At 69.5% G+C, this 57,671-nt stretch carries 43 protein-coding genes (1 of these 43 running past the window's edge); 26 read left to right on the top strand and 17 right to left on the bottom strand.

The window, feature by feature from the left end; all coding sequences use genetic code 11:
- Positions 1-2,973: the 3' portion of a protein kinase gene (locus tag ABZ319_RS21925; RefSeq protein ID WP_354988309.1), read on the top strand. The gene continues 564 nt to the left of window position 1, outside the view; only the last 2,973 of its 3,537 coding nucleotides appear in the window; its start codon lies beyond the left edge, outside the window; the stop codon is at positions 2,971-2,973.
- Between the two features lie 30 nt (positions 2,974-3,003).
- Here the strand turns inward: ABZ319_RS21925 and ABZ319_RS21920 are convergent, their stop codons facing one another.
- The 5 genes from ABZ319_RS21920 to ABZ319_RS21900 all read right to left on the bottom strand — a co-directional run bounded on the left by ABZ319_RS21920 (position 3,004) and on the right by ABZ319_RS21900 (position 13,271).
- Positions 3,004-4,320, bottom strand: coding sequence for a class I SAM-dependent methyltransferase (locus ABZ319_RS21920; RefSeq protein ID WP_354988308.1), 1,317 nt, complete (start codon positions 4,318-4,320; stop codon positions 3,004-3,006).
- Complete coding sequence (locus ABZ319_RS21915) at positions 4,317-5,750, bottom strand: FAD-binding oxidoreductase (RefSeq protein ID WP_354988314.1); 1,434 nt, start codon at positions 5,748-5,750, stop codon at positions 4,317-4,319. Before ABZ319_RS21915 ends, ABZ319_RS21920 begins: the two co-directional genes overlap by 4 nt.
- A 182-nt stretch (positions 5,751-5,932) precedes the next feature.
- Positions 5,933-6,466 carry a hypothetical protein gene (locus tag ABZ319_RS21910; protein WP_354988307.1) on the bottom strand — a complete coding sequence of 178 codons (534 nt, stop codon included), beginning with the start codon at positions 6,464-6,466 and terminating at the stop codon, positions 5,933-5,935.
- A 91-nt stretch (positions 6,467-6,557) separates the two neighbouring features.
- On the bottom strand, positions 6,558-7,220 hold the full coding sequence (locus tag ABZ319_RS21905; protein ID WP_354988306.1) for a hypothetical protein: 663 nt from the start codon (positions 7,218-7,220) through the stop codon (positions 6,558-6,560).
- Positions 7,221-7,352: 132 nt separating this feature from the next.
- Positions 7,353-13,271 carry a pentapeptide repeat-containing protein gene (locus tag ABZ319_RS21900; RefSeq protein ID WP_354988305.1) on the bottom strand — a complete coding sequence of 1,973 codons (5,919 nt, stop codon included), beginning with the start codon at positions 13,269-13,271 and terminating at the stop codon, positions 7,353-7,355.
- A 148-nt stretch (positions 13,272-13,419) separates the two neighbouring features.
- Here ABZ319_RS21900 and ABZ319_RS21895 point away from each other — a divergent pair, with 148 nt between their 5' ends.
- On the top strand, positions 13,420-14,685 hold the full coding sequence (locus ABZ319_RS21895; RefSeq protein ID WP_354988304.1) for an SLC13 family permease: 1,266 nt from the start codon (positions 13,420-13,422) through the stop codon (positions 14,683-14,685).
- Between the two features lie 10 nt (positions 14,686-14,695).
- On the opposite strand, the gene ABZ319_RS21890 is transcribed toward ABZ319_RS21895, so the two are convergent.
- The gene (locus ABZ319_RS21890; RefSeq protein ID WP_354988303.1) at positions 14,696-15,592 is read right to left on the bottom strand and encodes a hypothetical protein; all 897 of its coding nucleotides are present in this window, start codon (positions 15,590-15,592) and stop codon (positions 14,696-14,698) included.
- A gap of 147 nt (positions 15,593-15,739) precedes the next feature.
- Between ABZ319_RS21890 and ABZ319_RS21885 the strand changes: the two genes are divergently transcribed.
- Complete coding sequence (locus ABZ319_RS21885; RefSeq protein ID WP_354988302.1) at positions 15,740-16,174, top strand: SRPBCC family protein; 435 nt, start codon at positions 15,740-15,742, stop codon at positions 16,172-16,174.
- A 161-nt stretch (positions 16,175-16,335) separates the two neighbouring features.
- On the opposite strand, the gene ABZ319_RS21880 is transcribed toward ABZ319_RS21885, so the two are convergent.
- Complete coding sequence (locus ABZ319_RS21880) at positions 16,336-16,686, bottom strand: VOC family protein (protein WP_354988301.1); 351 nt, start codon at positions 16,684-16,686, stop codon at positions 16,336-16,338.
- A gap of 38 nt (positions 16,687-16,724) precedes the next feature.
- Positions 16,725-17,543 carry a MerR family transcriptional regulator gene (locus tag ABZ319_RS21875; protein WP_354988300.1) on the bottom strand — a complete coding sequence of 273 codons (819 nt, stop codon included), beginning with the start codon at positions 17,541-17,543 and terminating at the stop codon, positions 16,725-16,727.
- A gap of 91 nt (positions 17,544-17,634) precedes the next feature.
- On the opposite strand from ABZ319_RS21875, the gene ABZ319_RS21870 reads away from it, so the two are divergent.
- Positions 17,635-17,967 (top strand): YbaB/EbfC family nucleoid-associated protein, encoded by a 333-nt coding sequence (locus ABZ319_RS21870; RefSeq protein WP_354988299.1) that lies wholly within the window; start codon positions 17,635-17,637, stop codon positions 17,965-17,967.
- A gap of 33 nt (positions 17,968-18,000) precedes the next feature.
- The gene (recR, locus tag ABZ319_RS21865) at positions 18,001-18,609 is read left to right on the top strand and encodes a recombination mediator RecR (RefSeq protein ID WP_354988298.1); all 609 of its coding nucleotides are present in this window, start codon (positions 18,001-18,003) and stop codon (positions 18,607-18,609) included.
- 75 nt (positions 18,610-18,684) lie between these two features.
- On the opposite strand, the gene ABZ319_RS21860 is transcribed toward recR, so the two are convergent.
- From ABZ319_RS21860 to ABZ319_RS21845, 4 genes are all read right to left on the bottom strand, one after another.
- Positions 18,685-18,876, bottom strand: a complete 192-nt coding sequence (locus ABZ319_RS21860; protein ID WP_354988297.1) for a hypothetical protein — start codon at positions 18,874-18,876, stop codon at positions 18,685-18,687.
- Positions 18,877-19,012: 136 nt separating this feature from the next.
- Positions 19,013-20,248, bottom strand: coding sequence for a hypothetical protein (locus ABZ319_RS21855; RefSeq protein WP_354988296.1), 1,236 nt, complete (start codon positions 20,246-20,248; stop codon positions 19,013-19,015).
- 224 nt (positions 20,249-20,472) lie between these two features.
- Positions 20,473-21,114 (bottom strand): hypothetical protein, encoded by a 642-nt coding sequence (locus ABZ319_RS21850; protein ID WP_354988295.1) that lies wholly within the window; start codon positions 21,112-21,114, stop codon positions 20,473-20,475.
- A 91-nt stretch (positions 21,115-21,205) separates the two neighbouring features.
- A complete protein-coding gene (locus ABZ319_RS21845; protein ID WP_354988294.1) occupies positions 21,206-21,430 on the bottom strand; it encodes a hypothetical protein in 225 nt (74 codons plus the stop codon).
- Positions 21,431-21,559: 129 nt separating this feature from the next.
- On the opposite strand from ABZ319_RS21845, the gene ABZ319_RS21840 reads away from it, so the two are divergent.
- The 6 genes from ABZ319_RS21840 (at position 21,560) to ABZ319_RS21815 (ending at position 34,713) form a co-directional block, all read left to right on the top strand.
- Entirely contained in the window at positions 21,560-25,351 is a 3,792-nt protein-coding gene (locus tag ABZ319_RS21840; RefSeq protein WP_354988293.1) for a transglutaminase family protein, read from the top strand.
- Positions 25,352-25,380: 29 nt separating this feature from the next.
- Complete coding sequence (locus tag ABZ319_RS21835) at positions 25,381-28,710, top strand: circularly permuted type 2 ATP-grasp protein (protein WP_354988313.1); 3,330 nt, start codon at positions 25,381-25,383, stop codon at positions 28,708-28,710.
- On the top strand, positions 28,707-29,591 hold the full coding sequence (locus tag ABZ319_RS21830) for a transglutaminase family protein (protein ID WP_354988292.1): 885 nt from the start codon (positions 28,707-28,709) through the stop codon (positions 29,589-29,591). The genes ABZ319_RS21835 and ABZ319_RS21830 overlap by 4 nt, the downstream gene beginning before the upstream one ends.
- A gap of 19 nt (positions 29,592-29,610) precedes the next feature.
- Positions 29,611-30,684: a putative zinc-binding metallopeptidase gene (locus ABZ319_RS21825; protein ID WP_354988291.1), complete on the top strand. Its 1,074-nt coding sequence runs from the start codon at positions 29,611-29,613 to the stop codon at positions 30,682-30,684.
- 209 nt (positions 30,685-30,893) lie between these two features.
- The gene (leuA, locus tag ABZ319_RS21820; RefSeq protein WP_354988290.1) at positions 30,894-32,696 is read left to right on the top strand and encodes a 2-isopropylmalate synthase; all 1,803 of its coding nucleotides are present in this window, start codon (positions 30,894-30,896) and stop codon (positions 32,694-32,696) included.
- Between the two features lie 271 nt (positions 32,697-32,967).
- Entirely contained in the window at positions 32,968-34,713 is a 1,746-nt protein-coding gene (locus tag ABZ319_RS21815) for an AAA family ATPase (protein WP_354988289.1), read from the top strand.
- 198 nt (positions 34,714-34,911) lie between these two features.
- Here the strand turns inward: ABZ319_RS21815 and ABZ319_RS21810 are convergent, their stop codons facing one another.
- A complete protein-coding gene (locus tag ABZ319_RS21810; protein WP_354988312.1) occupies positions 34,912-35,814 on the bottom strand; it encodes a LysR family transcriptional regulator in 903 nt (300 codons plus the stop codon).
- A 1,275-nt stretch (positions 35,815-37,089) separates the two neighbouring features.
- On the opposite strand from ABZ319_RS21810, the gene ABZ319_RS21805 reads away from it, so the two are divergent.
- From ABZ319_RS21805 to ABZ319_RS21775, 7 genes are all read left to right on the top strand, one after another.
- Complete coding sequence (locus tag ABZ319_RS21805; protein WP_354988288.1) at positions 37,090-38,073, top strand: EamA family transporter; 984 nt, start codon at positions 37,090-37,092, stop codon at positions 38,071-38,073.
- A 28-nt stretch (positions 38,074-38,101) separates the two neighbouring features.
- Complete coding sequence (locus ABZ319_RS21800; protein WP_354988287.1) at positions 38,102-39,874, top strand: FAD-dependent oxidoreductase; 1,773 nt, start codon at positions 38,102-38,104, stop codon at positions 39,872-39,874.
- Between the two features lie 89 nt (positions 39,875-39,963).
- Positions 39,964-40,584: a pyridoxamine 5'-phosphate oxidase family protein gene (locus ABZ319_RS21795; RefSeq protein ID WP_354988286.1), complete on the top strand. Its 621-nt coding sequence runs from the start codon at positions 39,964-39,966 to the stop codon at positions 40,582-40,584.
- A gap of 72 nt (positions 40,585-40,656) precedes the next feature.
- Positions 40,657-41,904 carry a MurT ligase domain-containing protein gene (locus ABZ319_RS21790; RefSeq protein WP_354988285.1) on the top strand — a complete coding sequence of 416 codons (1,248 nt, stop codon included), beginning with the start codon at positions 40,657-40,659 and terminating at the stop codon, positions 41,902-41,904.
- Complete coding sequence (locus ABZ319_RS21785; RefSeq protein WP_354988284.1) at positions 41,901-42,611, top strand: glutamine amidotransferase; 711 nt, start codon at positions 41,901-41,903, stop codon at positions 42,609-42,611. Before ABZ319_RS21790 ends, ABZ319_RS21785 begins: the two co-directional genes overlap by 4 nt.
- Before the next feature lie 153 nt (positions 42,612-42,764).
- On the top strand, positions 42,765-44,408 hold the full coding sequence (locus ABZ319_RS21780; RefSeq protein ID WP_354988283.1) for a GMC oxidoreductase: 1,644 nt from the start codon (positions 42,765-42,767) through the stop codon (positions 44,406-44,408).
- Between the two features lie 140 nt (positions 44,409-44,548).
- Positions 44,549-45,331 (top strand): ion transporter, encoded by a 783-nt coding sequence (locus ABZ319_RS21775; RefSeq protein WP_354988282.1) that lies wholly within the window; start codon positions 44,549-44,551, stop codon positions 45,329-45,331.
- Positions 45,332-45,370: 39 nt separating this feature from the next.
- On the opposite strand, the gene ABZ319_RS21770 is transcribed toward ABZ319_RS21775, so the two are convergent.
- Both ABZ319_RS21770 and ABZ319_RS21765 read right to left on the bottom strand, forming a co-directional pair.
- Positions 45,371-46,588: a low temperature requirement protein A gene (locus ABZ319_RS21770; RefSeq protein ID WP_354988281.1), complete on the bottom strand. Its 1,218-nt coding sequence runs from the start codon at positions 46,586-46,588 to the stop codon at positions 45,371-45,373.
- Positions 46,589-46,689: 101 nt separating this feature from the next.
- A complete protein-coding gene (locus ABZ319_RS21765) occupies positions 46,690-47,247 on the bottom strand; it encodes an SRPBCC family protein (protein ID WP_354988280.1) in 558 nt (185 codons plus the stop codon).
- 360 nt (positions 47,248-47,607) lie between these two features.
- Here ABZ319_RS21765 and ABZ319_RS21760 point away from each other — a divergent pair, with 360 nt between their 5' ends.
- The 3 genes from ABZ319_RS21760 (at position 47,608) to ABZ319_RS21750 (ending at position 50,597) form a co-directional block, all read left to right on the top strand.
- The gene (locus ABZ319_RS21760; RefSeq protein ID WP_354988279.1) at positions 47,608-48,183 is read left to right on the top strand and encodes a dihydrofolate reductase family protein; all 576 of its coding nucleotides are present in this window, start codon (positions 47,608-47,610) and stop codon (positions 48,181-48,183) included.
- A 110-nt stretch (positions 48,184-48,293) separates the two neighbouring features.
- Positions 48,294-49,559: an aspartate kinase gene (locus ABZ319_RS21755; protein WP_354988278.1), complete on the top strand. Its 1,266-nt coding sequence runs from the start codon at positions 48,294-48,296 to the stop codon at positions 49,557-49,559.
- A 3-nt stretch (positions 49,560-49,562) separates the two neighbouring features.
- Entirely contained in the window at positions 49,563-50,597 is a 1,035-nt protein-coding gene (locus ABZ319_RS21750) for an aspartate-semialdehyde dehydrogenase (protein ID WP_354988277.1), read from the top strand.
- A 65-nt stretch (positions 50,598-50,662) separates the two neighbouring features.
- Here ABZ319_RS21750 and ABZ319_RS21745 read toward each other — a convergent pair whose 3' ends face one another.
- Positions 50,663-50,863: a hypothetical protein gene (locus ABZ319_RS21745; protein WP_354988276.1), complete on the bottom strand. Its 201-nt coding sequence runs from the start codon at positions 50,861-50,863 to the stop codon at positions 50,663-50,665.
- A 254-nt stretch (positions 50,864-51,117) separates the two neighbouring features.
- Here ABZ319_RS21745 and ABZ319_RS21740 point away from each other — a divergent pair, with 254 nt between their 5' ends.
- Positions 51,118-52,377 carry a helix-turn-helix transcriptional regulator gene (locus ABZ319_RS21740; RefSeq protein WP_354988275.1) on the top strand — a complete coding sequence of 420 codons (1,260 nt, stop codon included), beginning with the start codon at positions 51,118-51,120 and terminating at the stop codon, positions 52,375-52,377.
- Between the two features lie 36 nt (positions 52,378-52,413).
- Here ABZ319_RS21740 and ABZ319_RS21735 read toward each other — a convergent pair whose 3' ends face one another.
- Positions 52,414-53,763 (bottom strand): serine hydrolase, encoded by a 1,350-nt coding sequence (locus ABZ319_RS21735; RefSeq protein WP_354988274.1) that lies wholly within the window; start codon positions 53,761-53,763, stop codon positions 52,414-52,416.
- 437 nt (positions 53,764-54,200) lie between these two features.
- Between ABZ319_RS21735 and ABZ319_RS21730 the strand changes: the two genes are divergently transcribed.
- The 4 genes from ABZ319_RS21730 to ABZ319_RS21715 all read left to right on the top strand — a co-directional run bounded on the left by ABZ319_RS21730 (position 54,201) and on the right by ABZ319_RS21715 (position 57,622).
- Entirely contained in the window at positions 54,201-54,914 is a 714-nt protein-coding gene (locus ABZ319_RS21730) for a hypothetical protein (RefSeq protein WP_354988273.1), read from the top strand.
- Positions 54,915-54,922: 8 nt separating this feature from the next.
- The gene (locus ABZ319_RS21725; protein WP_354988272.1) at positions 54,923-55,510 is read left to right on the top strand and encodes a hypothetical protein; all 588 of its coding nucleotides are present in this window, start codon (positions 54,923-54,925) and stop codon (positions 55,508-55,510) included.
- Between the two features lie 143 nt (positions 55,511-55,653).
- Positions 55,654-56,073: a Fur family transcriptional regulator gene (locus ABZ319_RS21720; protein ID WP_354988271.1), complete on the top strand. Its 420-nt coding sequence runs from the start codon at positions 55,654-55,656 to the stop codon at positions 56,071-56,073.
- Positions 56,074-56,143: 70 nt separating this feature from the next.
- The gene (locus ABZ319_RS21715) at positions 56,144-57,622 is read left to right on the top strand and encodes a catalase (RefSeq protein WP_354988270.1); all 1,479 of its coding nucleotides are present in this window, start codon (positions 56,144-56,146) and stop codon (positions 57,620-57,622) included.
- Positions 57,623-57,671 lie beyond the last annotated feature (49 nt).

Raw genomic sequence — 57,671 nt, 5'->3', positions numbered from 1 at the left:
GACGTGTACGGGCTCGGGTCCACCCTGTTCGCGCTGCTGACCGGGCACGCCGCCTACGAGCGGCAGTCGGGGGAGAAGATCATCGCGCAGTTCCTGCGCATCACCAGCCAGCCGGTGCCGGACCTGCGCGAGCAGGACATTCCCGCCGACGTGGCGGCGGCCATCGAGGCGGCCATGGCCCCGGATCCGCGGCACCGGCCCGCCTCGGCCGTCGAGTTCGGTGATCTGCTGCGCACCGTGCAGTCCGGGCACGGGCAGGTACCGGACGAAATGGCGCTGCTGGACGGCGATATCTCCGGCCCGGACACCGAATACGATGACAGCCGGTACTTTTCGCGCCAGCGCACCGGGACAGCGGTGCCCGGCGCCCGCAACCGCTCGATGACCCTGCGCCCGCCCACCGGGTCCGAGACCGGCGCCCGATCCGGTGATCCGGGCAGCGGTGACTTTCCGGTCCTGGGCAACACGCTGCCGCCCACGGCCACCACGAAATTCCGGCCGCCCACGCTCGCGCGCGAGCCGGTGCCGCGCCCGCGCCTGCTGGAAACGCTGCGCCAGGGCGGACGGCGGCGGCTGGCGGTGCTGCACGGCCCGGCGGGTTTCGGCAAGAGCACCCTGGCCACCCAGTGGTGCGCCGAGCTCACCGATCGCGGGGTCGCGGTCGCCTGGCTGGGCATCGATCGCGACGACGATCACGAGGTGTGGCTGCTCGCGCACATGATCGCGGCCATTCGCCGGGTGCGCCCGGAGATCGGGGCCGGGCTCGAACAGGTGCTGGAGGAACGGCCCGCCGAGGCGGTGCCGTACGCGATCTCCGCGCTCATCGACGAGGTGCACGCGAGCGGATCCTCGGTGGTGGTGATGGTGGAGGACTGGCATCGCATCACCGACGCCGGCGCGCAGCGCGTGCTGGAGTCGTTGCTGGACAACGGATGTCATCATCTGCGATTCGTGGTCACCAGCCGCGAGCGCGCCGGGCTGCCGCTGAGCCGAATGCAGGTGGCCGACGAACTGGTCGAAATCGATTGCGATCAACTGAGTCTCACCGAGGATGAGACCAGGCAGATCCTGGTGGATCGCAACGGACTCGAGCTCACCGACCGGCAGGTGGAGCAGATTCACGCCGCCGCGGGCGGCTGGCCCGCGGCCATTCAGCTGGCGAGCCTGTCCCTGCGCGGTGCGCAGCGGGACGCCGATCAGCTCATCGCCCGGCTCTCGGGCGACAGCAAGGCCATACGCGAGTACCTCGCGGAGAACGTGCTGAATCAGCTCGAACCGGCGATGCTCGAGTTCCTGAGCGCGGTCGCGGTCCCCGAGCGGGTCAACGCCTCCCTCGCGACGGCGCTGAGCGGCGCGGCGGACGCCGGGAGCCTGCTGGAGCAGGCCGAGGCGCGCGAGCTGTTCGTGCACCGGGTCTCCGACGATTCCCAGTGGTTCCGGATGCAGCCCATGGTGGCCGAGCACCTGCGCGCCCGGCTCGAACGCGCGCAACCCGGGCAGGTCAAGGCGCTGCACCGGCGGGCGGCGCGCTGGTTCGCCGAACACCAGATGCTGCGGCAGTCGGTGGATCACGCCATGGCGGCCACCGACTTCAAGTACGCCCTCGATCTCATCGAGAGCGGCGGCATGGACCTCATCGATCGCTCCCGGCTGGCCACCCTGTTCGGGACGGTGTCGAAACTGCCGGTGCAGCAAGTGACTTCGCGCTCCAAACTGCTGATGGCGCTGGCCCGCGCGAACGTGAACCTGCAGCAGTCCGGGGCCGCGCGCACCGCGCTGGGCCGGCTGTCGAACATGCTGGCCCGCAGTTCGCCGCTGGATGCCGAGGCCGTCATCCAGCGCTGCCAGGCCGCCGTGCTGGCCGCCGCCGACCAGGTGGCGCGCGATCGCACCGACGGGGTGCTGGACCAGCTCACCGATTCGCTGCGCCTGGTCGACGAGCTGCCCGCCTGGACGGTGTCCACCGCGGCGAATCTCGCGTCCTTCGTGCGGCTCTGCGAGTTCGACTTCGACGGCGCGCGTGCCACCCAGGAGTGGGCGCGGCCGTATCACGAACGCTCCGGTGATCCGCTGGGCGCGGTGTTCGGTCGCTGCGGTCTGGGTGCGGCCGCCTACGAACAGCTCGACATCCGGACCGCCACGGCGTGTTTCGAACAGGCGTGGCAGATCGCCCGCGATCGCTCCGGCCCGCGATCGCACCCGGCGCGGGTGGCGAGTGCGCTGCTCGGTGAATTGGCCTATCGCCGTGGGGATCTGGAGGGCGCCGAACGACTGCTGGATCAGAGTCGCGAGTTGCCGGCGCGGGTCGGCCCGATCGACTTTCTGGTGAGCACCTTCGTCATCGGCGCGCGGGTCAAAGCGGTGCTCGGCGACGCCGGCGCGGCTGCCGCCCGTCTGGACGAGGGTGCGCGTATCGCGGTGGAGCGCAAGCTGCCTCGTCTCGCCGCCCGGATCCGCGCCGAACGGCTGCGGCTGGAGCTGCCCGCCGAGCCCGGTGCGGGTTCGGCGGGTGATCCGCCGCCGCGGCCGGTCCACCATCTCACCGGTGCGGCGGCGCTGACCGCCGAGGCCGAGGAGATCGCCGCCATTCGCGCCCTGCTGGCACGGCACCATCGCGGTGAGGATCCCGCCGTGCCCGACGAGCTGGCCCCGCTGGGCACCGCCGACACCGCGGTCAAACGCGCCCGCGCCCTGCACGCCCGCACCCGCGAGAAGAACCGTCCCCGCGCCGAACTCGACGCGGCCCTGCTACTGGCCGAAGCCCTGGCCACCGCCCGCTGGCAGGGCGAAGCGATCAGCGTCCTGATCCCGGTCGTGATCACCTGCGCCGACCTCGGCTGGACCCGGCCGCTGCTGGACGCGGGACCCGGCGTCCTCGGCCTGCTGCGCACCCTGCGCACCGAAATGTCCCTGGGCACAGGCGGATCCGATCCGCAGGAGCTGCCCCGGGCATTTCTGGATTCGCTCGTCTGAGCAATCGCAGGGTGCGTCCAGGCTTACCGCCTAGGGCTGCCACCACGGGCGCAGCGGGACCGTCCAGGCCTGGTCCGGGCCGTTCTTGACGCCCAGGACCTGGTGCAGCTGCACCACGCCGCGCTCGAAGCCGAGCTGACAGCCCGCCATGTACAGGCCCCACACCTTGGCCGTACCCTCGCCGACCTCCTCGACCGCGGCATCCCAGTTCTTCACCAGGTTGTCGCACCATTCGGCCAGGGTCAGGGCGTAGTGGCGGCGCAGGTTCTCCTCGTGCAGCACCTCGAGGCCCACGTTCTGGATCTCGGAGATGATGCGGCCCGAGCCGGTGAGCTCGCCGTCGGGGAAGACGTACCGGTCGATGAAATCCCCGGCCCTACTGGTGTGCTTGTTGTCCGGGCGGGTGATGCAGTGGTTCAGGAACAGCCCGCCGTCGCGCAGCTTGGATTGGATGAACTCGAAGTACGCGGGGTAGTTGTGGACGCCGATGTGCTCGGTCAGGCCGATGGAGGACACGGCGTCGAACGAATCCTCGGCGATATCGCGGTAATCCGAGTGCCGCACCTCGGCCAGGCCCGACAGGCCTTCCGCCGCGATCCTGGCCTGCGCCCATTCGGCCTGCTCGGCCGAGAGCGTCGCGCCGATGACGCGAACGCCCCGCTTGGCGGCGTAGCGCACCATTCCGCCCCAGCCGCAGCCGATGTCGAGCAGCCGGTCGCCGACCTTCAGATTCAGCTTGTCGAAGACGAGGCGGTACTTGTTCTCCTGCGCCTGCTCGAGGTTCCAGGCTTCGTCCCCGTACACCGCGCAGGTGTAGGTCATCGACTCGCCGAGTACGTACTCGTAGAAGGTGTTCGAGACGTCGTAGTGGTGGTGGATGGCCTCGGCGTCACGAGTCTTGGAGTGCCGCAACCCTTCCAGGGCGATGCGCCGCCAGCGCGGCAGGGTCTCCTGCGGCGGCGGGGCGACCGGCTTGAGCAGTTCCCAGCCGAGCGATCGGGCGATGACCACCAGCTGCATGGCGGTCGGGCGGCGGAACTTCATGCTCGCCATGGCCTTGAGCAGCTCGTACGGATCACCGGGGTGCGCGCCGTGAATGCGCATGTCACCGGAGATGTAGGCGCGTGCCATACCCAGATCGCCGGGTGCGTTGGCGACGTAGTTCACCCCGCGCGGATTGACGATCTCGAGCCCGAACTCGGAGTTCGCGGGTCCGGTGCTGCTGCCGTCGTACGCGGTGAAGCGCACGGGCATCGGTCCCTCGATGAGGGACTCGAAGATCTCGGCGATCGTGAGCTTGGAACCTAGCTCTGCGAACACCTCGGAACGGTCCTTGAATGTGGTCACTTGCGTTGCACCGCCTTCGAATACAGGTCGAGTAGTCGATGATCCGGGTTGTAGTCCTTCTCGAGGCGGGCGTAGGTGCCGCCGCCGTAGTACAGCTCGGCGAACTCCTCGGGTCCGTAATAGGAATCCGAGTAGAGCGATTTGTGGCCGTCGAGCTCGGAGACCTTGCGCTCGATGGCACGGTTGGCCGCGCCCTCCGGCTGCCCGGGCGTGGTGGCCACGGCAGACCAGAAGCCGACGTTCACGTAGCTGCGTCCCGGTTCGAGCGGGTACAGCGGCCAGGGTCGGCCGGTGCCGTTGTCGTCACGCAATCGCAAGGGGCACAACCAGATCGGTTCGATGGGAATATCGCGCAGGAACCATTCCAGGAAATCGGCGGTGCGTTCGATCGGCACCTCTATGTCCTGCACTACCCGCTCACGGGGCGGATTACCCTGGCGGGCTTCGAGTTTGTCGCCGATGTGGTACTTGTGATCGAGCGCGATGAGCTTCCAGTAGAAGCTGCTGCGCCGGTATCGCTGCGGCCACCAGCGCCGGATCTTCGGGTTCTGCGCACCGAAGGCGCGCGAGCACCAGAACCAGTCGGTGTCCCAGCGCCAGAGGTAGTCGGAGATGGTGAGCCGGTCGCGTTTGGGCCGGTCGGAGTCGTGCTGCAGGGACCGGTAGAAGATCTCCATGCCGGTGTAGTCACTGACCGGGCCGGGCTCGTCGGTCTGGCGGCCGAGCACCAGGTAGCTCTCGTCGGCGGTGAACACCACGCCGTCGAGGTAATCGACCTGCTCACCGGCGTACGAGCGGTCGGAGACGATGCGCGCCATCTCGGCCTCCAGCTCCCGTAAATCATGAAACCGTATGTGGCGCAGTGCCACATACGGTTTCACCGGTTCGAGCTCGATCTTCAGCCGGGTGGAGTATCCGAGGGTGCCGTAGGAGTTGGGGAAACCGCGGAACAGATCCGCGTGCTCGCCGTCCGGGGTGGCGGTGATGATCTCGCCCGCCCCGGTGAGCACATCGATCTCCAGGACCGATTCGTGCGGTAGCCCGTTGCGGAAGGACGTGGACTCGATGCCGAGGCCGGTCACCGCGCCGCCCAGGGTGATGGTCTTGAGTTGCGGCACCACCAGCGGCGCGAGCCCGTATTGCAGGGTGACCGCGACCAGGTCCTCGTAGGTGGTCATGCCCGCCACCTCGGCGGTGCGCTGTTCCGGGTCGACCGCGATGACCTGCGTCAATCCCGAGACGTCGAGCCCGGGCGCGGTGTTCTTCGCCCGTGCCCGGAAGAGATTGGAGGTCTTCTTGGCCAGCCGGATGTTCGCATCGGGCGGGATGGCACGATAGGAGGCCAGGAGTCGATCGACCCCGGCCTGATACGCGGCGAACCCAGATTCGCGTGCGGCCGGTGCGCGGCCAGCCAACCCCAACAGACTCACTGCCACCCTCGGAACGCTAGCGTGCACCGACCGGTACGGCCAGCAAGCGCACACCGGCGGGGCGGTTTTTCACACACAGTTAGCATGCGACGATGTGGCCCCCAGCAGCCACGCTTCGAGTCTATTCCCGCTCCGACCGTGAGAATAGTTACTTCGGCTAATTGCCTGAGGATTGCGGTGTGTCAGTGCGGCTTTGGGTCACGAGTTGGATACGGATGCGCTTCGGTGGGCGGGTGGAGCAGGGTTGAATGCTCGATCGGCGGCTTGTGCGCGGCCGGCCGGGGCGGCTCGGGATCGGGGATCGGGCCGACCGGGGGCGGCGCATAGAACTGCTGCGGTGCGGGGAACCCGGGGCCGGGCACCGGGTGCTGCGGGCCGGGATACGAGTATTGCGGGCCGGGCGGAAGGCCGTACCCGGCGGCGGGCGGGTACGGGTAGCCGCCGAAGACCGGTTGCGGCCCGCGCTCGCGGGCCCGCTTCTGGTCGCCCAGCGCCACGATCAGCCAGACGGTCCCGCCCAGGAACACGATGCCGCCGATGCCGGCGGCGGTCCATTTCTCCTCGGTGTTGGTACTGCGCTGGCTCGAATAGCTGCGGGTCGTCGAGTTGCCGTTCTCGGTCGTCACGCACCGCTCGCCCGGTCGCATCTGCTCGTCGCCGCACATGACCTTGCCGCGGTCTCCGATGGCCAGGGAGACGAGACTGAGTCCCCCCATCAGGAACCCGAACACGAGTACGGCGATGGCGCCCTTGACCGCGTTGCTGATGATGCTCTCCCCCGGGTGAATTCGCTTGTGCGGCAGCTGTTCAGCGCGGGCGCTGCGGATAGCCGGGCTGCTGCGGGTACGGCTGCTGCCCGTAGCCGGGCTGCGGCTGGTAGGGCTGACCCGCGGGCGCGTACTGCGGCGCGGGCAGATACCCCTGCGGCGCGGCGTAGCCGGGCTGCTGACCGTACGCGGGCTGACCGTACTGCGGCTGCTGGCCATGGGGGGCGGGCTGGGGGTAGGGCGCGGGCTGACCGTAGCCGGGTTGCTGACCGTAGGCGGGGGCCTGCGGCGCGGGCTGTCCGTACGGATTGGGCTGGGCGTACGGGTTCGGCTGCCCGTAGGGATTGGGCTGGGCGTACGGGTTGGGCGCACCGCCGCCGGACGGCGGGTTGGGTGTGTTGCCCGAGCCCCGGCGGATCTCGCGGACCAGCATGAACCCGCCGCCGACGATCATCAGCGTCCCGATGCCGAACAGGATCCACGGGGTGGAGCCGTTGCTGTCCTTCTGCTCGTCGTAGGTGCGGGTGGTGGTGCGGCCCTTGCGGGTGGTGTCGCAGGTGTCCCCGGGGGACATCACCCGGCTGCCGCACTTCACCGTGCCGTCGTCGCTCAGCGTGCTCACGCCGCCGAACAGCAGAGCACATCCGATGACTATGGAGAGAACGTAGGACAGCACGTTCTTGACGCGGCGAACGGAGTGCATGGTGGAGCGATTCCCCTCGAATAAAACCCGTAGAACAGACAATCCGGTCGTGCAGGATCGCGGCGAAGCATAACCGGGTGGTGGCCCGCTGCCCACTGGAATGGGCGTCCGCCCAGTTGGGCGGCTCCCTCGTCACAGCGGTTCGTCGAGTTCGAGTTGCCGAATCTGCGGCAGATACGAATTCAGCTCGCCCGCTTCGAATCTGCGCATGCCGATCACATGCCAGAACTGCCCGTCGGTAAGTCCCTCGGTCTTGTAGCGGCCGTCCGGGGTGAACGCCGCCCAGCCCTCGGGCCAGCCGAGCAGGGTCGCCCGCTGGGCCGGGGGAGTGTCGTCGGCGCCGCAGCTCCACAGCATGACGCTGCCGTCGTTGCCGCCGCTGGCGAGCAGCCCGCCGGTGCGGGCGAAAGCCAGCGAGCGCACCCGGTAGCGGTGCCCGGTCAGGGTGTGCAGGTGTCGTCCGGAGGTGATGTCCCACAGGTGAATCGCCAGATCGTCGCCCGCGGTGGCGAGCATCCCGGTGCGCGGATCGATCGCGACGCACCACAGTTTGCCGCCGTGCCGGGTGAGCCGGTGCACCGTCGCGCCGCCGCCGATGTCCCAGATCCGCACCTCGGCGTCCCAGGACACGCTGGCCAGTCGATCGCCGTGAAAAGCCACCCCGTACACGCGATCCCGATGCCCGCGCAGGGTGTGCAGCAGGGTTCCGGAGGCGACGTCCCAGACCCGGACCTCGGAGTCGTCGCAGCCGGTGGCCATGCGCGCGCCCGCGGCGTCGAACGCGATCGAGCGCACCCGCCCGCGATGATCACGGCAGACCGCGTGCTCGCCGCCGGTGTTGCGGGTCCACATGGTGACGCTGTCGTCGTCGTTGGCGGTGGTGACCAGGCGGCCGTCCGGACTGTAGGCGGTGGCCCACACCGGCGCGGCGTCGATGCTGATGTGCCGCTCGTGGGTCGCGGTGCCGATGTCGAACACGCTGAGCCTGCCGTCGTTGCCGGTCGTGGTGAGCTGACCGGGCCGGGCCGGGTTGAAGATGGCCGACTCCAGGTTCACCGGGCGATCGGCGTCGCCGCGCAGATGGTCGGTGAGCCGGCCGGTGGCGGCGTCCCACAGTCGCACGTCGCCGTCGTTGCCGCAGGCCGCGAGCACCGCGCCGGTGGCGTCGAAGGAGACCGTGCGCACGTGGCGGCCGTGCCCGGTGAGCACGTGCCGGCACTCTCCGGTCACCGGATCCCAGACGCGCAGCGCGAATTGATCGTCGGCCACGGCCAATTGCCCGCCGTCCGGGCGGAAGACGAACGGCCAGATGGATCCCGTGTGCCCGGTGAGGCGATGCCGGGGCGCGCCGGTGCGCCCGTCGCGCACCAGAATCGAGCCGGTGGCGTCGCCGCTGGCCAGCAGGTCCCCGCTCGATTCGAAGGCGAGCCAGTGGATGGGCGCGGTGCCGTGCTCGGCGCCGGTGTGCAGCACCGCCCCGGTGTCCAGGCGCCACAGCATGATTCCGCCCGCGGTGTCGCCGCTGGCCAGCAGCGGCTCGGTGGGATGGAAGGCGAGCGTGTACACGATGTCCCGGTGCCCGGGCAGTTCTCGCACGGGCCGGCAGCCGGCCGGATCCCACAGCGCCAGCACGCCGTCGGCGCCGCAGACGGCCAGTAGCCGCCCGGTCGGATCCCAGGCCACGCGGCGCAGCGAATCTGTCTGCGCCCGAAAGGTTCCCGTCTCGGTGCCGGTGTGCACCCGGAAGATGCGGACGGTGCCGTCCTGGTAGCCCGCCGCCACCTGATCGCCGTGGAAGGCGATGCTGACGATGCGCTGGCGCTGTCCGCGCGGGGCGGCGAAGCGGTAGCGCAACTCGCCGGCGGGCAGCGACCACAGGCGCAGCACGCCGTCGGCGTCGCCGGTGGCCAGCTGATCGCCGGTGACGTTCACCTCCAGCGGCCACGGCCATTTCTCGTGGTCCGACAGTATTCTCAGCGCCTCACCGGTGGTGGCGTCCCAGATGCGGACGGTGTTGTCCGCGGAGCCGGTGACCAGTACCTGCGCCGTGTAGGCGACCGCGAACGCGCGGGCCCGGTGTCCCTGCAGGGTGCGCAGCACGCGCCCGGTGTCCGCGCCGTAGATGACCACGCCCCCGTAGTCGCAGCCCAGGGCCAGGACACCGCCGTCCGGGCTGTAGGCCAGCGGCCGGGGCAGGCGGCCGTGCCTGGTGTCGAAGCCGTGCATGACCCCGACCGCGGCCGGCGCGAACTCGGTGCCGGGCGGGGTGCCCGGCACCCGGGCCGAACCGGTCAGCTCGGTCCGCGCCGGCAGCCCGATGACCTCGAGCAGTGCGGCCCGGGTCCACACCGTGCCGTGCCGCAGAGTCGCGGTCAGGTTGGTGCGGGCCAGGCGGGCCCCGGTCAGATCGGCCTGGCACAGATTCGCCCCGATCAGCGACGCCTGATCGAGCTGGGCGCGGTGCAGGCGGGCGTTGCGCAGATCGGCGTTGCGCAGGTCGGCGCCGATGAGCTGGGCTTCGGTGAGATCGGCCCCGCGCAGGTCCGCGCCGATCAGCGAGGCCCGGTCGAGCCGGGCGCGGTGCAGGCGGGCGTCGCGCAGGTCGGCGTTGCGCAGGTCGGCGCCGATGAGGTGGGCTTCGGTGAGATCGGCCCCGCGCAGATCGGCCCCGGCCAGCGCGGCCTGCTCCAGATCGGCCCCGGTGGCGTCGGCGCCGGCCAGTACCGCGCCGTCGAGGGTGGCCTCGAACAGCCGGGTCCGGCGCAGGACGGCGCCGGTGAGGTCGGCGCGGCGCAGGTCCCGATAGGACAGGTCCTGCTCGCCGAGGTCGATGCCGCGCAACGGGGTATCCGGGGCCGTGCGCAACCTGGCGGTGATGCGCTCGGCGTTGTGCCGGGCGATGTCGTGGGCCGCCGGATCCTCGAGCACCCGCCGGATCCAGGCCCGCAGCAGCCCGAGATCGGTGAGATCGCAGAGGAATTCGATGCCCAGCGGGGTCAACTCGGCCTGTTCCAGCGGCGGCGGCGCACTCGCGCCCGCGGCGAACTCGACCGAAACATGCTTGGCCACCAGCCAATCCGCGACCGAGGGGTGAATGAAGCCGAACAGATTGTCCTCGGCGCGCACCAGCAGACTGCGCGAGCCGATGATGTGCGCGGACAGCGGCGCGCTGCGCCGACCCGGATCGGTGAGATCGTCGACTTCGCGTGCGACGTCGGTCAATTCGGCCAGCGTCAGGTAGGGCTCGCCCGCCTCCCACACGCGCAGCGCGAACGCGGTGATCGCCTGCCACAGCTCCTCGACGCGCAACCCGGTCTGCGCGCCCGCCTGTTCGGGCGAGCGCTCGACCTCGTAGGTCAGCCAGGACTCGAGGATCTCCCGGTACAGCCGGGTCGGGCCGATGAGCTGCCCGGATCCGGCCGCGGCCCGCAGCCGGTGCTCGTCGATCTCGGCGATGAAACTCAGCATGCGCGGATTGCGGGCCATGGCCAGCAGATCCGGGATGCCGCGCAGCAGCCGCATCCGGTCCTCCGGCGGCGGGCCCGCGCCCACGTCCGGCATGAGCGAGGCGCGATTGACCAGGAACGAGCGGACCTGGTCGGGGGTGAAGTCCTCGATATTGATCACCCGCCGGCCCGACAGTTCGTCGAATCGCCTGCCCAGCGCCCCGGACACCTGATCGCGGGACTTGAAGTGCTGGGTGCGCGCGGCGACCACGACCTTGGCCCGGCCCACCGCCGCCTGCAGCAGCGTGTCCATGTGGTCGGCCGCGCTCTCGTAGCTGAGCCGGGACAGCAGTTCGTCGAAGCCGTCGAACAGCAGCACCACCCGGCCCTGTTCGAGCAGGTAGTCGAGCGCGCCCAGATCGATGCGGTCCTCGCCGTTGTCGGCCAGGTGCGCGGCCACCAGGGTGTGCACCGAGCGCGTCCGATCGAGGGTGCGCAGTTCGATGAACAGCGGCAGCAGCGTGGGCTGGGTTTCGCCGATGCGCCGGGCCAGCTCGCGCAGGGCGAAGGTCTTGCCCCGCCCGAAATCGCCGAGCAGCAGCACGAACCGGCCGTCGTCCCCGGTGACCAGGCGCATCAGCGTGCCGATGAGATCGTCGCGGATCTCCTGCGCGCCCGGCTCCACCATGCGGAAGCGCTGGGGCACATACAGTCCCGGCGGATAGCGCGGATCGTTGCGCAGTTGCTCGGCCTGCTTGCGCAGGTAGTCGTCGAGATCCAGCAGCCCCTGGAAGTCGGAGAAGCTGCGCACCCGGACGCCGTCGGCGGCCGCCCGCTCCCGTACCTCGGGTGTCGGCCGGGGTCCCCGGTAGACCAGCTCGGAGCCGGGTTCGGGCTGCCCGCGCAGGAACCGGTCCAGCACCGCCTCGGTCACCTCGCCCACGTGTACGCCGATGCGCCGCTGGTCGATGACCCGCCCGTGCTCCTCGGTGATCAGCAGATAGGGATGCTCGGTGGCGCTGCGCCGAATCTTGGCGTCGGGGAACTTGACCGCGCAGATCTCCCGGACGCTGTCCAGCAGTTGCTCGTCGGGTCCCGGCGCGGTCTGCGGGGCCGGCGCGGGACGGTCGGGCTCGTCCGGGCCGAAGGCGGCCGCGCACCGGGCCCAGGGTTCGAGCCAGAAGACCGGTTTCTCCGCCACCGGCGCACAGGGCAGCCGCAGCAGCCCGCCCGCGGTGATGTGGATGAGTTCCGGTCGATCGGGTTCGGCGGCCAGCACCGGCAGTGCGCCGCCGAGCCGGCGGGTGTGCGTGCCGTCCGGACCGGGGCCGTGCAGCAGCAGATTCAGGCGCGGGCCGAGCGCGGCGGCCAGTTTCGGGGCATCGCGCAGCAGCGCCGGATCGTAGGGCGATGCGCTGGAATGCGATACCGCCGCGTGCCGCACGACGCCCACGCGCAGCCACCCCCGCTTCTCGAAATCGCGCAGGCGTTCGGCGAACCAGTTGAGTTGTTCCTCGCCGACCGATCCGTAGTCGCTGTCGGCCAGGTGGGTCGCGGCCATGGTGGAGTTCAGGCCCGCGATCACCACGTGCAGTTCGGGAACGGGGAACAGGGTGTAGGGCTGTCCCACATCGAAAACCAGCTGATCCAGGCCGCGATAGAGGGTGGTGAACAGCTGTGCGAAATGGGCGAGCTTCGGGAAGTAGGGCGGTAGCGGCCTGCGGTCGTTGGCCGCGCAGTCCAGGAAATAGGAGTGGCAAGCCAGGGTGGACACGTCGTGATTGCCGGGCACGACCACGACTCGGTCCGGCGCGAGCTTCAGCAGTACGCGCAGCCCGCCGAGGAACGAAATCGCCTGCCGCACTTCGGCGGGGTGGCCGGATTCGGTGAGATCACCGCTCACCACCAGCAGATCGGGCGTCGGCACCCCCGGCTCGCGATCCAGCAGCTCCGAGACCGCGCCCCAGACATGGGATTGCAGGCCCGCGGGATCGCGCGGCTGCCCGGCCGCGGCCAGGCCGCGACCGAAGCGGGGACCGGGCAGATGCAGGATCGACAGTCCGGTGCGCGGCGCGGCCGGTCCGGATCCACCCGGAAAGTCCGGCGCCGTCAGCGGTCTTCGGCCCACCGCCGCTTCCGGGCGCGCGTCGTGGCCCGATCCGGCGGGCGGCGCCGCCGGGCCGGAGCGGGCGGGCAGCCGCGCCGCGCGTTCGAGCAGTTGCCGCCGCGCCGTGTCCTCGGACCGCGCGTCCGCCAGGTCGAGGAATTCGGTATGCGGAGCGAAATCGGCGGGCGCGCAGTCATCTACGCGCACCGCCAGCACCTTGGCGGGGTCCAGGGCGGCCACCGCCCGTCGTTCGGCCGCGCAATCGCGGGAGTCGAGATAGTTGTGCGAGAACACCGCGACCACGGCCGCGGATTCGCGCAGGCCCTGCCGGGTGAAATCCTCGTAGCTCTCGCCCGCGGCGAAATCCCAGGAGTGCAGCAGCACCCGATAGCGCGCACCCGCGGATTCCAGCTGCCAGGCCAGCCAGGCCGCCCACCGTTCGTCGGCCGGGGAATAACTGATGAAGAAGTCCCGCGGCCACCCTCCCGCCACCGTCACCGTGTCAGTATTGCCCAGCCCGAACCCCTTCGAGGCCGGTCGAATCGAACCCGGCCCGACATATCCCGCCGCGTGGTTCGGTATGCGTGGTTCGGCCGCCGGTGCGGCGCCCGGGGATTCGCGGGCCGGGCCACCGGGGGCGCGGGGCATGTCAACATTGATCATGCGAGAACTCGATTCCGAGCCGCGGGATTCTCCGCTCGCGCGGCTGCGCGCGTCGGTCCGGAACCGGCTGACCGTTCTCGACGGCGTCCGCATCGGTCTGCTTGTTCTCGGATTGCTCTGTGTGGCAACGGGATTGCTGCCGCGCGCCGAGGCGGCGGACAATATGGCCCGCATCGCCCCGCTGCTGCTGTTCCTGGTCAGTGTGATCGTGCTGGCCTCGCTGGCCCGGCGCGCCAAGGTCTTCGACGTGATCGCGCATCGCCTGGCCATCATCGCGGGCGGCAACTACGCGGCGCTGTTCCTGCTGTGCGTGCTGTTCGCCTCGACCACGACCGCGGTGCTGAACCTCGACACCACCGCGGTGCTGCTCACCCCGGTCATGCTGGCCCTGGCGATCCCGGCCCGCATCGCGCCGGTGCCGCTGGCCATGACCACGCTGTGGCTGGCCAATACCGCGAGCCTGCTGCTGCCGGTCTCCAACCTCACCAATCTGCTCGCGGCCGATCGCGTGGCCCTGCACGCGCTGGACTTCGGCGCGAGAATGTGGCTGCCGCAGCTGCTTTCGGTCGGGGTGACCATGGTCTGCCTGTGGCTCTGGTACTGGCGGCGACCGCATCGCGGTGCGGACCGCTACGTCGTGCCGGAGCCGGTGACCCCGGCGGACGCTCGCGAACGCGTGCTGCTGTACGCCACCGGGGGTGCGTGCCTGCTGTTCGTGCTCGCGATTCCCTTCGCGGGCGAGCGCATCGAATACGCGGCGGCCGGCGCCGCGCTGATCGCGGTGGCGGCCTTCGGATTCCTGGATCGCAGCGCCCTGCGCTGGTCGCTGTTCCCCTGGCAACTGCTGGTTTTCGTGACCGGGCTGTTCCTGGTCGTCCCCACCCTGGGCCGGTACGGCCTCTCCACGGTCATGAGCACCCTGATCGGTGACGACTCCGGGGCGGCCGGCGCGTTCCGGGCCGCGAGCGCCGGGGCGGGCCTGTCCAATCTCGTGAACAACCTGCCCGCGTACACCGCGGGCGAGGCGGTGATACCCGTCGGGGAACGCGATCAATTGCTGGCCCTGCTGATCGGCACCAACGTCGGCCCGCTGGTCACGCCGTGGGCGTCGCTGGCGACCCTGCTGTGCCTGGAGTTCTGCCGGACCCACGAGGTGCGAATTCCCATGCGGCGCTTCGTGCTCACCGGGTTGGCGCTGGCCGTGCTCGCGACCGGGGCCGCGGTCACCGGTCTGCTGCTGACCGCCTAGCCCGCGCGGTTCACCAGTGCGGCGCGGCCTCGGGGCGCAGCGCGTGCCGGATGATCTCCGCGACATCGTCGTCGGTGTAGACGCCCGGCAGCGGCATGCCGAGCCGGTCGAACAGCTCGCGGGTCTGGCGCAGCGTCGGCTCGCCCGGCGTCGACAGATCGCTGTGCAGATCGATCGGGACGCGCTTCGCCTGCCGGAAACTCATCCGCAGCTCCCGCGCGAGATCGCGGTAGTGCGGCTTGTCGCTCTCGAACAGCAGCGCCGGGGTGTTCGCGTTGCCCTGGGTCACGATGACGCAGCCGGCGGACAGGTCCCACCGGTAGGTGGTGCGGATGGGCGACACCGCCAGATCGATCTCCAGGAATTCGGACTGCTGGTGATACCACCAGGCGGCCAGCACCGTGCCGTAGGCCTGTTTGCGCACCCGGTCGGCGGTCCACGGGCGGCCGGTGTTGGCCGGTTGCAGCGAGGCGCGGAAGTGCGCGTCGTCCCGGCACACCGCCTCGTTGGCCGGATCCAGGATCTCCAATTGCACACGCAGCGAACGCCGTTCGTGCCGCGCCTTGTCCAGCAGCTCGGGCAGGGTCACCGCGCGCAGGTAGCTGCCGGTGCCGCCCTTGAACGCCCACTGATCGGTCGCGCCGCGGGCCAGCGCGTGCGTCTGGCCGATCTCGGCGCCGTAGAGCTGGCGGACGGTCGCGGTGTCGCGCACCGCGCGCGAGAGCGCGGCCCGATCGCGCAGAATCGAAATGGCCAGCAGCGCCAGCACCACCAGCGTGGCGGACGGCACATATTTGTCGTCACCGCCGAAAGTGCCGAACATCTCGACGGCGGCCGCGGTCAGCGCGACGATCATGACCACGACGGCATCGAGATTGACGCGCAGCCATCGTATGAAGCGTTTCATGCCCGCGTCCTCCCCACGACGTCCACCCAGGATAGGGGTTTCGGGCGGCGCGGGACTCGAATCCGGATACCCGCCCCGGACATCGCTCGGCGTACCATGACCGGGCGGCACCAGGGCACTCAGCCGGGAATCACAAAGGAGCACATGGTGGGACAGGTCAGCGCCTCCAGTTCGATCGTCGTCACGGCGGATCCGAAGCGCACGCTCGACGCGATCGCCGACTACGAGTCGGTGCGGCCGCGCATCCTCTCCTCGCACTACCGCGACTACAAGGTGGTCGAGGGTGGCAAGGGCGCGGGCACCGTCGTGGAATGGACGCTGCAGGCCACCGAGAAGCGCCAGCGCAACGTGCGCGCGGCCATCTCGGTCTCCGATTCCATGGTGACCGAACGTGATTCGAACTCCTCCATGGTCACCACCTGGACCGTCACCCCCGAGGGCAGCGGCTCGCTGGTCACCGTGCGCACCAGCTGGAAGGGCGCCGGCGGCATCGGCGGCATCTTCGAGGGCATCTTCGCGCCCCTGGGCCTGAAGAAGATCCAGGCCGAGGTGCTGGAGAAGCTGAAGGCCGAACTGGTGTAACCGCCGTCCCGCATTCGGCCCGACCGGATGCGGAGCGGGCCGCACGACCCCGAACGGTGTGGGGCGCGCGACCCCGAACAATTCGACACTGCCGCCCGCCCCGTGAATACGGGGCGGGCGGCAGTCGTTCGGGTAAGCCGGGCCGTGCCCGGCGATGACCCTCAGCCCGCCGCGATGTCGAAGAGGTTGCCCTCCGGATCCGACAGGGTCGTCCACTTCATGCCGTACTCGTCGAAATCGGCGATGTGCTTGGCGCCGAGGGCGACCGCGCGCTCGATGCCGCCGGGCAGGTCGTCCGACAGCAGGTCCAGGTGGACGACGTTCTTGCCGGGGTTCTTGTCCGGGACGTGGATGAACATGAGCGTCGGGCTCTGGCCGGTGCTCTGGCCGACGGTGGCGAAGTGCTCGTTGCCGTCCGGGTCTACGGTGCGGTCGAGCAGTTGCGCCCAGAACGCGGCCAGCTCCGCGGCGTTCCCGGAGTCGATGGTGATGTTGGCGATCTTGATGGCCATGACGGTCTCCTGTCGGGTCGGATGAACTCGGGTGGTGCTCAGAGCCGGCCGATGGGCCAGCAGATCTCGGTGATGTAGCCGGACTCGTCGGCGTCGTCCGGTCCGGCCAGGTAGATCTCGCGGACCGGCTCGGCGAGCGCGGTGTCGTGCTCGGCGACGTGGCTGCCCAGCGCGCCGTAGGTGCGGTCGAACTCGGTGAAGGGGCCCAGGTGCACGGCGACCGCGAAGCGCCGGGCGGGCAGTTCCAGCACCCGGCCCACCACCGCGGCGCGCGACCGGTCGGCCGGGGTGATCGGCACGTACGCCATGACCTCGCCGTTCTCCTGCTCGAAGAACTCCATGTCGTAGGTGGCTCCGGCCGGTCCTGCGGGCTCGATCTCCGCGCGCGCCAGCCCCTGATACAGCGTGCCGAAGCTGGTGTCGCACCAGTCGCCGATGCCGTCCCGGCCCACCGTCTCATTCAGGACCAGCGCGGGATGGCTTGCGACGGAACGATATTCGACCGCGAGTGGAATGCTCGCGGGCGGCAGCAGCAGCGTCCGCAGGGAGGCGACGACGTCGCGGGTGCGGGTCAGCTCGGCCTCCATCCGCTCGAGGTGCGCGCGCAGCGCCTCGTCCCGGGCGGCCCGGTCCGGGGCCGCGAGCACCGCCTTGATCTCGGGCACCGGCATGTTCAGCTCGCGCAGCCGGCGAATGAGATGGGCCTGATCCACCTGATCGGTGGAGTAGAACCGATAGCCGGTGCCCGGGTCGACCGCGGCCGGTTCGAGCAGCTCGATCTCGTGGTAGTAGCGCAGCGCCTTCACGCTGAGATAACTGAGCCGGGAGAACTCCCCGATCGGAACCGTCGCTGTCATGCCTTCAGCGAACACTCTCCCACCGGGGGAGAGTCAAGACCCTCCGCTTGTAGGCTGGTGACCGATCACATCCCCGCAGAGAGGACACGTCGTGCAGCCCGGTGGAGAGTTCGATATCCAGCAGTTGATGGCCCAGGCCCAGCAGATGCAGCAGGCCGTGATGGCCGCGCAGCAGGAGATCGCGGCGGCCGAGGTGGACGGTGAGGCGGGCGGCGGTCTGGTGCGCGTCCGCATTCGCGCCACCGGCGAGATTCTCGCGTTGACCATCGACCCCAAGATCATCGACCCGGAGGACGCGGAGACGCTGCAGGACCTGGTCATCGGCGCGATCAACAACGCCATGGAGAATGCCCAGGAACTGGCCGCGGATCGGCTCGGCCCGCTGGCCGGCGGTCTCGGCGGCGGCGCGCTGCCCGGCTTCTGATCGCGGCCGGGACAGCGGCGGAGAGGAACAGGCGTGTACGAGGGTCCGGTTCAGGATCTCATCGACGAGCTGGGCAAACTGCCCGGTGTCGGTCCGAAGAGCGCCCAGCGCATCGCTTTTCATTTTCTCTCGGTGGAACCGCCGGAGATCGATCGCCTGCAGGCGGCGCTGCAGAAGGTGCGCGACGGCGTACGTTTCTGCGTGGTCTGCGGCACGGTCTCCGACGGTGAACGCTGCCGCATCTGCTCCGACCCGCGGCGCGATCGCACCATGATCTGTGTGGTCGAGGAGCCCAAGGACGTGCAGGCCATCGAGCGCACGCGGGAGTTCCGCGGCCGCTATCACGTACTGGGCGGTGCGCTGGATCCGCTCTCGGGCGTCGGCCCGGATCAGCTCCGGATCCGGGAGCTGCTGACCCGCATCGGCAATCAGGACGACGGCGTCGACGTCAGCGAGGTCATCATCGCGACCGATCCCAACACCGAGGGTGAGGCGACGGCGACGTATCTGGTGCGCATGCTGCGCGATTTCCCAGGCCTGAGCGTGACCCGGCTGGCGTCGGGTCTGCCCATGGGCGGGGATCTGGAGTTCGCGGACGAGCTCACGCTCGGCCGGGCGCTGTCCGGTCGCCGCGCACTCTGAGGTGGCCGTTCGTTCCCTCGATGGCGGCGCGGCATCGCTGCCGCGTCGCTCCCGGGTGAACTCGAACCCGTCCGGCTAGGTCCAGACCGGCGGCGCGGGCATGGCCGCGGGCTGGGGGCACGGCATGTGCTGGCTGTTGCGAGGAACGTCCGCGCCCGCTCCGGTGGCGTGCAGTGCGACCACCGCGGCCAGTGCGGCCGCGATGCCGACCAGCACGGCCAGGCTCTTGCGCAGTCTCGGTGTGCTCGGCCTCGGGCGTAGCTTCAAAGCTCTCTCCTCGTCTCGGACGGATTTCGAAAGCAAATCGGACGGCACCGCGTGCGAATATTTCGAAATGTTAGCTTTCCGGCGCCCGCGCGCAGTTCATTGCGCGGGTGCCGGAATCCGAATCGAGATGCGCTTGTTACTCGGCCGCGCACATGGAGCGCAGTACGCCCCGCATAACCGGCCAGCCGTATTTCAACGGCGCGAAGGCCAGAACCCGCGCAATTGTGATGGGCGTCAGAATCTCCGAACCGACGCCACCGATTCCGGCCGCCATGCTGCCGAGCGCCATCAGCAGGCTCGCGGTATCGGCGGTCACATAGGCCAGATCCATCGAATTCTCGATGGTGACCTCGCTCAACGGCACGGTGTGGTGCGCCTTGCCCTCGTAGATATCGAAGCCGAGATTGGTGAGCAGGGTCAGCGGGCCGTAATCGAGGATTGCCGGAATGGCGCCGAGTTCCGCTGTGGGACGCAGGATCAGCGGTTTCGCGACTTGGTGATCACGCAGAAATGCGTGCAGCGCATCGGTGGCCGCGTGCAGGGTGGGCAGATCGAATGGCAACTGATCCGAGGTGGCCAGAAAAGCGCGGGTGCGTTCGAGAACGGCGGCGGTGTTCAGCTCGCCTGCCGGAGTGCAGCTTTCATCGGCGAGCACGAACTGATTCGCCAAATGGGCGAGTTCGGCGGGCACCGGGAATTCGAGCTCGATCGCCTCTTCGGCGAAGGACAGATCCAGCGGCTCGTACGCGTTCGGCGGATTGCAGGTGTCGCCGATCCGGTCCTGAATACTGCGGCCCAGCCGGTGCACGCCCTTGAACATGCTGCCGACCATGCCGACCAGCATCGACCCCACCCGCGGGATCATGGTGGTGAGCAGCTGCGTCGGAATCTTGACGATCCGGTTGGCCAACAGGAAGACCTCGACCACGTGCTCGAGGGTCAGCTCCGAGACCGAGACGGTGGTGTCCATGCGGCCGGTGCGCACCGCGTCCAGCCCGTTGACCAGGTAGGTGACGATCGGGTCGTCGATGTCCTCGACCTTCGCGCCGAGGGTGGCCGGGTCGACCGGCAGCACATTGCGGTGGACGCGGGTGGCGGCCACCGTCTGCCGGAAGTCCTGTACTTGCTGGTCGTATGCCGGATGCTGATCCGCGGGCACGACCGTGCGCAGGGCGGTGGCGGCGGCGGTGATGACATCGTCGAAAGTTGTTGCGCCGGTAGCGCAGTTCGCGTCGCTGATCGCCACGCCGGCGAGCGTTTCGGTCGCCGTCTCCGCCTGCGCGGGGGCGGCGAGCGGAGTCAGGGTCGCGGTGCCGACCAGCGCGGCGATGGTGAACGCGCCGACGAACGGCGCGAGTCGGGTGAGCCTCATCGAATCTTCCGGGGGTAGGTCCAGGCATCCGGAAGACGCCAACTGGACATCGGTCTAATTTAGGTAAGGATTACCTTAAGAAGTCCGAAATGTGAAATGTTGGCTGTGCATTAGCCAAAATCGGCTGACCCGGTGTAAGTCGCCCGTTCGCGGCGCAAGACAGCCCGGGACGCGCTCGCGTCCCGGGCTGTTCGGATGCACGTGCGGGCTCGGGCCCGCGTCGGTCAGAAGGTCAGGCGCTGCCAGTCCAGGGTCTCGAACCGGGAACGGTCGCCGGTGGTCCAGGACCAGATCAGATCCGCCACCGTCTGCGGATCCTCCACCCGCACGCCGAAATGCCGCTCGGGCGAGCCGTCGCGATATTCGAGTTCGTAGCGGCCGTCCTCGTTGCGATAGGTCTGGATGTAGATCTGGTCACCGCTCTCGACGATCAGATACGGTCCCGGCTGGCTCAGCTCCGGGATCCACTGCTGGACGAGTTTGTTTGTGAGATAGGGGAATTCGCCCGCCCCGCCGTGCGACACGGCGACCGGTACGTGATCGGCCGGATCGATCAGCCAGGTCAGCTGCGGATCGTAGACGGCGTACCCGTGCGGGGTCGCCAACTCGAACAGCAGCCCCCGTACGTGCCCCACCGCGTCAATGGGGCTGGATACGAAAAGCGTGGCGCCGATGGTGCCGTCCGCCGCCGGCGCGGCCAGGAACGCGTCCGACTCCGGGAGTTCGGCATTGCGCCGATCGAGTTCGGCCGCGATCTCGGCCACCACGTCCGCGGCGGGTTTCCCGTCCTGCGTGGACAGGTACGCGTCGACGGCGTCGGGGGTCGCGGCGGCACCGGAGGGCAGCAATACGTGGTCGTAGCTCACCTGACCAGGCTAGTTGCCGGGTCGCCGGGGGTCGGCGCGAGGCCACCGAAGCCTGTCGCGACGGCGTGGCGGAACCGGGCGGTGCGGCGGATCAGCCCGCTAGGCTCTGCGGCGCGCGGTGTGAAACGACCTCCGCCACTACGCATTCGCAGCCGCCGGCCACCGTCGAACAGTCGGCCAGGTAGGGGTGCCGCACCCGATCGGCCGCGGCGCAGCCCCAATCGGTGCATTCGAAGGACCCGTCGGCGTGTGCGATCAGCGTCCCGTGGCAGTGATCCAGGGCCGCTGCGCAGAGCCGGCACACCGAAGTGCTCATCGAAACCTCCTCCAATCGTCCCTACGAGTGTGCGCACACCCCCGCGGCATCTGTGGGAGGTCGCCGCGTGTCGTCCTTTCTGTCGGTAATAAGCCCGCGTGTCACCGCTCTCGCGTGGTGAACTTGATTATGGGGATTCGAGTTTCCCTCGAGCATCGCACGACCTACACCTTCGACCGCCCGGTGCGAATCCACCCGCACGTGGTGCGATTGCGGCCTGCGCCGCATACGCGCACCAGCATCGAGGCGTACTCCATGCGGGTGGATCCGGCCGCGCACTGGGTCAACTGGCAGCAGGACGCGTTCGGGAACTTCTTGGCGCGCCTGGTCTTTCACGAACCCGCGCGCGAGTTGTCCGTGGTGATCGGGCTCGTGGCCGAGATGGACGCCATCAACCCGTTCGACTTCTTCGTCGAGGAGTACGCCGAGCACTTCCCGTTCCGCTATCCCCGGGAACTGACCGCCGATCTGGAGGCGTATCTGCGCCCGGTCGACGAGGGCGAACCCGGTTCGGGCACAGGTGAACTGGTCCGCGAGTGGGTGCGCGCCAACCCGCCCCGCTCGCAGCCGCGCACCATCGAATTCCTGATCGCGATCAACCAGGCGCTGCGCCGGGACGTCGGGTACACCATCCGGCTCGAACCGGGTGTGCAGACCCCCGATCACACCCTGCGCTCGGCGCTGGGCTCCTGCCGTGATTCGGCCTGGCTGCTGGTGTCGATCCTGCGCGAGTACGGGCTGGCCGCCCGGTTCGTCTCGGGGTACCTCATCCAGCTGGCGCAGGACACGCCGTCCCTGGACGGGCCCTCCGGCCCGCCCGCCGACTTCACCGACCTGCACGCCTGGACCGAGGTGTATCTGCCGGGCGCGGGCTGGGTGGGCCTGGACCCCACCTCCGGGCTGTTCGCCGGGGAGGGCCATATTCCGCTGGCTGCCACCCCGCACCCGGTGTCCTCCGCACCCATCACCGGTGCGACCGATCCGGTGCTCGCCACCCTGGAGTTCTCCAACACCGTCCGCCGTGTCCACGAGGATCCGCGAGTAACGCTGCCCTACAGCGACGTTCAGTGGAATCGCATCGCCGCCACCGGGGCGGCGGTCGATCTCCGCGCGCGCGACGCGGGGATCGGGCTCACCGTCGGCGGCGAACCCACCTTCGTCTCCATCGACGACCAGACCGGCCCCGAATGGACCACCGACGCCGACGGCCCGCACAAACGCGAACGCGCCGCCGACCTCGCCCGCCGCCTGCGCCGGATCTACGCCCCCACCGGCCTGGTCCAGTACCGCCAGGGCAAGTGGTACCCCGGCGAACCCCTGCCTCGCTGGGACATAGCCCTGCTCTGGCGCGCCGACGGCAAACCCCTCTGGCACTACCCCGACCTGCTGATAGACCCCTGGCTCCCCGCCGCCCCCGCACCGGCGGACCCGGCGCCGACTGGTCCGGGCGATGTCTCGCCGAACGGTTCGGCGGCCACGCCTGCCTCGGGACCTGCCCGGATCAACGGCCTGCCCGGCGGGACGGACATCGCGGCCATGCTGCGAAACGGGCCGGTGGCCGAGTTCGGCAGTGCCGGACAACATCTACCGTCGGAGCACCGGGTGGATCCCGAGGGTGGCGATGGTCCCGATGGTGCGGGTAGTCCGGTTGCCGCGCGGCCCGGGTCGACGAACGAATCGGAGCGCTCTGCCGCCCCGGCGGCCGTCGGCGCGGCGCTCGTGGCCGACACCTCCGTCGTTCCTCCACCACCCGGCGCCGGTACCGATCTCGGTCGGAACAGTGCCTCAGCACAAGAGCATTCGTGGCGTGCCTCGGAATCGGTGGCGGTGGGATCGGGCCCCGGCGCGGAGGGCGCGGGCATCGGTACCGCGGATTCCGCGCGGTCCGTGCTGGCGCATATCGCCGACGGGCTGGGACTGCCGGAGAGTCAGGTCCGGGCCGCGTACGAGGATTCGCTGGCGCGGATGGGGGCGAAAGCCCGTGTGCCGTGGGGTGATCCGGTCTCGGAGATCGACGACCTGGTGCCGGAACGGGATTCGGACCGCGCGCGGGCCGAATTGCTCGCGCGGCTGGACGAGTCGGCGGGGGAGCCCGCGGCGTATGTACTGCCGCTGCATCGCCGGCCGGACGGCGGGGGCTGGGCGAGCGCGGACTGGCGGCTGCGGCGCGGGCGAATCGTGTTGACGGAGGGCGACTCTCCGGCCGGGCTGCGGCTGCCGTTGGGCTCCATCTCGTGGGAGCCGCCGCCCGAGACGGTCGAGAACGACCCCGTCGCACCGCCGCGCGCACGGCCGCTGGCGGGCGAACCGGACGCGGCGGTGGTGCCCGCGTACGACGCGCCGATCACCGCCCTCGTGGTGGAGGTGCGGCGCGGGCGGATGTTCGTCTTCCTGCCGCCGGTCACCGAACTGGACGCCTACTTCGATCTGGTGTGCCGGATCGAGGAGGCGGTGGCGACGGTGGGGGAGCCGGTGGTGCTGGAGGGCTATCCGCCGCCGGTGGACGCCCGGCTGCACAGCCTGTCCATCACGCCGGACCCCGGCGTCATCGAGGTCAACGTGCAGCCCGCCGAGACCTTCGCCGAGCAGGCCGAACTGCTGGACACCCTCTACGAGCAGGCGCGTCTGGCCCGGCTCGGCACCGAGAAATTCGACGTGGACGGCACGCACGGCGGCACCGGCGGCGGCAACCACATCACGCTGGGCGGCTGGACGCCCGCCCGCTCGCCCATGCTGCGGCGGCCGGACCTGCTGGTTTCGCTGCTGACGTACTGGCAGCGGCATCCGGCGCTGTCCTACCTGTTCTCCGGCCGCTTCATCGGGCCCACCTCGCAGGCCCCGCGGGTGGACGAGGGCCGCCCGGAGTCGCTGTACGAGCTGGAGATCGCGTTCGCGGAGATCGCGCGACTGCACCCGGCGGGCGAATCCGATGCCGGGGAACAGCTTTCCGCGCCGTGGGTGGTGGACCGCGCGCTGCGGCACCTGCTCACCGACCTCACCGGCAACACCCATCGGGCCGAGTTCTGCATCGACAAGCTGTACAGCCCGGACTCCGCGCGCGGCCGCCTGGGCCTGGTGGAACTGCGCGGCTTCGAGATGCCGCCGCACTTCCGCATGGCCATGGTGCAGTCGCTGCTGGTGCGCGCGCTCGTACTGCGCTGCTGGGAGCGCCCGTACACCGCGCCGCTGCTGCGGCACGGGGTCAACCTGCACGGCCGGTACCTGCTGCCGCACTTCCTGGCGGCCGATATCGCCGAGGTCGTGGCCGATCTGCGCGCGCACGGCATCGATTTCGATATGAGCTGGCTCGATCCGTTCTTCGAATTCCGTTTTCCGCGCATCGGCACGGTGGTACTCGGTGGTATGGAAGTGGAACTGCGCGGCGCCATCGAGCCGTGGAACACCCTGGGCGAGCAGACCACCGCGAGCGGCACCGCCCGCTACGTCGACTCGTCCGTGGAACGGCTGCAGGTGCGCGTCACCGGCGCCGACCGCGGGCGATACCTGCTCACCTGCAACGGTTTCCCGGTGCCGCTCATGCCCGCGGGCAAGGAGGATACGCAGGTCGCGGGCGTGCGCTACCGAGCCTGGCAGCCGCCGAACGCGCTGCACCCCAGCATCACCGTGGACGCGCCGCTGGTCTTCGACGTCGTCGACATCGAGGCGGGACTGTCCCGCGGCGGCTGCACCTATCACGTCTCGCATCCGGGCGGCATGTTCTACCCGGGGCCGCCGGTGAACGACCTGGCGGCGCAATCGCGGCGCAACCGGCGTTTCGAACCGGCCGGGCATACGCCCGGTCCGGTGGACATCGCCGATCTGCGTGCCAGAATAGCCATGCAGGCCACGGATATCGGTGCGCCCGGGATCCTCGACCTACGGCGGGCGCGCACGGTGTGGGGCCTGCCCGGCGACCGATAGGCACGCGGCGGGAAGTGGTTGCGGTGACAATGCTCGACGCGACGCCCCCGGGCGACGCCGGGTCCGGGCGACCGGACCGCTGGGGCACGGCGGGCATGAGCCCGGCGGCCGCCGAACAGTACGCGAAATACCGTGCGGCGGCGGCAAATACCGGCGCGTTCGATGCCTGCGGCCTGCCCACCGACGGGTACCACGACGAACTGGTGGACGGGCGCGGGCGGTTGCGCCCGCCGTGGGCCGAACTCGCCGGCGACCTCCTGGACCAGGGTGGCGCGGGCCTGGACCGGCTCGACGCCCGGGTCCGCCGCCTCATCGAGGACGACGGCATCACCTACACCGAGCTGGGCGGCTCGGCCACCGAACCCGCGGCGGCCAAGCCCTGGCGGCTCGACCCCATTCCGCTGCTGCTCACCGCACCGGACTGGGCGGGGCTGGAAGCCGGTGTGGTGCAGCGTTCGCGGCTGCTCGACGCGATCCTGGCCGACGTGTACGGGCCGCGCCGCACCATCACCTCCGGGCTGCTGCCCCCGCAGATCGTGTTCGGCTACAGCGGGTACATGCGTGCCGCGCACGGGATCACGCTGCCCGGCCGGCATCAGCTGTTCCTGCACGCCTGCGACATCAGCCGCTGGAGCGACGGCGGGTTCCGGGTGCTCGCGGACTGGGCGCAGGCGCCTTCGGGCGCGGGCTACGCCCTCGCCGACCGTCGCGTGGTGTCGGCCGCCATCCCCGAAGCCTTCGAACTCGCCAGCCCGCTGCCGCTCACGCCCTTCGTGCGCGCCATGCGGCTCATGCTGATCGAGGCCGCGCCGCGCGCCGCGGACGAAGAGCCGACCGTCGTGGTGCTCAGCCCCGGCCCGCATTCGGAAACCGCCTTCGATCAGGCGTATCTGGCGTCGGTGCTGGGGTTCCCGCTGGTCGAGAACGCCGACCTGGTGGTGCGGGACGGGCGGCTGTGGATGCGCTCGCTCGGCACCCTCGAACAGGTCGACGTGGTGCTGCGCCGCGTGGACGCCGAATTCTCCGATCCGCTGGATCTGCGGCCCGACTCCCGGCTCGGGGTGGTGGGTCTGGTGGAGGTCCTGCGCCGCGGCGCGGTCACCGTGGTCAACACCCTCGGCAGCGGGGTGCTGGAGACCCCGGCGCTGGCGGCGTTCCTGCCGCGGCTGTCCCGCATGCTGCTGGACCAGGACCTGAAGCTACCGAGTGTCGAAACCTATTGGGGCGGAGACGATCTCCAGCGCTCCTACCTGATCGGCAATCTGCACCGGCTGATCCTGCGCTCCACCCGGGACGGGACCACCGTCTTCGGCGCGCTGCTCACCCGCGAACAGCGGGCGCGGTGGCGGGCGCGCATCGAGGCCGAGGGCTGGAAGTGGGTCGGGCAGGAGCCGGCGCGCTTCTCCCTGGCCCCGGCCGTCGCGGGCGGCGGGACCCTGGCCGCGTCCCCGGTCGAGATGCGGCTGTTCTCCCTGGCCGGCCGGGTGGGGTACCGGGTCATGGCCGGCGGGCTCGGGCAACTGCATCAGCGCACCGGGCCGGACGGCATGGTCGGCGAGGCCGCGGCCAAGGACATCTGGGTCCGCGCCACCCCCACCCCCGTGCCCGCCGTCGAGGTCGCCGAGGAGCGCGAACACCGCACCCCGGCCGTCGCGGCCCTGGAGGTCGTCAGCTCGCCCCGCGTCCTGAGCGATCTGTTCTGGCTGGGCCGCTACGGCGAACGCGCCGAGGCGACGGTCCGCCTGCTCAGCGCCACGCACGACCGCCACCAGGACTACCGCTACCGCCCCTGGATGGAGGGCGCGGACGCGATGCCGATCCTCATCGCCGCCCTCGGCCACATGACGGGCACGGCCCCGCCCGCTCCGAAACAATCTGTCGCCCAATCGGACTGGCTGAACCAGCAGCTCCAGACCAGCAGCCTGCGCCAGGGCGGGACGGGCCAGCGGCAGGGCCCTGGCGGCCAGTCGCAGGGAGCGGACGCCGAACCAGCTGCCGGGCAGGGGTATTCGCCGGTCGGTGAACACGCCCGAGATGCGTTGCCGCAGTGGCGGAGTGAACAGTCACAGAGCCCGGATGGGCAATCCGAACCCCGGGGCGGGCAATCCCGGTCACAGAGCGGTCGGACGCAGGACCAGGGTGGTTCGTCGCAGTCACAGTCGCAAGGTGGGCAGTCGCAGGACCAGGGCGGGCAATCGCAATCGCAAGGCGGACAGTCGCAGAGCCAGGGCAGTCAGTCCCAGTCGCAGGGCGGACAGTCGCAGAGCCAGGGCAGTCAGTCCCAGTCGCAGGGCGGACAGTCGCAGAGCCAGGGCAGTCAGTCCCAGTCGCAGGGCGGGCAGTCCCAGAGCCAGGGCGGGCAATCGCAATCGCAAGGGGGACAGTCCCAGAGTCAAGGCGGACAGTCGCAATCGCAAGGGGCACAGTCGCAGTCGGCGGGCGGGACCGGGTCCGGTTCCGCGGCCGGGGGTCCGGACCCCGGGGTCGCGGCGCGGCGCGAGCAGCGGCGGCGGGAGTTCTCGGACCAGCCGACCATGCCGATCGCGCTGCCGGGGGCCTCGCGGAGCGACCACGACTACCTGGTGGCGCTGACCGTGGACCGGGAGCTGCCCGGGTCGGTCGCCTACGCCATGGAGCGGTACGGGAAAGCGGCGCGGGCGGTGCGCGACCAGCTCTCGCCGGACACCTGGATGGTGCTGGGTTCGGTGGACCGGGCGCTGGCGGAGTATCGGGGTGCGCGGGGGGATCAGGGCGCGGCGCTGTCGGCCGTGCATTCGCGGGCGCTCGCGGGGCTGCTGTCGCTGGCCGGGATCGACGGCGAATCCATGGTCCGCGACACCGGGTGGCGCGTCATGGACATCGGCCGCCGCATCGAACGCGGGCTGGCGCTGTGCTCGCTGCTGGCCGCGGCGCTGACCGACACCTATCCCGCCCCGGTCGGGCGGGTCGTGACCGAGGCGGTGCTGCGGGCCACCGTCTCCTCGGTGAGTTACCGCCGCCGCCATCGGGATTCGGTCCGAGTGGCCGCCCTGGCCGCGCTGTTGCTGTTCGACGCGAGCAACCCGCGCTCGCTCGCCTACCAGCTCGCCCGCCTCGAAGCCCACTTCCTCGCGCTGCCCGCCGCGGCCGGATCCGCGCGCCCGCAACGACTCCTGAGCGACGCCCAGCGCATGCTGCACCGGCTGGATCCCGCCGACCTGGAGGTCATCGACGCACAGGGCTGCCGCACCGAACTGGCCGAACTGCTCGACGGCGTCCATCTGCGCCTGCGCAAGGTCTCCGAATCCTTCGAGAGCACCCGGCTTTCCGTGCCTCGCGAAACCCAGCCGCTGTGGGGATCGGCCCGGGTGGTCGGATGAGCGCCGCACGCCGCTACCGGGTCCTGCACCGCACGGTCTACGTCTACTCCGACGCGGTCACCAGTTCCTACGGCCGCGCCTACCTGACACCGCGCGAATTCGCGGGCCAGCAACTGCTTTCGCACGACATCCGCGTCGATCCGGTGCCCTCGGATCGCTCGGTGGGCACCGACGTCTACGACAACACCACGCTGTACTTCCACGTCACCGCTGACCACCGCCGCCTCGAGGTGACCGGGGAATCGGTGGTCGAAGTGCGCCGCGCGCCCGTCTCGGCCGCCGACCAGCCGTGGGAACAGGCCCGGCCCACTCACGAGAACGGCCCGCTGGCGGTGGAATTCACCCTCGATCTGGTCCCGCCCGAGATCATTCCCGAGGTCGCCGCCTACGCCGCCGAATCCTTCCCGCCCGGCCGCTCGCTGCTCGCGGCGGTGACCGAGCTGAACACCCGCATCTTCACCGACTTCACCTACGAGTCCGGCTCCACCACGGTCAGCACGCGGGTGGCCGACGTCTTCGCCGCCCGCGCGGGCGTCTGCCAGGACTTCGCCCGTCTCGGCATCGCCTGCCTGCGCTCGCTCGGCCTGGCCGGGCGCTACGTCTCGGGCTACCTCGCCACCGATCCGCCGCCCGGCAAGGAACGCATGGTCGGGGTGGACGCCACGCATGCCTGGGCCGCGGTGTGGCTGCCGGACGGCAGCGCCGAGGGCGGATGGCTCGATTTCGATCCCACCAACAATCAGTTCGCCGACGAGCGGTACGTCACCCTGGCGTGGGGCCGGGACTACGCGGATGTTCCGCCGGTCCGCGGCATCATCTACACCGACGCCAAGGAGAGCACCATCAGCGTGTCGGTGGACGTGGCCCCGTTGTCCGCTTGAACGATCGAGGTGTTGCGCCATGCGTGATTTCAGCTGTCCCCAGTGCGGCCAGCAATTGGCCTTCGAGAATTCGCTCTGTCTCCAATGCGGGAGCCCGCTCGGCTTCGGGCTGGCCGACCGGGCGCTGCTGATCCTGGCGGCGGACGGCGACCCCGCCCGCGCGGCGGGCGATCAGGACGATCCGGGGGACAGCGCCCGCGATTTCACCAGCGGCACCGTCGACGCCCAGGAGTTCCGGCTCTGCGACAACCGCCATGTGGCCCAGTGCAACTGGCTGGTGCCTCGCAGCGGTGGTCCCACCCTCTGCGAATCCTGCCGGCTCACCCGCACCCGGCCCGCCGACCAGGACGACAAGTGGCTGCCCGCCTTCGCCGAGGCCGAGGCCGCCAAACGCCGCCTGGTCCTCGAGCTCACCGAACTCGGCCTGCCGATCGTCGATCGCACCGCCGATCCCGATTTCGGTCTCGCCTTCGATCTGCTGGCCAGCGGATCACAGCAGGTCATGACCGGTCACGAGAACGGGGTCATCACGCTCGACCTCGCCGAGGGCGACGACGTGCACCGCGAGCAGCTGCGGGTCGCCATGGACGAGCCCTACCGGACCCTGCTCGGTCACTTCCGGCATGAGATCGGGCACTACTACTTCCCGGTCCTGGTCACCGCGGACGCCGATCTGGAGCTCTCCCGCGAGCTGTTCGGCGATCCGTTCGCCGACTACCAGGAGGCGCTGGATCGGCACTACCGCTCGGGCCCGCCGTCCGGCTGGGAGGACTCCTTCGTCTCCTCGTACGCGACCATGCACCCCGCCGAGGACTGGGCCGAGACCTTCGCCCACTACCTCCACATCCGGGACACCCTGGACACCGCCGCGGCCTTCGGATTCGCCCCGGCCGGCGCCACCCTGGAACGCCCGCAGGTGGGTCGCGCGGGCTTCGATCGCATCATCGATCTGTGGTTGCCGCTGGCCTGGGCGCTGAACATGGTCAATCGCTCGATGGGCCACCGCGACCTGTACCCCTTCGTGCTGGCCGAACCGGTGCTGGACAAGATGCGCTTCATTCACGAGCTGTGTGCAAATGCGGCAAACCGGTAAAACCCGGTTCGCCGGTGTGGCGCGTGCCTCCCCTGCTTCCGGGGGCGCATTGCAGACCTGTAAACTCCTGATCATCATGCAGCGGGCACTTCTCCTCCTTTGCCGCCGCGACGGGGTCTGATACGGACTGGCCTCCCGTCGCGGGTGCTAGTCGTGCCGGTCTAAACCCACACCTGGGATTTCCAGCCACACTTCGGAGATAAATCGCTATGTCACCCGCTGATGCGTTCGTATCCGGCTCGCGCTCCATCACCGCGCCGAGCAAGCCCGCGCCCGCCGACCAGCCCGCGTGGAACAAGCAGAAGAACTCCTCCATGCCGGTGTTCCGGTATCGGCCGTACGCCGAAGAGGTCGAGGCGGTGGAACTGCCCGACCGCACCTGGCCGGACAAGGTCATCGATCGCGCGCCCTCCTGGTGTGCGGTGGATCTGCGCGACGGCAACCAGGCGCTCATCGACCCCATGAGCCCGGCCCGCAAGCGCCGCATGTTCGACCTGCTGGTCCGCATGGGCTACAAGGAGATCGAGGTCGGCTTCCCGTCCGCCTCGCAGACCGACTTCGACTTCGTCCGCGAGATCATCGAAGACGGCGCCGTGCCGGACGACGTCACCATTCAGGTGCTGACCCAGGCCCGCGCCGAGCTGATCGAGCGCACCTTCGAAGCCTGCGCCGGGGCACCGAACGTCATCGTGCACTTCTACAACTCCACCTCGGTCCTGCAGCGCCGCGTGGTCTTCCGCGCGGACCGCGACGCGGTGAAGAAGATCGCCACCGACGCCGCCACCCTGTGCCTGGAGATCGAGCAGCGGCACCCGGACACCAACTGGCGCTACGAGTACAGCCCGGAGTCCTACACCGGCACCGAGCTGGGCTACGCCAAGGAGGTCTGCGACGCGGTCTCGGCGATCATCGCGCCGACCCCGGACAAGCCGCTGATCATCAACCTGCCCGCGACCGTGGAGATGGCGACGCCCAACGTCTACGCCGACTCCATCGAGTGGATGCACCGCAACCTCGAGCGCCGCGACTCCATCGTGCTGTCGCTGCACCCGCACAACGACCGCGGCACCGCCGTGGCCGCCGCCGAACTGGGCTACCAGGCCGGCGCCGATCGCATCGAGGGTTGCCTGTTCGGCAACGGCGAGCGCACCGGCAACGTCTGCCTGGTGACCCTGGGCATGAACATGTTCAGCCGCGGGGTGGATCCGCAGATCGACTTCTCGAACATCGACGAGATCCGCCGCACCGTCGAGTACTGCAACCAGCTGCCCGTGGCCGAGCGCCACCCGTACGGCGGCGATCTGGTCTACACCGCGTTCTCGGGTTCGCATCAGGACGCCATCAACAAGGGCCTGGACGCGATGAAGGCCGCCGCCGACGCCGCGGGCTCCGATGTCGACGACATCATCTGGGAGGTCCCGTACCTGCCCATCGATCCCAAGGACGTCGGCCGCACGTACGAGGCTGTCATCCGGGTGAATTCGCAGTCCGGCAAGGGCGGCGTCGCCTACATCATGAAGACCGATCACGGGCTGGTGCTGCCGCGCCGGCTGCAGATCGAGTTCTCGCAGGCGATCCAGAAGATCACCGACGGCGAGGGCGGCGAGGTCACCCCGAAGGAGATGTGGGACGTCTTCTCCGAGGAGTACCTGACCCCGATCCTGCCGCTGGAGCGCATCCGCCAGAAGGTCACGGCCTCCGAGCTGGACGGCGGCGTCGATCACATCGAGGCCGTGGTCAAGGTCGGCGGCGTCGAGCAGGCCATCGCGGGTGAGGGCAACGGTCCGCTCGCGTCGTTCGTCGACGCGCTGGGCACCATCGGCTACGAGGTCAGCGTGCTGGACTACAGCGAGCACGCCATGTCCTCCGGCGACGACGCCCAGGCCGCGGCGTACGTCGAATGCGCCATCGGCGAGAAGGTGACGTGGGGCGTCGGCATCGCCACCTCCATCACCACGGCCTCGTTGCGCGCGGTCGTCTCCGCGGTCAACCGCGCGGCCCGCACCAGCTGAGAAGTCTTACCGCAGAGCCCGCTCCGGCCGCCGGGGCGGGCTCTCGCGTACGCGGGACGCGAGTCCCGGTACGGGAGGACTGAATTCGCGGGATGGGGGTAACTCCCGGGTACGCCCGGGATCGGGGGCGCACGGACCGCGAGCACGGACGCGGGGCGGGCTACGGCCCTGAGCTGTGCGCTGAAGATTCGGAGAGGCGGGACAGCTGCTAGCGTTGTGCTTGCATTAGCGCCGAGCTCTCTGTTCGAGCTGTCGAGCAGATGGGGGACACGTGACCACGAACGATCAGAATTCGACGTCGAAACCGGGGGCGTCGGTGGATGCCGACGATCTCGAACCGGATGAGCGCGCGGCCGCCGGCGCGGCTACGCCGGAATCGGGTGAATCCGCCGAGGCGGAGCAGCCGGGCGCGGGGTTCTTCCCGCCCGTTCCGGATTCGATCGACCAGACCGTGCACATGGGTGCGGCCGCGGCGCCGCCGTTCGACCGGCCGGGATTCCCGCAGGGGCCGTTCGCCGGGCCAGGTGGTTCGGGCGAGGGGCCCAATCCCTTTGCCCCGCAGGGGCCCGAAGGCTCGAATCCCTTCGCGCCCGGCGGGTTCGGGCCGCAGGGGGCCTATGGCGGCGGTCCGTACGCGAACGGCCAGCAGCCGGGTTTCCCGCCCACCGGCAACTATCAGATGCCTGATTCGGGGCAGTTCGCGCCGCCGCCGAATCCCGGTGCGCCGGGCGGTTTTCCGCCGGGTGACGCCTTCGGCGAGGTCCGGGACGAGACGCCCTACGGGGAGATTCGCCAGGAGATCGGCAGCGACGGCATGGTGCGCCGGGTGTTTCCGGAGCAGCAGCCGGACCCGGGCGGGCAGTTCGGTCAGCCGGGTCAGCCGGGGCAGTTCGGCCCGGGCACCGATCCGTCCGGTGCGCCGATCTACACCTGGTCACCGCCCCCGCCGGTGCAGCAGCATCAGCCGCAGCAACCGCCGCCGGGATTCCAGCAGCAGGGCTGGAACGGGCAACCGCCCCAGGGATTTCCGCAGCAGCCCGGCTTCGGGCAGCAGCCGCCGCCGCAGGGTAATTCGGTCAACGACCTGAATCTGCTCAAGCGCGCCCGGCGCGCGCCGCGCAGCGGCTGGCGCCGGACCGTGCACAAGGCGTCCGGCGGCATGATCAATCCGGGTGAGTCGCCGGCGGACGTCGTCTACGGCCAGCTGGTGGACCGGGTGAATCAGCCGGTGCGCGGTGACTACCGCATCGCGATCCTCTCGCTCAAGGGCGGCGTCGGAAAGACCACCACCACGGTCGGTCTCGGCTCCACCTTCGCCTCCCAGCGCGGCGACCGCGTCATCGCCATCGACGCCAACCCGGACCTGGGCACCCTCGCCCATCGGGTGCCGCGGCAGACCCGCTCCACGGTGCGGAACCTGCTGGAGGACAACCACATCAGCCGTTACTCCGATGTTCGCGCCCACACCTCGCAGGCGCCCAGCCGCCTCGAAGTGCTTGCCAGCGAACAGGATCCGGCGGTGTCGGAAGCGTTCAGCGAGGCCGACTATCGCAAGGCGATCGGCATCCTGCAGCAGTTCTACAACATCATTCTCACCGACTGCGGCACCGGGCTCATGCACTCGGCGATGTCCGGCGTCCTGGATATGGCCAGCTCGCTGGTGCTGGTGACCTCACCCGCCATCGACGGCGCGCGCAGCGCCTCGGCCACCCTGGACTGGCTGGACCACCACGGCTACCACAAGCTGGTGGAGCGAACCGTGGTGGTGGTCAACGCTTCTCGCAAGGGTTCCTCGACCGTCGACCTGGATCAGCTGCGCAAGCTGTTCCTGGACCGCACCCGCGCGGTACAGGTCGTGCCCTTCGACGATCACCTCGCCGAAGGCGCGGAGATCGACCTGGAGCTGGTCGGGAAGCCCACCCGTCGCGCCCTGCTCGAACTGGCCGCGATGGTCGCCGACGACTTCGGCTACCACGCCGCGCAGATGGGCAGGCAGCAGCCGCCGCAGCAGCGCTGATTCCGGAGGAATCGCCGAACCGGCCCCGCCTCGAATCCCGAGTGCGGGGCCGGTTTCCGTTCGAAGGCGGGGGCCCGAGCCGCGGACCGTCGACCCCCCGTCGATCTGGCGTCGGGGAAGCGGATCGTGCGCGTGATCATCGTTTCGCAGACCACGTAGGTCAGCGCGTACGCTGCGAGTGGCCGGAATCGTTGTTTGTCAGTCGGATTCGTCGGCCACCTTGCGGGCGGCTGTCTGGAAGGCGGCCAGGACCGCGGCGACGGCGGGGCGTTTCTCCGCGTGCGGGCGCGTGGCCAGGTCGTAGAGGCGGGCGGCGCGGACGCCGGTCAGCCGGAGCATCAGCAGGTCCGGGTGGCGGACCGCGTAGTGCGGCATCAGGGCGATGCCGTAGCCGTCGGCCACCAGGGCCTCGATCACCGTGAAATCGTTGAGGCGCTGGGCTATTCGGGGTTGTACGCCGGTGACGGTGGCGATCGAGCGCAGCACGTCGTCGACGGGGAATCCGCCGCGCACGCTGATCCAGGTCTCGTCGGCCAGTTCCGCGGGCATCACGGTGGCATTGCGCGCGAAGCGGTGGCCGGGGCCCACGACCACGTCGATCGGCTCGCGCATGAGCACGCGCGAGCTCACCCGCGCCCCGCCGACCGAGGGCGAACGCTCGTCCCGGTGGGTCAGCACCACGTCGTAGTCGGCGAGCAGGCGCGGCACCTCCGAGGGCGGCACGTCCTCGTCCCGGGCGACCACCTCCACGCCGCTCGCGGCCAATTCGGTCAGCACGTGCGGCAGTAACAGCGCTGCGCCGGAAGGGAACAGCGCCACCCGCACCTGCCCGCGCGCGGACCCGCGATAGGACGCCATCTCGGCCGCGGCCCGCTCCACGGCCGCCAGCACCTCGTCGGCCCGCACCACCAGCGCCCGCCCCGCGTCGGTGAGCCGCACCCGCCGCCCGTCCGGCTCGAGCAACGGCACTCCCGCCTCGCGCGCAAGCGCTTTGAGCTGCTGCGACACCGCCGAAGGCGTCATGGAAAGGGCCGCCGCGACCGCGGCCACCGTCCCCCGATCCGCAAGCTCCCGCAACACCCGCAACCGCTCGACCGACATGAGCGCCCCCGAGCCGTTCCCACCCCCGCTCGAATCCGCCACCCGCACCTCGCCTCCCGAGACGCCCTCCCCGCGTTCGACCGCGCTGGAACGCCCTTCACGATTCACCCGAGGGTGAGTACCCGATCCGTCGTTCCCCCAACCCGCTCGCCCCCTCCCGGTGTCCGGCGCGCCCGACCTGCCGCCGCCGCCGCCGACGCGGTCCGTCTCTCTCCTCGTCACACCGGGCGCGTCACGGTCGCCCGATGCTGCTCGACGTGCCGAGTCGGCACCGGCCGCCGCCCCTGGAACCAGCTCGTGCGCGAACGTGTCGGCGTCCCCTGCGCCGGTCGATGGTCGGCCGTCGTCGTCCCGATCGGCAGATGCTGCTCGGCGTACCGAGTAGGTGCCGGTCTCCGCCCCCGAAACCTGCTTGTGCGTAGAGGTTTCGATGTCCCGTGCTGCGGTGGGCGGCGGGCCGGGCTCGCCGCGTTCGGGTGATGTCGATCGGTGTATCGAGTTGGTGCCGGTCCCCGCCTCTGGAACTTGTTTGTGCGTCGATGTTTCGCTGCTCCGTGCGCCGGTGGGCGGTCGGCCGGGCTCGTCACGGTCGCCGGATGCTGCTCGACGTGCCGAGTCGGTGCCGGTGGCCGACGCTGAAACCTGTTTGTGTGCAGATGTTTCGACGTTCCGTGCACCGGTTGACGGTCGGTCGTGGTTGTCGCGGCCGGGAGATGTCGGTTGGTGCCCCGAGACGGCGCCCGTGGCCGAGGTTGAAACCGACTCGGGCGCAGGGGCTTCGGGGTCTTTGCCTGGGCGAGGCGTTGTGCCCGTCTCGCCGGCGACCGGCGGCGAGGGCGCGGGGCCGGGGGGCGTGGGCTCCTGCGGGGGCAGGCCGGCCCGGGGCGGGACCGGGGTGGCGGCGGTCGGGGCCGCGGGGGAGTTGGTGATGCGGCGAGGGCGGGCCGCGGGGGTGGATCGGGTGGCCGGTGGGTCCGCCGGGGGTGTGCGGCGGGTGGGCGACGCGGGGATGCCGGGGGCGGGGGTGCGGGGGGATCGGCGGCCGGGCGCGTCGGGGTCGCGGCGGGAGTGGGGGTCGGCGGAGACCCGGCGGGGGCGCGGGGTGGCGGTGGCCGGATCGGGGGACGCCGGGATGCGGCGGGGGCGGGGGACCGAGCGCGGGGGTGTGGCGTCGTCGGCGGGGGGATCCGGGTGGGGCATAGGTAAGTTCTACTACAGTATTGGTGCAGAATTATTCGATTGTTCTTACCTATTGGTCGTCGGATCATTCCGGGTATGACGAATCGGGATCGGCTGCTGGGGCTGGGTGTGGTGGTGCTCTGGGGGTTGAACTTCCTGGCGATACGGGTGGGGCTCGACCATTTTCCGCCGTTCTTCTTCGCGGGGCTGCGGTTCGCGGTCATCGCCGTACCGGTCCTGGTGTTCGTGCCGCGACCGGCGGTGCCGTGGCGCTGGCTGCTGCTGTACGGGATCGGGTTCGGGATTCTGCAGTTCGCCTTCCTGTTCAGCGCCATGCGGGCGGGCATGCCGACCGGGCTGGCCTCGCTGGTGCTGCAGTCCTCGGCGCCGTTCACCGTGCTGCTGGGCGCGGTGCTGCTGCGCGAGCGCCTGCGCGGGGTGCAACTGTTCGGGATCGCGGTGGCCGTGGCGGGTATGGCCGTGATCGGCTGGGACCGCATGCAGCACGCCGCGCTGCTGCCGCTGCTGCTGACCCTGGCCGCCGGCCTGGGCTGGGCCTTCGGCAACATCGGATCCCGGCTCGCCGCGGCCGAATCCGCAGGGGTCAACCCGCTGCACCTGACGCTGTGGATGACCGTCGTGCCGCCGCTGCCCCTGTTCGCGCTGTCCGCGCTCACCGAGGGACCGGCCACCGGCTGGCACGATCTCGCGGCCGCCTTCGGCCCGGACGGCTTGCCCGCGCTCGCGGCGCTGGCCTACATCGCGCTGCTGGGCACCATCGCCGGGTCGGGCCTGTGGACCTATCTCATGAGCCGCTATCCGGCGGGCACGGTCGCCCCGCTGTCCCTGCTGGTGCCGGTGGTCGGCATAGCCGCGTCCTGGTTCTTCCTGGACGAGACCCCGTCGGCGGTGGCCCTGGCGGGCGCGGTGATCGTGATAGCGGGCGCTTTCACAGCAACCTCGGGCGGATCTCTACGCCGGGGCCGATGGGGTCGCCGCCGCACCGCCGTCGCATCTCCGGAGACCGCCGGTACGGAAAAGATCACCCCTACCGACCCGGTGCCCGTTCCCGCTGCTTAGGATTCCTCCCAGGCGTGGGAGGTAGGGAATGACTGGACAGCGTATGTCCGTCGCGCGGCGGACAGTGCTGCGCGGCGCCGTCGCGGCGGGGGCCGCCGCCGGTGCACTGTCGGCGACCACGCTGCGACCGACCCCGGCCCATGCCGAACCCGGCCGCAGCGTCGCCGTGCTGGGCGCGGGCCCGGCCGGCCTGACCGCCGCGCACGAATTGGCCGAACGCGGCTTCGACGTCACCGTCTACGAGCGCCGCGCGCTCGGTGGAAAGGCCCGCAGCATCGCCGTTCCCGGCAGCGGCCGCGACGGCCGCCCGGACCTGTGGGGCGAGCACGGCTTCCGCTTCTTCCCCGGCTTCTACCGCCATCTCACCGACACCATGCGGCGAATCCCGTTCGGGGACAACGAGAACGGCGTGTGGGACAACCTGGTCGCCGCCCCCGAGGCGCGATTCTCCCGGCGCGGGGGCGATGACACCCTGCTGCCCCTGGGCCGGGCCGGACGCCCGTGGACGACCCCCGAGGACTTCCGCGAAACCGTCAGCTCCGCCATCTCCACCACCACCAAGATGGGCCAGGCCGACGCCCTCTACTTCGCGAACCGCCTGCTGGTCTTCAACTCCAGCTGCGACGCTCGCCGCTACGGCCAGTGGGACACCATCTCCTGGCGCGACTACGTGGGCGCGGGCCGGCGCTCCAACGAATTCCGCATGCTGCTCTCGCGCACCCTCACCACCCTGCTGGTGGCGGCCAAGGACGACCTGGCCAGCACCCGCACCATCGGCACCATGGGCGAGCAGTTCCTGGGCAATCCCCTGGAGATCGCCAACGACGGCCCGCTGGACCGCCTGCTGGACGGCCCGACCAACGAAGCCTGGATAGACCCGTGGGTGCGCAGGCTGCGCGAACTCGGGGTGAAGTTCGCCGGCGCCGAGGTGCACGGGCTCGAGGTCGCCGACAACCGCATCTCCGGCGCCCGGGTGGTCACCACTTCCGGTGTGGCGCAGACGATCACGGCCGACTACTTCGTGGCCGCCCTCCCGGTCGAGGTGGCCCGCACCCTGTGGTCACCCGAAATCCTCGCGCGCAGACCCGAATTGGCCGGCATGGCCCAGCTCACCGTGGACTGGATGACCGGCATCCAGTTCTTCCTGCGCAATCCTTCGGCCATCGCGCGCGGCCACGCCGCCTACGTGGACTCGCCCTGGTCGCTGACCTCCATCTCGCAGAACCAGTTCTGGAACCGCACCCCCATGTCCGGCCTCGGCGACGGCACGGTGCAGGACTGCCTGTCCGTGGACATCTCGGACTGGAACACCCCGGGCATCCTGTTCGGCAAGACCGCCAAGGAATGCACCCACGACGAGATCGCCCGCGAGGTCTGGGCGCAGTTGCAGGCGCACCTGAACGACAAGCAGATCCTGCTGCGCGACGAGGACCTGCACTCCTGGTTCCTGGACACCGGCGTGACCTGGAACGCCGCCCAGCGTCGCAACGAGAACGCCGACCCGCTGCTGATCAACACCGCGGGCTCCTGGGCGCTGCGCCCGGAATCGCATCGCGCCGAGCTCGAAAATCTGTTCCTGGCAGGGGATTACGTCCGCACCAAGGTGGATCTGGCGACCATGGAGGGTGCGTCGGAGTCCGCCCGCACCGCGGTGAACGCCCTGCTGGAGGTGGCCGGTTCCACCGCGCCCCGCTGCGCGCTGTTCACCCTCTACCGCGCGCCGGAGCTGGATCCCTTCCGGCAGCTGGACGAGACCCGCTACGCCGCCGGGCAGCCCAACCTGTTCGACGTGCCGCTGTAACCCACCGGTGCGCGCGTAACCGTTTCGGGACCGACTGCTTTCTCACAAATGGCTGGCGCGGCGGTGTGATCCGGGCGTTGAATCGAACGATGAGCGAGATCACGGATCCGGTCGAACTGCGGGAACTCCTCGGTGCGCCCACGCCGCGGGCCGTCGCCAAGGAACGCCGCACCCTGCACGCGCGGGACCGGGAGTGGATCGCCAACTCTCCCTTCGTCGTACTCGCGACCAGCGACGCCGACGGCAACTGCGACGCCTCGCCGAAGGGCGATCCGGCCGGTTTCGTGCGGGTGCTCGGTGACACCACCATCGCCATTCCCGAACGCCCGGGCAATCGCCGTGCCGACGGCTACCTCAACATGCTGAGCAATCCGCATGTGGGCGTGATCTTCCTGATCCCGGGGCGCGGAGAAACCCTGCGCATCAACGGCCGGGCGCGGCTGGTGCGCGAGGCGCCCTACTTCGACGACATGGTGGTGCGCGGGCACCGGCCCATTCTGGCCGTCGAGGTCGAGATCGAGCAGATCTTCCTGCACTGCGCCAAGGCGTTTCTGCGCAGTAGGCTCTGGCAGCCCGAGCAGTGGCCCGCCGACACCCTGCCCAGCCAGGCGCGGCTGGTGAAGGAATTGATCCCCGACAGCCCCGAAACGCTGGAGCAATTGGAGCAGTACTACTCGGCCGCCTACGAGAACAAGCTCTACAACACCTGAGTGCCGCAGCTCACGGCGAAAGCCGTGACACCGCCTGCGCACCGAGCGCGGCACACCAATAAACTCGCGACCGTGGCAGACATCTCGGTACGCGGAAAGCTGGCGCTGCGGGCGGCGACGGCGGCGTCGTGGGCTTCGCAGAAAGCCGGACGCGGTAAGGGATCGATGATCGGCGGCCTCATCGCGCTGAAGATCGACCCGACGATCATGACCCAGCTGGGCCGCGAGCGGCGCACGGTGCTGGTCACCGGCACCAACGGCAAGTCCACCACCACCCGCATGACCACGGCCGCGCTACAGACCCTCGGCGCGGTCGCGACGCAGGCCGACGGCGCCAACATGGACGCCGGAATCGTGGCCGCGCTCACCGCCAATCGCACCGCGCGCCTGGCCGCCATCGAGGTGGACGAGCTGCACCTGCCGCACGTGGCCGATGCCCTGAACCCGGCCGCGGTGGTGCTGCTCAACCTGTCCCGCGATCAGCTGGACCGGGTCGGCGAGATCAATATGATCGAGCGCCGCCTGCGCGCGGGCATGGCGCGCCACCCCGACGCCGTGCTCATCGCCAATTGCGATGACGTGCTGATCACTTCGATCGCCTACGACCACCCCAACGTGGTGTGGGTCGCGGCCGGCAGCGGCTGGGCGGTCGACGCCAGCAGCTGCCCGCGCAGCGGTGAGCCGATCATGTGGGACGGCGAGCACTGGTACAGCACCGGCGCGGATTTCAAGCGCCCGGAACCGCAGTGGCGTGTGGACGAGCACGCGCTGCACGGCCCCGACGGCCTGGAAATCCCACTGGCCCTTGCTCTTCCGGGCCGCGCCAATCGCGGTAACGCCGCCCAGGCGGTGGCCGCGGCCGTCGCCATGGGCGCGGACGCGCGGGCCGCGGCCGACGCGGCGGGCACCGTACGGGAGATCGCCGGCCGCTACCGGACCGTCGAGGTCGGCGGGCGCACCGCGCGCCTGCTGCTGGCCAAGAACCCGGCCGGCTGGCAGGAGGCCCTGTCCATGATCGACCCCGCCGCAACGGGTTTGGTGATCGCGGTGAACGGCCAGGTGCCCGACGGCGAGGATCTGTCCTGGCTGTGGGACGTGCGGTTCGAGCACTTCGAGGGCACCCAGGTTGTCGCCGCGGGGGAGCGCGCCACCGATCTGGCCGTGCGCCTGACCTACGCGGGCGTGGAACACACCACCGTGGCGGATCCCTTGCGCGCCATCGCTTCCTGCCCCGCCGGGCAGGTCGAGGTGCTGGCCAACTACACCGCGTTCCGTGACCTGAACCGCGATCTCGACGAGAAGGCGAGCGTCCGCGCATGAGCGAATCGACCGTCCGCATCGGCCTGGTGCTGCCCGACGTCATGGGCACCTACGGCGACGGCGGCAATGCCCTGGTGCTGCGGCAGCGGCTGCGCATGCGCGGGTACGCCGCCGAGGTCGTCGAGATCACCCTGGCCGACGAGGTGCCGGACTCCCTGGACATCTACACCCTGGGCGGCGCGGAGGATTCCGCGCAGCGCCTGGCCACCCGTCACCTCGTGAAGTACCCGGGACTGCAGCGCGCCGCCGGGCGGGGCGCGCCGGTGCTCGCGATCTGCGCGGCCATCCAGGTGCTCGGCCAGTGGTACGAGACCTCCTCGGGGGAGCGGGTGGACGGCGTCGGCCTCATCGACGTGACCACCTCCCCGCAGGACAGGCGCGCGATCGGCGAGGTGGCCACCGCCCCGCTGCTGCCGGGGCTGACCCAGGCCCTGACCGGCTTCGAAAACCACCGGGGCGGAACCAAACTCGGTGGCGACGCCACCGGCCTGGCGCGCGTCACCAAGGGCGTCGGCAACGGCGTGGGCGACGGTCTCGAGGGCGTGATCCAGGGTTCGACGATCGGCACCTACATGCACGGTCCGGCCCTGGCCCGCAATCCCGAGCTCGCCGACCTGCTCCTGTCCCGCGCCCTGGGCGTCGATTCGCTGGCCCCCCTGCCCATGCCCGAGGTCGATCAGCTCCGCCGGGAACGCCTGCGCGCCTGAGCCTCCGGGCTCGACCCTTCACCTCTCTGGCGAATTGTCGGCTATCTCCCGGTTCGATCGGGGCATAGCCGACACGTATGACCGAATTGTTCGGCTCGTCGCATGTGTTGTTGGACCGGCGACCGAACGGTAATCTCGCGCGCGGCCTACTTGATGAGGGAGGTGGCCGTGCGGAGGCGCGCTCTACTGAAAGCTGCCGGTTTTGCGGCTTTTGCTGCCGGTGTGGGATCGGGCGCCGCCGTGCGCGGCTCCGGTGTCGCGGCGGCGAGTCCACTGTGGAACGCGCTGTTCGAGCGGTGGGTGCCGGAAATCTTCGCGCCGCTGCCGGATCCGCCGGAGCACTCCCCGGCGATCGTGATCGGCTCCGGCTTCGGCGCCGCGGTCACCGCCCTGCGACTAGCCGAGGCCGGCGTGCAGAACACCGTGCTCGAGCGCGGCTCACGCTGGCCCAACGATCCCCAGCGCGAGATCTTCACCGGTGACGATCTGCCCGACGGCCGCGGCTTCTGGCATCGGACCAGTTTCACCGGGGTCACCAAGGTGCCCATGGCCTTCGCCGATTTCGGCGGTGTGCTGGACGTGGTCAACTACCCGGGCATCGACGTCTGGCGCGCGGCCGCGGTCGGCGGCGGCTCGATCATCTTCTCCGGCGCGATGGTCGCCCCGCCGAAGCACCTGTTCGACAGCGTGTTTCGCGGTGTGGTCGACTACGGCGAGCTGGAGAGCGTGTACTACCCGCGGGTGCGGCAGATGCTGCGGCTCAGCCCCGTGCCCGCCGACATCTACAACTCCGCGCCCTTCGCGCATTCCCGGGTGTGGGATCAGCAGGTGCGGGCCGCGGGTTACGAACCGCAGCCCAATGATTCGATCTTCAACTGGGACGTGCTGCGCGCCGAGCTGGCGGGCACGAGCCGCGCCTCGGCCACGGCCGCGCGCAGCAATCTCGGCAACTCCAACGGCGCGAAGTTCGACCTGGACCAGAACTACCTGCGCTACGCGGAGGCCACCGGCCGCACCGGCATCTTCCCCGGCCACCGTGTGGACTCGATCGCGCAGGACGGCTCCGGCAAATATGTGGTGACCGTGTCCAAGCTCGCGCCCACCGGCGCGGTCCTGCGCACCCGCACCCTCACCTGCGATCGGTTGTTCCTCGGCGCGGGCTCGATCGGCACGTCCGAACTCCTGGTCCGCGCCCAGGCCACCGGCGGTCTGCCCCGGCTCAACGAGCACATCGGCGCGGGCTGGGGCACCAACGGCGACGTGGTGCTGGCCCGCAGCGCCGACTCGCTGAGCGCCACCGGCGGCGGCGTGCCCAGCGCGAGCCGGATCTTCGACGACTCGACCGTCCCGCTGACCCTCGAGAACTGGTACGTCCCCGGCATTCCCGTCGACACCGGGGCCATCGCCTCGCTCGGCATGGTGCTCGACCCGACCCGCGCCCGGTTCGGCTACGACAACGCACGCAACGGCGTCGGCCTGAGCTGGAACCCCGGTGTGCAGGACCAGGTGGCCGCCGCCTGCCGGGCCGTCGATCAGCGCATCGCCCAGCGCTCGAACGCGCTGCTGGACTACGCCCCGATCGGCTACGACGCCAACGCCTTCTTCACCGCGCACCCGCTCGGCGGCGCGGTGCTCGGCCAGGCGACCGACGGCTACGGCCGCGTGCACGGGCATCCGGGGCTCTATGTCATGGACGGCGCCGGCCTGCCGGGCAGCTCGGCCACGGTCAACCCGTCGCTGACCATCACCGCACTGGCCGAGCGCAACATCGAGGCCATCATCCGCGCGGGCAGCTGACCGCGCACCGGAAATCCCTGCACCGGCGCGCTTTTCGCGACCGCTGATCCGGACCCGGACCGGCCGTCGCGGGAATGGCGCGCCGGGCCGGGCCCGGCCACTACGCTGGCGCGGGACCGTTCGATGTGGAAGGGGTCGGCGTGATCCAGGCGAGTGCACCGGACGACGTGGAGTACCCGCGGAAGCCACCGGCCCTGTGGACGGATTTCCTCATGCTGGGGCTGGCGGTGATCTCGGTCGTGCTGGTCGGCTGGGTGACGTTCTTCCCGGTCGGCGGGGACACCTACCGGCTCATCCAGATCGCCGACTACGTCATCTGCGCGATCTTCGCGATCGAATTCTGCTGGCGCTGGCGGCGGGAGGGCTGGAGCTGGACCTTCCCGTTCGTCTACTGGTACGAAGTCCTGGGCATGATCCCGGTGACCAGCCCGTTCTTCCGCGGCTTCCGGCTGCTGCGCGTGGTCGTGATCCTGGTGCGGCTCGCGCGCGTGGCGGATCGGGCCTTCGGCGACCGGGTGACCGCGGCGATCGTGAACCGCTCGGTCGGCGCGATCGTCGAGACCGTGAAGCGCCCGGTGACCATGGCGGTGCTGGACGAGGTCGCCGAGGTGCTGCGCACGGGGCACTACGCCCGCAACATCGCGAACGCGCTGGAGGAGAACCGCGGCGAGATCGATCAGATGATGGTCGAGTTCATCCGGCAGGATCCACAATTGGGCCGGGTGAAATACCTGCCGTTCCACGAGGACGTGATTCGCGGCGTCGCCGACGCCAGCTTCCGGATCATCTTCCGGGTGCTGGCGGACGAGCGCACGGACGAATTGGTAGCCGATGTTCTGCGCGAGAACATCAACCAGATGCGCGAGGCCGTACGCGAGGGCGTGCGCGTGAGCGAGTCGGTGGATCACCGGTTCGACCGCTGATCCACCGCCCGCGGCGTCGCTGATCCACCGCCCGCGGCGTCAGGCGGCGTCGTGCGAGCCGTGCCTGATCTCCTCGCGCGGCTCGCGATAGGACACCGTCTCCCACAGGATCAGCGCGCCCAACACCACGAACAGCAGGGTCAGCGAGGCCAGCGCGGGCAGCGCCGCGGCGAGCGGGATCAGCACGAGCAGCAGGACGACGGCGATGAGACGGTGCGTGCTCAGCGCACCCGTCGCGTAGTACTTGAACCCGATCAGCGCCAGCAGGTACAGCACGACGCCGCCGTACAGGCAGTACAGCGGAATCCCGTACAGCGCGTCGGAGAGCCGGTGATCCTCCGCGTCGCCGACGTAGTTGATCACCTTCTTCATGCCGAGCGAGAGCGCGATGATGCCGACGATCATGGGGAAGTGCCAGTAGGTGTAGCAGCCGCGGGCGATCTGCACCCGGCGCGTGCCGGTGGCGTGTGCGAGCTCGTGTTCCACGGTCAGCGCGGCGACGTCGAAGTACGCCCACCACAGCAGGCCCGAAATGGCCAGTCCCAGCATCGATCCCAGCGCGATGGGCCAGGAGATGGGCAGCCCGGCCACGCCGACGCCGATGGAGACGATGGATTCGCCCAGCGCGATGATGATGATCAGCCCGTACCGCTCGGCGAAGTGCTTGGCGGAGTTGAGCCGCCATTCGTTGCCCGCCAGGCTGGTCCACAGCATGTCCCCGGCCAGCGCGGCCAGCCACAGCACCAGCTGGGCGGTCTCGCTGGTGAGCGCGCCGATGGTCAGCAGGGTGCCGGCGATGGTGAGCGAACCCGCGGCCCAGCGCACCACCTGCCGGCGCAGTTGGGCGTCCTCGGCGCTGGCCAGCCAGAACATCCACAGGTGGACGAAGCGCACCAGCAGGTACGCGATGACGAATACCAGTGGGGCGTACCAGCCCCCGGGCAGATCGTGGAAGGCCTCGGGGATCGTGAGCGCGATGAGGAAGGCGCCGCCCATGGCCACGAAGATGCCGACGCGCGCGATGCCCTCGTCGGCCTTGATGACGTTGCCGAGCCAGGAATAGGCGATCCACATCCACCACAGCAGCATGAGGATCAGCAGGGAGCGCAGCATGTTGACCGCGGTGGTCTCGTGTGCCGCGAAGTCGGTGACCATGGTGAAGGCGAACACGATCACCAGGTCGAAGAATAGTTCCAGCTGGGTGACGGAGGCGTTCTCGCCGACCCTGGTCAATCGTGATCGTTGCGCACCGGGCATGTTGGACATAGTGCAGGGCGCGGGGCGTCAATGACAGTGCAGCGGACGCGTGTTCACTGTCGGCGTCACGGCGGCGGCCGCGGCGCGCTGCCGGGCCGCGGTTACGCGGTGCCGAACCCCGGTTCGAAACCGTGGCCGTAGTTGAGCTGCTGGGTGTAGGTCGCGGGCTCGTAGGGCGCCGGTTCCGCGTACGGCTCCTCGGCCTCGCCGAGTCCTTCGATGCCGGTGACCGATTCGACGAAGGCGATGAAGTTCTCGATCATGGCCTCGCCCTCGCGGCGGGCGGTGCGCTTGAGGAACATGCCGGGCGCGGGGATCGGCAGGTAGATCTCGGAGTGGTACCAGACCTCGGTGCCGCCGTCCTCGGTCTCGGCGACGTCGAACCAGCCCTGGCCGCCGGCGCCGGCGCTGGATTCGGCGACCTTCCACGCGACCCGGTTCTCGGTGCAGGTGTACTCGACGACCTGCCGATCCGGCCGGCCCATGAGGTTCGCGGAGATGTAGGTCCGCTTCGGTCTGCCCAATTTGTCGCGGGTCGCGACCCGGACATCCGAGTGGGAAGGCGACCAGTCGGGCAGTTGCTCGACCATGAGCAACGCCTCCATCACCTGATCGGGATCGATATCGATGACGAATCGGTGATCAGTCTTAGTACGCATTCCAACCCTCCAGCTTCGGGGCCTGATTGTGACCAGCGTCGCTCGTTGAGTCAACTGTGTCCCAGGCCGCTCGAACCCGCCCGTTTCGACAGGTTTGCGAATATCACTGGCCGCCAACGTAATAGGCATCTCGGACAGGTGGTGGAGAATTTTGCGCCGTCAGGGTCTGAAACGAGACTACTTCTCAGGGCTTGACGCCTCGGTGCCCGTGGGTATCACCCGTTCCATCGCCGCTCGAACCGGATCGCGGCGTAGTTGCCCGGTGGCGATTCCGGTTCGCCTCGACTGTTGACACCACTCCAGTCGTAGTACTACATTTCAATCACTTCACGCAGAGTACTACGAACGAGGCGGTAACCCTTGCGAAATCTCACCTACTTCGTCGGTATGTCCCTCGACGGCTACATCGCCGCCCCCGACGGTGACATCAGCGCCTACGAGGCGTCCCCGGACTTCTGGACCTGGCTGGCGGCCGACTATCCGGAAACCCTGCCCGCCCATGTGCGCCCGCATTTCGGGGTGCCCGAGGGTGCGGCGAATGTGCACTTCGACACCATGATCATGGGTCGCGGCACCTACGAGCCCGCCCTGAATGTGGGCATCACCAGCCCGTATCCGCATGTGCGGCAGTACGTGGTCTCCACCACGCTGGGCGAGATCGCCGATCCGGCGGTCGAACTGGTGGCGTCGGATCCCATCGGGCTGATTCAGCGCCTGAAGAAGCAGGACGGCCAAGGTATTTGGCTGGCCGGCGGCGGCAGGTTCGCCGCCCAGGTCCTGGACGAGATCGACGAACTCGTCATCAAGCAGTATCCGGTGCTGCTGGGTGAGGGCGTGCGGGCGCTTGCCGGAAATTTCCGGCCCACCGGCTTCCGGGTCGAGCGGCGGCGGGAATTCGACAGTGGCGCGCAGGTCACCTGGCTCACTCGCGCCTGATCAGCTCGGTGAGATCCGGGTTGCCGGGAGGTGGCCGAAAATCTCGTGACCTGGGCCGGTAGTCTTGTGGGTCGGTAGCAGCAGTTAGTCGATCTTGGAGGATTTCCGCCGTGGCTCTCGTCGTCCAGAAGTACGGAGGATCCTCGGTCGCCACCGCCGAGCGCATCCGCAGGGTTGCCGAGCGGATCATCGAGACGAAGAAGCAGGGGCACGACGTGGTCGTGGTCTGCTCGGCGATGGGTGACACCACCGACGAACTTCTCGATCTGGCCCAGCAGGTCGCCCCCGCGCCGCCCGCCCGTGAAATGGACATGTTGCTCACCTCCGGTGAGCGCATCTCCAATGCGCTGGTGGCCATGGCCATTCACTCGCTCGGCGCGGAAGCGCGCTCGTTCACCGGCTCGCAGGCCGGCGTCATCACCACCGGGGCGCACGGCAACGCCAAGATCATCGACGTGGCCCCGGGCCGGGTGCAGAACGCGCTCGCCGAGGGCACGATCGTGCTGGTCGCCGGCTTCCAGGGCGTGAGCCAGGACAGCAAGGACGTGACCACGCTGGGCCGCGGCGGCTCGGACACCACCGCCGTCGCGCTGGCCGCCGCGCTCAATGCCGATGTGTGCGAGATCTATACCGATGTGGACGGCGTCTTCAGCGCCGATCCCCGGGTCGTCTCCGATGCCCAGAAGCTGGACACCGTCTCCTACGAGGAAATGCTGGAGATGGCCGCCTGCGGCTCGAAAGTTCTCATGCTGCGCTGCGTCGAGTACGCGCGCCGCTACAACGTGCCGGTGCACGTCCGTTCCTCGTACACGGACAAGACCGGCACCCTGATTACCGGATCGATGGAGGACATCCCCTTGGAGCAAGCAATCCTCACGGGCGTCGCGCACGACCGCAGCGAGGCCAAGGTGACCGTTGTCGGCATTCCGGACGAACCGGGCTACGCCGCCAAGGTGTTCCGTGCCGTCGCCGACGCCGAGATCAATATCGACATGGTGTTGCAGAACATCTCGAAGGTGGAGACCGGCAAGACCGACATCACCTTCACCCTGCCCAAGCTGGACGGCCCGCGCGCGGTGGAACTGCTCACCAAGCGGCAGGGCGACATCGGCTTCTCGCAGGTGGTCTACGACGATCACGTCGGCAAGGTGTCCCTCGTCGGCGCGGGTATGAAGTCGCATCCGGGCGTGACCGCGACCTTCTGCGAGTCGCTCGCGGACGCGGGTATCAACATCGATCTCATCTCCACCTCCGAGATCCGAATCTCGGTGCTGGTCAAGGACACCGACCTGGACGAGTCCGTGCAGGTGCTGCACCGGGCCTTCGAGCTCGGCGGCGACGAACTGGCCGTGGTGCACGGCGGAACGGGGCGCTAGATCATGGGACTGCGGGTAGGAGTTGTCGGCGCGACCGGTCAGGTCGGCGCCGTCATGCGAAAGCTGCTGGAGGAGCGCAACTTCCCGGCCGACGAGATCCGGTTCTTCGCTTCCGCGCGCTCGGCCGGCAAGATCCTGCCGTTCCGCGGTCAGGACATCGTGGTCGAGGACACCGAGACCGCCGACCCGACCGGGCTGGACATCGCGCTGTTCTCCGCGGGCGCGACCATGTCCCGCGTGCAGGCGCCGCGCTTCGCGGCCGCCGGTGTCACCGTCATCGACAATTCTTCGGCCTGGCGCAAGGACCCCGAGGTCCCGCTGGTCGTCTCCGAGGTCAATCCCGAGGCGACCCGGAACCTGAAGAAGGGCATCATCGCCAATCCCAACTGCACCACCATGGCCGCCATGCCGGTGCTCAAGGTGCTGCACGACGAGGCGGGCCTGCGCCGGCTCATCGTCTCCAGCTACCAGGCGGTTTCCGGTAGCGGCCTGGCCGGTGTCGAGGAGCTCGCCACCCAGGTGCGCGCGGTCATCGACAACGCCGAGCAGCTGGTGCACGACGGTTCGGCCGTGGAGTTCCCGGCCCCGAACAAGTACGTCGCGCCCATCGCCTTCGACGTGATCCCGCTCGCGGGCGCGCTCGTGGACGACGGCTCGGAGGAGACGGACGAGGATCAGAAGCTGCGCAACGAGTCGCGCAAGATTCTGAACCTGCCCGACCTGCTGGTCAGCGGCACCTGCGTGCGCGTTCCGGTCTTCACCGGGCACTCGCTCTCGATCAATGCCGAGTTCGCCGAGCCGATTTCGGTGGAGACCGCCAAGAAGCTGCTCGCGGGCGCGCCCGGGGTCAAACTGGTCGACGTCCCCACCCCGCTGGCCGCCGCCGGCGCCGACGATTCGCTCGTGGGCCGCATCCGCCAGGATCCGGGCGTCCCGGACGGCCGTGGTCTGGCGCTGTTCATCTCCGGCGACAACCTGCGTAAGGGCGCGGCGCTGAACACCATTCAGATCGCCGAGGTTTTGCTGGCGAATCGCTGAGATTTCCGTCAGTCCGAGAACGGGCCGTTCGATCCGCCAGGGATCAAACGGCCCGTTTTCTCATTTCAGTCGGTCCAGAGTTCGGCGCAGGGGAGTGGGGGAAGTCGGCTGGGCGCCGAAGTCTCGATGGTGACTTCAATGCGATGGGGGCGCAGATGTGCCGCGAGTCGTTCGGCAATTGTGAGTTCGGCGCGGTAGTCCAGGACCATGCCGCCCGGAAAGCTCAGGCGCACATGGACTTCACGTGTTTGCGGTGCGGCGGTCAACTGCCACCTCTTGTGTCGGATTTGGTGCGACGGGTGCCTGGTAAACGATAAACACAGAAAAATTGCGGTGCAATAAGAAAAATACATGTTCCATACTGTGCGCCGTAAGCTCGCCCTGTCTGGAATCCTTGTCGGCAGATCTCATAGGGGAAGGAGAAGTTCCCATCGGGAAGGAGAAGGGCATGGTAGACATCGGCGAAACACGCGGGCGGTGACGGCCGGGAAAGCCGATCAGGCAGAAGGAGTTTGACCCGGTGGCCGAAAGTACCCTAGGGGCACGGGTAGCGGAGTTACGCCGGCGGCGGGGACTATCGCAGAAAGAGTTGGGCGCCGCGATCAGGCGCTCGGAAAGCTGGGTGTCACAGGTCGAGCGCGATGTACTGCCGGTCGAGAGACTGTCGGTGCTGCAGCGTTTGGCCGATGTACTCGGCGTGGCGGTGCGAGATCTCAGACCGGAGGCGGCCGAACCCCTGGCCGCCGATCGCGGTGATGGGCATCGAGCAGGGTCCGCCGTTTTCGAACAGCTGCGACTGTTGCTCACCGGACATCCGGCGTTGGAGCAAATCCTTGGCGTCTCGGAAGTGAAAGCGGTCGATCGCGAGTCGGCCGACGAGTTGCCGGGGCTGCGGGAGCGGGTGGATCTGGTTTGGCGGTTGGCGCACGAGTCTCGGCTCGTGGAAGTCGGCAGCAGCCTGCTGGAACTCATCCCGGACCTCGAACACGCGGCGCGGAGCGATTCCGCGAAGCGGCCGGAGGTGCTGACACTGTTGTCACGCGCCTACCAGGTGGCCGCGACCGCGTTCACCAGACAGGAAGAAGTGGATGCGGCCTGGGTCGCCGCGGATCGGGCGCTGACGGCGGCCGAGGAATCCGGCGACGCGCTCAGCGTGGTGGCCGGAACATACCGCATGGCACAGGCTTTCCTGCGGCTGCAGCGACTCGAACAGGCCGAACAGGCGGCGCGGGTCTCGGTGGCCGCGTTGGCGCCGCAGATCGGCCGGGCGGGCGACGATGATCTCGTTCGCCCGGAAGTGTTGTCGCTCTACGGTTCTCTCCAGCTCATGCTGGCGGTGATCGCGGCGACGGACGGGAACAGAACGGCGGCCCGCACGGGGTTGGCCGCGGCGCGAACCGCCGCGGCGCGACTCGGTGAGGGGCGCAACGATTTCGACACCGAATTCGGCCCGACCAGTGTGGCCGTGTACGCGGTCGCGGTGGCGGTCGAACTCGGTGACGCGGGCGAGGCGCTCGATACCGCGCGCACCGTCGACGCGTCCGTGCTCTCACCCGAGCGGCAGGCGCGTTTCCTGGTGGATGTCGCTCGCGCGCACGCGCAACGGCGGCAGGCATCGGATGCTCTGGAGTCCCTGCTCAACGCCGAGCGGCTGACCCCGGAGTACGTGCACAACGATCATCGCGCCCGGGAGGTGGTGCGCGATCTACTACAGTTCGCGGGCCGGCGTCCGGCCGATGAACTGCGTGATCTGGCGGGCCGCGCGGCCGTGACACCCTAGTTCGCACCCCTCGGTTCGGGGACCGGGGGCGTGGGGTCAGCGGATGCCGGGCGTGCGCGGGTCCGTGCCCAGGCATGCCTGCAGCAGGCAGCCGGGCGGCGCGTCGCTGAACGGCGGCGCGAGCGGAGTGTCCAAGCAGGCCAGCACGGTACAGCCCGGGTAGGCGCTCGGGCCGAGGCCGAACACGGCCAGTGCGATGTCGGCGTCGACGTAGTCGCCGGGGTTCACGCGCGCGGGTGGTTCCACGTAGGGGCCCGGTTCGGGGACCGGGCCGTCCGCGAAGGCCGCGAACAGTTTCCGGAAGAATTCGTGCGGCAGTTCCACGCCGTGCTGCAGTAGCCCGCCCGGACCCTGCGAGGTATGTGTGCCGAAGAGCCCGGTCCACACCACGACGAGGTCGAGGCCGGGAATGACGTACACGTGCTGCAGGCCGAACCCGGACATGGAATAGCTGCCGGGAGGCAGGAATTCGGGGTTCTCCGCGCAGCCGGGCCCGGTCCAGAACAGGAAGCCGTAGCAGTGGTCGGTCGCCGAGGGGGTGGTGGCGCGGCGCAGATACCCGGCCGAGATCACCTGCCGGTCGTGCCAGCGCCCGCCGCCGGAGACCAACAGCCCGAGCCGGGCCAGGTCCAGCGGCGGCAGCATGAGGTGCGCGTAGCCGTAGGTGTGCCCGGCCCGGTCACGGGCCCAGTAGTAGTCGCCGCGGCCGATGCCGACGGGGCCGAACAGCTCCCGCTGCGCGAACTCCCGGAGCGGTTCGCCGGTGGCCAGTTCGATCACGTAGGCGAGCAGATCGACGTTGCGCTGGCTGTAGGTGAACACGGTGCCCGGCGGGTTCTCGAACGGCACCGCCAGCGCCTGCACCGCGCTGAAGGGGTCGATCGGGATGACGCCGGTGATGCCCTCGGTGACGACTCCGACGCGCAGGCCGGACGTTTCGGTGAGCAGGTTGTGCACGGTGATGGCGCGGTGCGCGGCGTCCCCGAGTCCCGGTGGCAGATAGGCGCCGATGGCGGCGTCGATATCGAGTTTTCCGCGATCGGCGGCGATTCCGGCCACTAGTGATACGACGCTTTTGGTGACGGACCAAACATTCCAGGCGATCGATCCGGTGCGGTCGTTGAATGGTCCTTCACCGATGAGGCAATTGTGCCGGAATACCTGCACATTCGAGCGATTGCGCTCGGCGGCGAAAGTGAGTGCTTCCGTGAGCAGGGGCGAATCCAGTCCGGCCTGTTCGGGTGTCGTGCGCTCGAATTCCCGGCCGGCCGGTTGAGCGCAATGGAATTCCGCGGGAGTGGCTCCGGCATTCCCGCCGAAGTGCACACTGCCCGCGATGATCACGACCGCCATAACGCCGGCCAGACACCCGCGTTCGCGCAACATGGAATGCAGGCTAGCCAATGGCGAGCCCCGCGGGCCGTTGAATGGGTCGGCGCGCGTGGCGAATTGCCCGGAACAGCGAAACGCCGCCAGACGGGGGTGACTGGCGGCGCACGCTCGCGGCACGAATGCCACGAAGAGAAGTCGACGCCCAACAAGCGCCTCTCGGCGAGTGGTCGCTCGTAGCGACTGATGGGTGCGGCCCGGGGCTGTTTCCGACGCCGACGAATCTGATCAACCGGGGGCCGTCCGGTTCTATTCCGGAGCGGGCCCTGTGATGTGGGCAACGCGTGGAATCCGCTCGCACGGCGGGTTCGGGCCAGCTAGCGTGCGAAGCCGCACGAGGTCCGAATCGCGTACGCCACACCGCACGACAACTGTTGTCGGCGTCACGGTTTAGAGTTCGGACCGACGATAGAGATGTTCGGTGGGGGCACAAGATGTACGGCTCGAAAGACGGCGCTGTCGCCGACGGCACGCTGCGCACGGCATTCGCGGCGCTGGATCGGCAGGAGTACGAAACAGCGCTGGAACAGGTCTCGGCGGTGCTGGCCGCCGAGCCCGACAATGCGACGGCGTGGCGGGTGCGGGCACTCGCGCGCTGGGAATTGGCGAGCGCGGGCCGCGGCAAGGTCGCGCAGGTGCGCGAGCATCGGATCGAGGCGATTGTCGCCGCGCGCCGGGCGGTCGAACTGGCGCCCGGCGATATCGAGAATTTGCGTATTCGCGCGCGGACGCTGCTGGTGGCCTCGCCCGCCGACGCATTGGTGGCGCTGAACAAGGCGGTGGCGCTGGATCCCGGCGATCCGGCGCTGTACGAACTGATCGCGGCCGTGCGCGCGGACCTCGAGGAGCAGGAATCGGCGCGGCGCGCGCTGGAAGCCGAACGGCAGCGGGCGGCGGCGGAAACGCGCTGGCGTATGGAGTCCGAGACGGAGCCGGAGTCGGGTTCCGGCGTGGGCAAATTCGTGATCGGCGCACTGGTGTTCGTCATCGGCTTCGCCTTCAAACTCGGTCTCGGCTTCTTCGTCGACGAGGCGGTGTCGGACACCCCGTCGACGCGGAACTACCCCACCGCCAGCTATAAGCCCTACCCCACCAAGGGGTATCCGACGACGGCCCCGCACGCCTGGCCGACGATGCCCCCGCGCTAGGACCGATCGTGATCACCGACGAGACGAACCACATCCTCGGGCTGCTGCGGCGATTCGACGCGCAGCGGTGGCGGGCGGCGGACGCCGAGGCCATCGCGCGAGCCGACGCCGAGCTGCGGGAGGTGCTGCGCGCCGAACCCGGAAATGCCGGGGCCGCACACGAATTGGCGTTGTGCGAATGGCTGGCCGGCAAACGGCGGACCGCGATCGTGCGGTTGCGCGCGGTCGCCCGCCTCGATCCGGACCGCGCCGGCACGGTGGCCGAGCAGATCGCGGCCATCGAAGCCGCGGAGAGCCGGCTGTCCACGGCGAAGGCGGAGCAGCAGGACAGGGTCGCGGCCGAGCGCGCCGAACAGCGCGCGGCGGCGCGGATCCGGGCGCAGGAGAAGGCGCTGCTGCAGGGTGAGCGGGAGGTGCGCGAGCACGGCATCGACATCGATCAGGCCCGGAAATTGTGGAAGCCCGCCACCGCCATCGTCGTGGCACTGGCGTGGTGGCTGTTGAAGGACGCGGCCGGGTGCGCGGTCGACGAACACGAGCGGCAGTCATCGCGTCCCGCGGTCGAAGCCGTGACGCCGGGCGACTCCCACCGCTGAGTCCGGCCGCCACGGCCGCGAGGTCGCCCCTGCCCGCGGACGTGAATCCGCCACAGTAACCTCGCGGCAACCAGCTGTGAGTCCGCTGCCTGCATGGATGTGTTTTCTTGACTTATTCCAGAAAAGGGAGCAGGGTGGTTGTCATGCACACCGGATATGACGCACGGGAACGCTTGCGGGCCGCGGGCCTGCGGGTGACAGCCCCGCGTGTCGCCGTGCTGGACGCGGTGGTCCGGGCCCCGCACTCCGACGCCGACCGCGTTGCCGTGCAGGTGCGCGAGCAGTTGGGCTCGGTATCCACCCAGGCCGTGTACGACGTACTGCGGGCCTGCGTGGGCGCGGGGTTGCTCCGCCGCATCGAACCCGCCGGGTCGCCCGCGCTCTACGAGGCGCGGACCGGCGACAATCACCACCATCTGGTGTGCAGGAGTTGCGACACGGTCGTGGACGTCGACTGTGTCGTGGGCGCGGCACCGTGCCTGGAACCCGGCGCAGCCCACGGTTTCGTCATCGACGAGGCCGAAGTCGTGTTCTGGGGACTCTGCCCCAATTGCGCGCCCTGAAGCCCGAATTGCGCGCCCTGTAGTCCGGGCCGCGCTCCGGGAGAGGCCTACACCTATCAGGAGGCTAGGAATGACCAAGCCGGCCACGAGCAAGCCGACCACCACCAACACCGGCACACCGGTCAAGAGCGACAACGAGTCGCTCACCGCGGGCGCCCAGGGCCCGATCCTGCTGCACGACCACTATCTGATCGAGAAGCTCGCCCAGTTCAATCGCGAACGCGTGCCCGAGCGCATCGTGCACGCCAAGGGCTCGGGCGCCTACGGCGAACTCGTCGTGACCCAGGACGTCAGCCGCTTCACCAAGGCCAAGCTGTTCCAGCCGGGCGCCCGGACGGAATCGCTGGCCCGCTTCTCCACGGTCGCCGGTGAACAGGGCAGCCCCGACACCTGGCGCGATCCGCGCGGATTCTCGGTGAAGTTCTACACCGAGGACGGCAACTACGACCTCGTCGGCAACAACACCCCGATCTTCTTCATCAAGGATCCGATCAAGTTCCCGGACTTCATCCGATCCCAGAAACGCCTGCCCGGCAACGGGCTTCGCGATCACAACATGCAGTGGGACTTCTGGACCCTGCGCCCGGAGACCGCGCACCAGGTGACCTGGCTGATGGGCGATCGCGGAATTCCCAAGACCTACCGCAACATGGACGGCTTCGGCTCGCACACCTACCAGTGGATCAACGCCGCCGGCGAGCGCTTCTGGGTGAAGTACCACTTCAAGACCGACCAGGGCATCGAGTTCCTGACCGCGGCCGAGGCCGACGAGAAGGCGGGCACCGATCCGGATCTGCACCGCCAGGACCTGTGGGACGCCATCGAGCGCGGGGACTTCCCGAGCTGGACCCTGCACGTGCAGGTGATGCCGCTCGCCGACGCCGAGAACTACCGCTTCAATCCCTTCGACCTGACCAAGGTGTGGTCGCAGCGGGACTACCCGCTGATCGAGGTCGGCAAGTGGACCCTGAACCGGAACCCGGGCAACTTCTTCGTCGACATCGAGCAGGCCGCCTTCGAACCGTCCAATGTCGTTCCGGGCATAGGCTTCTCGCCGGACAAGATGCTGCTGGGCCGGGTCTTCGCCTACGCCGACGCGCATCGCTACCGGATCGGCACCAACTACGCGCAGCTGCCGCCGAACCTGCCCCGCGCCGCGGAAGTGAACTCCTATTCCAAGGAGGGTGCGATGCGGTTCGCCTACAACGACGCCGATGTGCCGGTCTACGCGCCCAATTCGTTCGGCGGTCCGCACGCCGAACCCGATCGGGCGCCCGACGGCGGGCTCTGGGATTTCGAGCCGACCATGGTGCACGCGGGCTACATCGAGCACGCGCAGGACGGCGACTTCACCCAGGCGGGCACCCTCGTGCGGGAGGTGCTCGACGACGCCGCCCGCGCACGACTGGTGGACAACATCGTCGGCCATGTGCTGGGCGGTGTCCGAGAACCCGTGCTGAGCAGGGTTTTCGAGTACTGGAAGAACGTGGACGCCGATCTCGGCAAGCGAGTCGAGGAGGGCGTGCGCGCCGGTCTCGACGGCAAGTAGCGCCCGCGCACCGAAACGCTGAGCCCGCACCCTGTTCCAGGGTGCGGGC

The organism is Nocardia sp. NPDC005978 (assembly GCF_040614455.1).
GTDB lineage: Bacteria > Actinomycetota > Actinomycetes > Mycobacteriales > Mycobacteriaceae > Nocardia.
Note: the sequence above shows the minus strand (reverse complement) of the source record. Positions and strands in the feature narration are given on the sequence as shown.

Coding starts and splice junctions, on each gene's coding strand:
- ABZ319_RS21910 (WP_354988307.1), bottom strand. CDS start 6,466: ATGGGGGGACTCAGTCTCGTCTCCCTGGCCATCGGAGACCGCGGCAAG.
- ABZ319_RS21905 (WP_354988306.1), bottom strand. CDS start 7,220: ATGCACTCCGTTCGCCGCGTCAAGAACGTGCTGTCCTACGTTCTCTCC.
- ABZ319_RS21895 (WP_354988304.1), top strand. CDS start 13,420: ATGTCAACATTGATCATGCGAGAACTCGATTCCGAGCCGCGGGATTCT.
- ABZ319_RS21890 (WP_354988303.1), bottom strand. CDS start 15,592: ATGAAACGCTTCATACGATGGCTGCGCGTCAATCTCGATGCCGTCGTG.
- ABZ319_RS21880 (WP_354988301.1), bottom strand. CDS start 16,686: ATGGCCATCAAGATCGCCAACATCACCATCGACTCCGGGAACGCCGCG.
- ABZ319_RS21875 (WP_354988300.1), bottom strand. CDS start 17,543: ATGACAGCGACGGTTCCGATCGGGGAGTTCTCCCGGCTCAGTTATCTC.
- ABZ319_RS21855 (WP_354988296.1), bottom strand. CDS start 20,248: ATGAGGCTCACCCGACTCGCGCCGTTCGTCGGCGCGTTCACCATCGCC.
- ABZ319_RS21845 (WP_354988294.1), bottom strand. CDS start 21,430: ATGAGCACTTCGGTGTGCCGGCTCTGCGCAGCGGCCCTGGATCACTGC.
- ABZ319_RS21840 (WP_354988293.1), top strand. CDS start 21,560: ATGGGGATTCGAGTTTCCCTCGAGCATCGCACGACCTACACCTTCGAC.
- ABZ319_RS21835 (WP_354988313.1), top strand. CDS start 25,381: ATGCTCGACGCGACGCCCCCGGGCGACGCCGGGTCCGGGCGACCGGAC.
- ABZ319_RS21830 (WP_354988292.1), top strand. CDS start 28,707: ATGAGCGCCGCACGCCGCTACCGGGTCCTGCACCGCACGGTCTACGTC.
- ABZ319_RS21825 (WP_354988291.1), top strand. CDS start 29,611: ATGCGTGATTTCAGCTGTCCCCAGTGCGGCCAGCAATTGGCCTTCGAG.
- leuA (WP_354988290.1), top strand. CDS start 30,894: ATGTCACCCGCTGATGCGTTCGTATCCGGCTCGCGCTCCATCACCGCG.
- ABZ319_RS21810 (WP_354988312.1), bottom strand. CDS start 35,814: ATGTCGGTCGAGCGGTTGCGGGTGTTGCGGGAGCTTGCGGATCGGGGG.
- ABZ319_RS21805 (WP_354988288.1), top strand. CDS start 37,090: ATGACGAATCGGGATCGGCTGCTGGGGCTGGGTGTGGTGGTGCTCTGG.
- ABZ319_RS21800 (WP_354988287.1), top strand. CDS start 38,102: ATGACTGGACAGCGTATGTCCGTCGCGCGGCGGACAGTGCTGCGCGGC.
- ABZ319_RS21795 (WP_354988286.1), top strand. CDS start 39,964: ATGAGCGAGATCACGGATCCGGTCGAACTGCGGGAACTCCTCGGTGCG.
- ABZ319_RS21785 (WP_354988284.1), top strand. CDS start 41,901: ATGAGCGAATCGACCGTCCGCATCGGCCTGGTGCTGCCCGACGTCATG.
- ABZ319_RS21780 (WP_354988283.1), top strand. CDS start 42,765: ATGAGGGAGGTGGCCGTGCGGAGGCGCGCTCTACTGAAAGCTGCCGGT.
- ABZ319_RS21770 (WP_354988281.1), bottom strand. CDS start 46,588: ATGCCCGGTGCGCAACGATCACGATTGACCAGGGTCGGCGAGAACGCC.
- ABZ319_RS21765 (WP_354988280.1), bottom strand. CDS start 47,247: ATGCGTACTAAGACTGATCACCGATTCGTCATCGATATCGATCCCGAT.
- ABZ319_RS21750 (WP_354988277.1), top strand. CDS start 49,563: ATGGGACTGCGGGTAGGAGTTGTCGGCGCGACCGGTCAGGTCGGCGCC.
- ABZ319_RS21735 (WP_354988274.1), bottom strand. CDS start 53,763: ATGTTGCGCGAACGCGGGTGTCTGGCCGGCGTTATGGCGGTCGTGATC.
- ABZ319_RS21730 (WP_354988273.1), top strand. CDS start 54,201: ATGTACGGCTCGAAAGACGGCGCTGTCGCCGACGGCACGCTGCGCACG.
- ABZ319_RS21720 (WP_354988271.1), top strand. CDS start 55,654: ATGCACACCGGATATGACGCACGGGAACGCTTGCGGGCCGCGGGCCTG.
- ABZ319_RS21715 (WP_354988270.1), top strand. CDS start 56,144: ATGACCAAGCCGGCCACGAGCAAGCCGACCACCACCAACACCGGCACA.